The 57,671-nt window shown below is 45.4% G+C and carries 48 protein-coding genes, 1 tRNA gene and 11 pseudogenes (1 of these 60 running past the window's edge); 20 read left to right on the top strand and 40 right to left on the bottom strand.

Features of this window, described 5'->3' with window-relative positions:
* Positions 1-49 carry the 5' portion of a hypothetical protein gene (locus tag AK966_RS06765; RefSeq protein ID WP_119463775.1) on the bottom strand. It extends 239 nt beyond the left edge of the window, so 49 of the gene's 288 nt are visible here — the first part of the coding sequence; the start codon lies at positions 47-49; its stop codon lies off the left edge, out of view.
* A gap of 165 nt (positions 50-214) precedes the next feature.
* Positions 215-742, bottom strand: coding sequence for a DUF4136 domain-containing protein (locus AK966_RS06760; RefSeq protein ID WP_099078960.1), 528 nt, complete (start codon positions 740-742; stop codon positions 215-217).
* Positions 743-1,021: 279 nt separating this feature from the next.
* Between AK966_RS06760 and AK966_RS06755 the strand changes: the two genes are divergently transcribed.
* Positions 1,022-1,096: transfer RNA gene (locus AK966_RS06755), tRNA-Gly, on the top strand.
* Between the two features lie 136 nt (positions 1,097-1,232).
* Positions 1,233-1,649 (top strand): annotated as a pseudogene (locus tag AK966_RS06750) (transposase); the annotation flags it as partial.
* Between the two features lie 182 nt (positions 1,650-1,831).
* Here AK966_RS06750 and urtE read toward each other — a convergent pair.
* The 5 genes from urtE to urtA all read right to left on the bottom strand — a co-directional run bounded on the left by urtE (position 1,832) and on the right by urtA (position 7,586).
* Entirely contained in the window at positions 1,832-2,527 is a 696-nt protein-coding gene (urtE, locus tag AK966_RS06745) for an urea ABC transporter ATP-binding subunit UrtE (protein ID WP_099078976.1), read from the bottom strand.
* 1 nt (position 2,528) lies between these two features.
* Complete coding sequence (gene urtD / locus AK966_RS06740) at positions 2,529-3,380, bottom strand: urea ABC transporter ATP-binding protein UrtD (RefSeq protein ID WP_099078977.1); 852 nt, start codon at positions 3,378-3,380, stop codon at positions 2,529-2,531.
* Positions 3,377-4,549, bottom strand: coding sequence for an urea ABC transporter permease subunit UrtC (gene urtC, locus AK966_RS06735; RefSeq protein WP_259343740.1), 1,173 nt, complete (start codon positions 4,547-4,549; stop codon positions 3,377-3,379). The genes urtD and urtC overlap by 4 nt, the downstream gene beginning before the upstream one ends.
* Before the next feature lie 10 nt (positions 4,550-4,559).
* The gene (gene urtB / locus AK966_RS06730) at positions 4,560-6,179 is read right to left on the bottom strand and encodes an urea ABC transporter permease subunit UrtB (protein ID WP_099078978.1); all 1,620 of its coding nucleotides are present in this window, start codon (positions 6,177-6,179) and stop codon (positions 4,560-4,562) included.
* A gap of 120 nt (positions 6,180-6,299) precedes the next feature.
* Positions 6,300-7,586: an urea ABC transporter substrate-binding protein gene (gene urtA, locus AK966_RS06725; RefSeq protein WP_119463774.1), complete on the bottom strand. Its 1,287-nt coding sequence runs from the start codon at positions 7,584-7,586 to the stop codon at positions 6,300-6,302.
* 1,458 nt (positions 7,587-9,044) lie between these two features.
* Here urtA and AK966_RS19905 point away from each other — a divergent pair.
* The 6 genes from AK966_RS19905 (at position 9,045) to AK966_RS06695 (ending at position 14,384) form a co-directional block, all read left to right on the top strand.
* Positions 9,045-9,182, top strand: coding sequence for a hypothetical protein (locus AK966_RS19905; RefSeq protein WP_172438100.1), 138 nt, complete (start codon positions 9,045-9,047; stop codon positions 9,180-9,182).
* 18 nt (positions 9,183-9,200) lie between these two features.
* Positions 9,201-9,389, top strand: coding sequence for a hypothetical protein (locus tag AK966_RS20095; protein ID WP_259343739.1), 189 nt, complete (start codon positions 9,201-9,203; stop codon positions 9,387-9,389).
* 312 nt (positions 9,390-9,701) lie between these two features.
* Positions 9,702-11,069, top strand: a complete 1,368-nt coding sequence (locus AK966_RS06710; RefSeq protein ID WP_099078981.1) for a glutamine synthetase family protein — start codon at positions 9,702-9,704, stop codon at positions 11,067-11,069.
* 20 nt (positions 11,070-11,089) lie between these two features.
* On the top strand, positions 11,090-12,478 hold the full coding sequence (locus AK966_RS06705) for an aldehyde dehydrogenase family protein (protein WP_119463773.1): 1,389 nt from the start codon (positions 11,090-11,092) through the stop codon (positions 12,476-12,478).
* A 20-nt stretch (positions 12,479-12,498) separates the two neighbouring features.
* Positions 12,499-13,665: an iron-containing alcohol dehydrogenase gene (locus tag AK966_RS06700; RefSeq protein WP_099078983.1), complete on the top strand. Its 1,167-nt coding sequence runs from the start codon at positions 12,499-12,501 to the stop codon at positions 13,663-13,665.
* A gap of 11 nt (positions 13,666-13,676) precedes the next feature.
* A complete protein-coding gene (locus AK966_RS06695; RefSeq protein ID WP_099078984.1) occupies positions 13,677-14,384 on the top strand; it encodes a glutamine amidotransferase-related protein in 708 nt (235 codons plus the stop codon).
* Here AK966_RS06695 and AK966_RS06690 read toward each other — a convergent pair.
* The 3 genes and pseudogenes from AK966_RS06690 to AK966_RS20090 form a co-directional block, all read right to left on the bottom strand.
* On the bottom strand, positions 14,379-15,230 hold the full coding sequence (locus tag AK966_RS06690; RefSeq protein ID WP_119463772.1) for a sterol desaturase family protein: 852 nt from the start codon (positions 15,228-15,230) through the stop codon (positions 14,379-14,381). The two genes, AK966_RS06695 and AK966_RS06690, sit on opposite strands and share 6 nt — an antisense overlap.
* A 9-nt stretch (positions 15,231-15,239) precedes the next feature.
* Positions 15,240-16,250 carry a DUF2804 domain-containing protein gene (locus AK966_RS06685; protein WP_119463771.1) on the bottom strand — a complete coding sequence of 337 codons (1,011 nt, stop codon included), beginning with the start codon at positions 16,248-16,250 and terminating at the stop codon, positions 15,240-15,242.
* Between the two features lie 230 nt (positions 16,251-16,480).
* A pseudogene (locus AK966_RS20090) lies at positions 16,481-16,573 on the bottom strand (OsmC family peroxiredoxin); the annotation flags it as partial.
* A 106-nt stretch (positions 16,574-16,679) separates the two neighbouring features.
* Between AK966_RS20090 and AK966_RS20300 the strand changes: the two are divergent.
* The 5 genes and pseudogenes from AK966_RS20300 to AK966_RS20085 all read left to right on the top strand — a co-directional run.
* Positions 16,680-16,994, top strand: a pseudogene (locus AK966_RS20300) (response regulator); the annotation flags it as partial.
* Between the two features lie 450 nt (positions 16,995-17,444).
* Positions 17,445-17,664 (top strand): annotated as a pseudogene (locus tag AK966_RS06675) (EAL domain-containing protein); the annotation flags it as partial.
* A 158-nt stretch (positions 17,665-17,822) separates the two neighbouring features.
* The gene (locus tag AK966_RS06670; RefSeq protein WP_119463770.1) at positions 17,823-19,196 is read left to right on the top strand and encodes a nodulation protein NfeD; all 1,374 of its coding nucleotides are present in this window, start codon (positions 17,823-17,825) and stop codon (positions 19,194-19,196) included.
* Between the two features lie 9 nt (positions 19,197-19,205).
* Complete coding sequence (locus AK966_RS06665) at positions 19,206-19,988, top strand: slipin family protein (RefSeq protein WP_099078988.1); 783 nt, start codon at positions 19,206-19,208, stop codon at positions 19,986-19,988.
* A gap of 167 nt (positions 19,989-20,155) precedes the next feature.
* Positions 20,156-20,380, top strand: a pseudogene (locus tag AK966_RS20085) (NAD(P)H-dependent oxidoreductase); the annotation flags it as partial.
* Positions 20,381-20,523: 143 nt separating this feature from the next.
* Here AK966_RS20085 and choV read toward each other — a convergent pair.
* The 10 genes and pseudogenes from choV to AK966_RS06610 all read right to left on the bottom strand — a co-directional run bounded on the left by choV (position 20,524) and on the right by AK966_RS06610 (position 32,498).
* Positions 20,524-21,712: pseudogene (gene choV, locus AK966_RS06655) on the bottom strand (choline ABC transporter ATP-binding protein).
* Position 21,713: 1 nt separating this feature from the next.
* The gene (gene choW / locus AK966_RS06650) at positions 21,714-22,556 is read right to left on the bottom strand and encodes a choline ABC transporter permease subunit (RefSeq protein WP_099078990.1); all 843 of its coding nucleotides are present in this window, start codon (positions 22,554-22,556) and stop codon (positions 21,714-21,716) included.
* Between the two features lie 62 nt (positions 22,557-22,618).
* Positions 22,619-23,557 carry a choline ABC transporter substrate-binding protein gene (locus AK966_RS06645; protein WP_099078991.1) on the bottom strand — a complete coding sequence of 313 codons (939 nt, stop codon included), beginning with the start codon at positions 23,555-23,557 and terminating at the stop codon, positions 22,619-22,621.
* Between the two features lie 29 nt (positions 23,558-23,586).
* Positions 23,587-25,287 carry a choline dehydrogenase gene (gene betA / locus AK966_RS06640; RefSeq protein ID WP_119463769.1) on the bottom strand — a complete coding sequence of 567 codons (1,701 nt, stop codon included), beginning with the start codon at positions 25,285-25,287 and terminating at the stop codon, positions 23,587-23,589.
* A gap of 19 nt (positions 25,288-25,306) precedes the next feature.
* The gene (gene betB, locus AK966_RS06635; RefSeq protein WP_119463768.1) at positions 25,307-26,767 is read right to left on the bottom strand and encodes a betaine-aldehyde dehydrogenase; all 1,461 of its coding nucleotides are present in this window, start codon (positions 26,765-26,767) and stop codon (positions 25,307-25,309) included.
* A gap of 16 nt (positions 26,768-26,783) precedes the next feature.
* Positions 26,784-27,383: a transcriptional regulator BetI gene (betI, locus tag AK966_RS06630; protein ID WP_099078994.1), complete on the bottom strand. Its 600-nt coding sequence runs from the start codon at positions 27,381-27,383 to the stop codon at positions 26,784-26,786.
* A 425-nt stretch (positions 27,384-27,808) separates the two neighbouring features.
* Entirely contained in the window at positions 27,809-28,768 is a 960-nt protein-coding gene (locus AK966_RS06625; protein WP_220473346.1) for an ABC transporter permease subunit, read from the bottom strand.
* Positions 28,765-29,619: a taurine ABC transporter ATP-binding protein gene (locus tag AK966_RS06620; RefSeq protein WP_099078995.1), complete on the bottom strand. Its 855-nt coding sequence runs from the start codon at positions 29,617-29,619 to the stop codon at positions 28,765-28,767. Before AK966_RS06620 ends, AK966_RS06625 begins: the two co-directional genes overlap by 4 nt.
* A 36-nt stretch (positions 29,620-29,655) precedes the next feature.
* Entirely contained in the window at positions 29,656-30,672 is a 1,017-nt protein-coding gene (gene tauA, locus AK966_RS06615) for a taurine ABC transporter substrate-binding protein (RefSeq protein WP_099078996.1), read from the bottom strand.
* Between the two features lie 449 nt (positions 30,673-31,121).
* Positions 31,122-32,498 carry an aspartate aminotransferase family protein gene (locus tag AK966_RS06610; RefSeq protein ID WP_099078997.1) on the bottom strand — a complete coding sequence of 459 codons (1,377 nt, stop codon included), beginning with the start codon at positions 32,496-32,498 and terminating at the stop codon, positions 31,122-31,124.
* 157 nt (positions 32,499-32,655) lie between these two features.
* Between AK966_RS06610 and AK966_RS06605 the strand changes: the two genes are divergently transcribed.
* The 3 genes from AK966_RS06605 to AK966_RS06595 all read left to right on the top strand — a co-directional run bounded on the left by AK966_RS06605 (position 32,656) and on the right by AK966_RS06595 (position 35,791).
* On the top strand, positions 32,656-34,176 hold the full coding sequence (locus AK966_RS06605) for a PLP-dependent aminotransferase family protein (RefSeq protein ID WP_310648444.1): 1,521 nt from the start codon (positions 32,656-32,658) through the stop codon (positions 34,174-34,176).
* A 98-nt stretch (positions 34,177-34,274) separates the two neighbouring features.
* The gene (locus AK966_RS06600) at positions 34,275-35,009 is read left to right on the top strand and encodes a sulfite exporter TauE/SafE family protein (RefSeq protein WP_119463767.1); all 735 of its coding nucleotides are present in this window, start codon (positions 34,275-34,277) and stop codon (positions 35,007-35,009) included.
* Positions 35,010-35,020: 11 nt separating this feature from the next.
* Entirely contained in the window at positions 35,021-35,791 is a 771-nt protein-coding gene (locus tag AK966_RS06595) for an SDR family NAD(P)-dependent oxidoreductase (RefSeq protein WP_119463766.1), read from the top strand.
* A gap of 101 nt (positions 35,792-35,892) precedes the next feature.
* Here AK966_RS06595 and AK966_RS06590 read toward each other — a convergent pair.
* Positions 35,893-36,052: pseudogene (locus AK966_RS06590) on the bottom strand (amidohydrolase family protein); the annotation flags it as partial.
* 229 nt (positions 36,053-36,281) lie between these two features.
* Here AK966_RS06590 and katG point away from each other — a divergent pair.
* Complete coding sequence (katG, locus tag AK966_RS06585; protein WP_119463765.1) at positions 36,282-38,462, top strand: catalase/peroxidase HPI; 2,181 nt, start codon at positions 36,282-36,284, stop codon at positions 38,460-38,462.
* 133 nt (positions 38,463-38,595) lie between these two features.
* Here the strand turns inward: katG and AK966_RS20000 are convergent, their stop codons facing one another.
* The 9 genes and pseudogenes from AK966_RS20000 to AK966_RS06545 all read right to left on the bottom strand — a co-directional run bounded on the left by AK966_RS20000 (position 38,596) and on the right by AK966_RS06545 (position 44,591).
* On the bottom strand, positions 38,596-38,850 hold the full coding sequence (locus AK966_RS20000) for a hypothetical protein (protein ID WP_220473344.1): 255 nt from the start codon (positions 38,848-38,850) through the stop codon (positions 38,596-38,598).
* 6 nt (positions 38,851-38,856) lie between these two features.
* A complete protein-coding gene (locus AK966_RS19995) occupies positions 38,857-39,138 on the bottom strand; it encodes a flavodoxin family protein (protein WP_220473343.1) in 282 nt (93 codons plus the stop codon).
* Between the two features lie 125 nt (positions 39,139-39,263).
* Positions 39,264-39,479: pseudogene (locus AK966_RS06575) on the bottom strand (N-acetyltransferase); the annotation flags it as partial.
* 21 nt (positions 39,480-39,500) lie between these two features.
* Positions 39,501-40,508 (bottom strand): substrate-binding domain-containing protein, encoded by a 1,008-nt coding sequence (locus AK966_RS06570; RefSeq protein ID WP_119463764.1) that lies wholly within the window; start codon positions 40,506-40,508, stop codon positions 39,501-39,503.
* 230 nt (positions 40,509-40,738) lie between these two features.
* A complete protein-coding gene (locus AK966_RS19900) occupies positions 40,739-40,990 on the bottom strand; it encodes a hypothetical protein (RefSeq protein WP_182852610.1) in 252 nt (83 codons plus the stop codon).
* Positions 40,991-41,030: 40 nt separating this feature from the next.
* Entirely contained in the window at positions 41,031-41,513 is a 483-nt protein-coding gene (locus AK966_RS06560) for a gluconokinase (RefSeq protein ID WP_099079005.1), read from the bottom strand.
* Between the two features lie 33 nt (positions 41,514-41,546).
* Positions 41,547-42,824: a TRAP transporter large permease subunit gene (locus tag AK966_RS06555; RefSeq protein WP_099079096.1), complete on the bottom strand. Its 1,278-nt coding sequence runs from the start codon at positions 42,822-42,824 to the stop codon at positions 41,547-41,549.
* Between the two features lie 151 nt (positions 42,825-42,975).
* Positions 42,976-43,521 (bottom strand): TRAP transporter small permease subunit, encoded by a 546-nt coding sequence (locus tag AK966_RS06550; RefSeq protein WP_099079006.1) that lies wholly within the window; start codon positions 43,519-43,521, stop codon positions 42,976-42,978.
* 53 nt (positions 43,522-43,574) lie between these two features.
* Complete coding sequence (locus AK966_RS06545) at positions 43,575-44,591, bottom strand: TRAP transporter substrate-binding protein (protein WP_119463763.1); 1,017 nt, start codon at positions 44,589-44,591, stop codon at positions 43,575-43,577.
* 254 nt (positions 44,592-44,845) lie between these two features.
* On the opposite strand from AK966_RS06545, the pseudogene AK966_RS06540 reads away from it, so the two are divergent.
* A pseudogene (locus AK966_RS06540) lies at positions 44,846-45,160 on the top strand (type II toxin-antitoxin system HipA family toxin); the annotation flags it as partial.
* A gap of 288 nt (positions 45,161-45,448) precedes the next feature.
* Here AK966_RS06540 and AK966_RS06535 read toward each other — a convergent pair.
* From AK966_RS06535 to AK966_RS06520, 3 genes and pseudogenes are all read right to left on the bottom strand, one after another.
* A complete protein-coding gene (locus tag AK966_RS06535) occupies positions 45,449-45,649 on the bottom strand; it encodes a hypothetical protein (RefSeq protein WP_099079007.1) in 201 nt (66 codons plus the stop codon).
* A gap of 518 nt (positions 45,650-46,167) precedes the next feature.
* Positions 46,168-46,380 (bottom strand): cold-shock protein, encoded by a 213-nt coding sequence (locus AK966_RS06530; RefSeq protein WP_099079008.1) that lies wholly within the window; start codon positions 46,378-46,380, stop codon positions 46,168-46,170.
* A 990-nt stretch (positions 46,381-47,370) separates the two neighbouring features.
* Positions 47,371-47,481: pseudogene (locus AK966_RS06520) on the bottom strand (putative quorum-sensing-regulated virulence factor); the annotation flags it as partial.
* Between the two features lie 291 nt (positions 47,482-47,772).
* On the opposite strand from AK966_RS06520, the gene AK966_RS06515 reads away from it, so the two are divergent.
* On the top strand, positions 47,773-48,672 hold the full coding sequence (locus AK966_RS06515; protein WP_099079010.1) for an alpha/beta fold hydrolase: 900 nt from the start codon (positions 47,773-47,775) through the stop codon (positions 48,670-48,672).
* 538 nt (positions 48,673-49,210) lie between these two features.
* Here AK966_RS06515 and AK966_RS06510 read toward each other — a convergent pair.
* Both AK966_RS06510 and ltrA read right to left on the bottom strand, forming a co-directional pair.
* A complete protein-coding gene (locus AK966_RS06510) occupies positions 49,211-49,852 on the bottom strand; it encodes an START domain-containing protein (RefSeq protein WP_119463762.1) in 642 nt (213 codons plus the stop codon).
* Positions 49,853-50,240: 388 nt separating this feature from the next.
* On the bottom strand, positions 50,241-51,713 hold the full coding sequence (gene ltrA / locus AK966_RS06505) for a group II intron reverse transcriptase/maturase (protein WP_119463761.1): 1,473 nt from the start codon (positions 51,711-51,713) through the stop codon (positions 50,241-50,243).
* An 880-nt stretch (positions 51,714-52,593) separates the two neighbouring features.
* Between ltrA and AK966_RS06500 the strand changes: the two genes are divergently transcribed.
* On the top strand, positions 52,594-54,015 hold the full coding sequence (locus AK966_RS06500; protein WP_119463760.1) for an anaerobic C4-dicarboxylate transporter: 1,422 nt from the start codon (positions 52,594-52,596) through the stop codon (positions 54,013-54,015).
* A gap of 450 nt (positions 54,016-54,465) precedes the next feature.
* Here AK966_RS06500 and AK966_RS06495 read toward each other — a convergent pair whose 3' ends face one another.
* The 5 genes and pseudogenes from AK966_RS06495 to AK966_RS06475 form a co-directional block, all read right to left on the bottom strand.
* The gene (locus tag AK966_RS06495) at positions 54,466-55,179 is read right to left on the bottom strand and encodes a ZIP family metal transporter (RefSeq protein ID WP_053302055.1); all 714 of its coding nucleotides are present in this window, start codon (positions 55,177-55,179) and stop codon (positions 54,466-54,468) included.
* Between the two features lie 138 nt (positions 55,180-55,317).
* A complete protein-coding gene (locus tag AK966_RS06490; RefSeq protein WP_069489587.1) occupies positions 55,318-55,653 on the bottom strand; it encodes a DUF1840 domain-containing protein in 336 nt (111 codons plus the stop codon).
* Positions 55,654-56,621: 968 nt separating this feature from the next.
* Positions 56,622-56,867: a hypothetical protein gene (locus AK966_RS06485; RefSeq protein WP_119463759.1), complete on the bottom strand. Its 246-nt coding sequence runs from the start codon at positions 56,865-56,867 to the stop codon at positions 56,622-56,624.
* A gap of 41 nt (positions 56,868-56,908) precedes the next feature.
* A complete protein-coding gene (locus AK966_RS06480) occupies positions 56,909-57,124 on the bottom strand; it encodes a DUF3820 family protein (protein WP_119463758.1) in 216 nt (71 codons plus the stop codon).
* 3 nt (positions 57,125-57,127) lie between these two features.
* Positions 57,128-57,621, bottom strand: a pseudogene (locus tag AK966_RS06475) (DUF3313 domain-containing protein).
* Positions 57,622-57,671 lie beyond the last annotated feature (50 nt).

Raw genomic sequence — 57,671 nt, 5'->3', positions numbered from 1 at the left:
CCATCAGTGCAACAAAAAGCCCTAGTACACTAACGAGGTAAGAACGCACGACAATCACCTAAACTACAACGAAATGCTCTTTAACCCCATGCGTATAAATTTGCAATTCAAATTCTCAATCGAGAATAAAAAATGAAATGATTGAGAGCCTATCCCCACATTTTCTCAATGTTCTCGTGAGTTAGGGGGATATCTGGCATTGGCTAGATTGTATCTAAAAGGCTACTTTTTCCCCGTAAGGATAATTTTCAAACATTTTTGCGATCTCTTCGAATATCAGCGCTTCACGTTTCTTGGTGCTCATCGACTCCGTAAGCTTACGATTTGATACTCCCTTCCATACGACTTGGTTAGCTTTAGTGTCAACGAGTTCAACCACCAACTTGCCATATTTTCTTTCTTTGTAACGTTCAGGGCTTGTGGTCAGCACACCAAAGCTATTGCGGCCATAACCGACGCTAAAAGAGGAACCAGTAGAAACCAACTCAGACTCTTTAATGATGTCATAGTGAACATACAAATCCCCACCACTGCTCACCCTCGATAGTCCATTTGACTCTAACTGAGCAGCAATCGCCTGCTCGATTCGTCTTGCATCTAAACTGGTTGGAAGATCGGATTGCTTCCCAAAATCAAAGGTCTTAAAGGATGAAAAATCAGCTTGGCTATCAACATCAGTTGTTATCGTTGTGCAAGCCGTGGTTACCATTACAAGTAATGCTGCCAGTAAGCCTCTCCACATACACCGTTCTCCTGTTTCACCGTTTGATGCCACCATCGTGTATTAATACGTTAGTGAGAAAGTATTAAATCATTTCAATATTGAGTTTCGACTATGAACGCTCAGTGTTCAAACTTGGTATTTCGAAGTTACAAATTGAACGATATAAGGTAGAAAAACGTGATCGAGGACAATCTATTTCAATCAAAATGCCATAAACGTACACTAAACAACCACTTAATCAAAAAAGACTTTTCTTTTTCAATTTATGTGGCATATTAGCTGTGCCTTCACGATAAAGCGTACTTCGTATAATGGCTATTACCTCAGCCTTCCAAGCTGATGATGCGGGTTCGATTCCCGCAGTACGCTCCAAAGCTTCTCTCTCGCATTAGTAAGACTTCACTATACAAATCAAACTTTTGTGCCATACAATAATTTATTCCACATGACATGAGTCGTGTCGAACACCATCGCAATTTCGATATACGTCCTTTTGGTGGAAGAGGCTTATCTGAGTTTAGTGACTGATGCCTACTCAAGGAAAATCGTAGATTGCCATGTTGATGACAACATGAAAACTCAATCAGTCAAACAGGCCTTTATTAATACACTCAAAAACCGCAATAGCCAAAAGCCCCTTATCCATCATTCAGATAGAGGTGCGCAATATTGCTCTGCGGAATATCAAATGATCCATCATAAATATGGTGTGAGTTGTTCGATGACAGATGGGTATGACTGTTACCAAAATACGTTGGCAGAGAGAGTGAGTGGGGTCCTCAAAAGTAAATACCTTCTGAGTAAACCTCCAGACCTAACGTAAGCTCGCAAGATGGTAGCCGAATCAATACAAATCTATAATCGGTATAGGCCACATACAGCCTTAAAATACAAAACGCCCGATGAAGTACATCGAGCATTTTAACTAAAATGTGCTTCCCCATATCAGGACAAGTCACGGTGCTTAAGAACGGTTTTGTCCCCGCGCTGAGTGAACATCAACCCCAGCTTTGCTTTCTAGCCGTCACGAACCTCCTGATAAATGCCTTCCCCAATGGAATGAGGATGAACATCATAGGCTCATACTTTGTGCCGTTAAAAGAGAACTCATACCGTGAGATACTCCTTTATCAACTGATCGTTCAATTGTTTAATATCTCCCTCTGCAACCTGACGACCACGGTCAAGAATACAGAAACGATCGCCCACTTTGCGCGCAAATGGCAGTTTCTGCTCTACCAATAATACTGTCAGTCCCATCTTCTCATTGAGCATGCGAATAATGTCACCAATCTCTTGCACGATATTCGGTTGAATCCCTTCTGTCGGCTCATCAAGGATCAGCAATTTTGGGTTCACAACTAAGGCACGACCGATCGCGAGTTGCTGCTGTTGACCGCCCGACAAGTCACCACCTCGACGATGAAGCATCTCTTTTAACACGGGGAACAAGTCAAAAATAAACGCTGGGATTTTACGATCCCCTTTTGCTCGAATTGGCAATCCAACTTCTAAGTTCTCTTTCACGGTGAGCATAGGGAAGATTTGACGTCCTTGCGGTACATATCCAATCCCTTGTCGTGGACGCTCCTCCACATTCAACTTAAGCAGTGATTGTTCTCCCATCTTAATATCGCCACTTTTCACCTTAACCAAGCCCATAATGCACTGCAACAAAGTCGTTTTACCTACACCATTGCGCCCCATTAGCACGGTACACTTGCCTTCTGGAATGGTCATATCCAAGTCCCACAAGGTGTGGCTCTCGCCATAAAATTGGTTTAGTGATTTGATCTCTAACATCCTATTCTCCGAGATAAACTTGTTTAACTTCTGGATGAGACTGCACTTGTTCCATGCTACCTTCTGCCAGTACATGCCCTTGATGCAAGACCGTCACGTGACTGGCAATCGAACGGACAAAGTCCATATCGTGCTCCACCACTACCACAGAATACTTTCCTGCTAGTGAATTAAGCAGTTCAGAGGTACGATCCATCTCTTGATGTGTCATGCCTGCAACCGGTTCATCCACGAGTAAGAGCTTGGGGTTTTGCATCAAAAGCATACCGATCTCTAGCCACTGCTTTTGACCATGAGAGAGGTTTCCGGCACTGTTGGTCGCTTCATCTTTAAGGTGAATCAGCTCCAACACTGATTCCAACTTGACTCTCTGCTCACCGCTCATGCGGGCAGTGAACGTCCCCCAAACCGAGCGAACGCCCGACATGGAAAGCTCTAAGTTTTGCCACACACTCAAGCACTCAATCACTGTTGGTTTCTGGAACTTACGCCCGATACCCGCATTGGCGATTTCCGCTTCACTCATTTTTAGGAGGTTAATATTTGATCCTAGCCAAACCTTACCGTTGTCAGGCTTTGTTTTGCCAGTGATGATATCCATCATGGTGGTTTTGCCCGCGCCATTCGGCCCGATGACACAGCGTAACTCCCCTTCTCGTATATAGAGGTTAAGGTCATTGAGCGCTTTAAAACCATCAAAACTCTTGTTTACCCCTTCCACATAGAGCAGAACGTTATGCCGCGTATCAATTGCAGGATGAACATCAGGCTTTAGAAAAGAAAACACTTCATCGCGACGCGTGAAGGTCTGATAGCCGACTTTGAAATGCTGAATAGATTGCAGGGCGCTCATGCTGTCACCTCCTTAACTTCACCCTTTTTTGCCTCTTGGTGAGCTTTGGGTTTAGGGTTAAATCGCATACGAATCGCCGCTGTAAGGTCGCTAACGAAACCAATCACACCTTTCGGGAAATACATCGTAGAAAGAACAAAAATACCGCCAAGTGCAAACAACCATACTTCCGGGAATTCCACCGTGAACCAACTTTTGGTGTAGTTGATGATCAGCGCCCCAACAATGGCTCCAAACAAAGTTGCACGCCCCCCGAGAGCAACCCATACCACCACTTCTATCGAGTTGAGTGGGGCAAACTCTCCCGGGTTAATAATGCCCACTTGAGGAACATAAAGCGCCCCTGCAAGTCCGGCAATCACAGCAGAAAGCACAAATACCCAAAGTTTGATGCCATCAACGTCGTACCCCATAAAACGCGTCCGTGATTCGGAATCTCGGATCGCTAAAGCCACTCGACCTAGGCGGCTCGTCACAACCATTCGGCACACGATGTAACTGAGTATCAAGACCACACCAGTGATCACAAACAGAGCCAGTTTAGTGCTGTCACTTTGCAAGCTAAACCCAAGGATGTCTTTAAAGTCTGTAAGACCGTTATTCCCACCAAAGCCCATCTCATTGCGGAAAAATGCCAACATTAAGGCGTAAGTCAGTGCCTGAGTCATGATAGAAAGGTAAACCCCTGAAACACGTGAGCGGAAAGCTAGATAGCCAAAAAAGTACGCTAGTGCACCGGGAACTAACGCCACCATGGCACAGGCAAACCAGAACTGGTCGAAGCCTTGCCAAAACCACGGTAACTCTTGCCAGTTTAGAAACACCATGAAATCCGGCAAAATCGGGTCACCATAAACGCCACGATCACCGATTTGACGCATTAAATACATGCCCATAGCATAACCACCAATGGCAAAGAAAGCGCCATGGCCCAAACTCAATATACCGAGATAGCCCCAGACTAAATCAAGTGCCAGCGCCAGCATGGCATAGCTAAGGTACTTCCCCATCAACGAGACTGTAAACGTCTCGACGTGTAATGGATGTCCACTAGGTAGTAGGGTGTTAGCAAGCGGAACAAAGATAACAGCAGCTAGGATTGCCAATAGGGTCACTTGCCCACCTCGGTCGCCTTGCATTGCTGAAAGAACAAAAGATTTCGACTGCATATTGTTTTCCTTAACTTTCAGCCGTACGACCACGTTCAGGGAAAAGTCCTCGTGGGCGTTTTTGAATAAATAGAATGATGAAAATCAACACTAAAATCTTCGCCAGTACAGCCCCTGCCCATGGCTCAAGTACTTTATTGAACAAGCCTAGGCTCAATCCAGCGACTAAGGTTCCCCATAAATTGCCCACACCGCCAAACACCACCACCATGAACGAATCAATGATGTAAGCCTGTCCCATATTTGGCCCCACGTTGGTTAATTGAGAGAGGGCCACACCTGCGACACCGGCAACCCCTGAGCCCAAACCAAAGGTCATGGCATCGACCCGTTCAGAGCGGATCCCCATCGCACGGGCCATACCTCGATTTTGAGACACAGCACGAACCTGCAATCCAAGCGACGTTTTTTTGAGCACCATCAACAATCCCCAGAACACTAAGGCACAGAACAATATGATGTATAAGCGGTTATAAGTCAGTGACAGCATCGGGTTGATTTCTAACGCACCCGACATCCAATCCGGAGTGCTAACCGAGCGGTTTAAAGGAGAGAAGATAGAGCGCACCGCTTGCTGCAAGATCAAGCTGATACCAAAAGTAGCTAAAAGGGTTTCTAACGGGCGTCCGTATAAGTGGCGAATCACGCTACGTTCAATCGCGATACCGACAAAGCCTGAAACAATGAACGCCATCGGAATAGAGAGCAGCAGCGCATAGCCGATGTGGTTGGGCATTAACTGCTGCATCACGTAAGTGGTGTAAGCGCCAATCATAATTAACTCCCCATGCGCCATATTAATCACGCCCATCACACCAAACGTAATAGCCAAGCCAATCCCCGCGAGTACGAGTACGGAACCAAGACTGAGACCAAAGAAGATGGTTTCTGCCCCTGCATAAAACGATTGGGATTGCTGATAACGTGTCAGCGCCAGATTGGCGGAACTCTCAATCTCAACTGGTGGCTCACTGGCTAAAATTCGATTTATCGTTTGAGCCACAATAGGAAACTTGTAGTCACCCAAGGTTTCAATCGCAACCACACGCTCTAACTCGCTGCGGCTCGCATCTTGAGCAACATCGATAGCCAGTGCAAGCTCAATAATTTCGGCGACTTTGCTGTCTCTTTCGACCGGCAAACGGGAGTATAATGCATTCAGTAGTTCATCATCATTGGTACCTAGCAAAGTCATCACCGCCTCATAGCGAACGCTCGCTTCAGCGCTGTTGATCCCCAGCGAGGCGAGCTCAGTGCGGATCTCTTTGCGTAATCGGTTATTTACTCTGACTTTCTTGAACTGACGATTATTTTCAATCGTCAGAGATTCATTTCCCCAAGCGGACGTTGCCTGTTTTGCAGACTTCAGGTTGTCGACAACATACAGCGCTTGGTGATTTTCGGCGAACTTGTCACTGAAGTAGTAAAGATTGCCATCGAGCCAAGCGTTAAGGACTCGCTTTGCTATTTCCGCGTTTTGCGCTTCTACTAACCACTCAATAGCTTGTAATTTTTGACTGGTACTCTTTCCGATAAGAGCATCACTAAAACTCTCTTTTCCGGTCACGGCCGCCCAACTAACGTTTACTAAAAGCAGCATCAATAGCACTGCTTTAAACACATTTTTCATGACTTTCGTCCTTCATCAACCGAGCTTATTGTTTGCTGCCAGAGCACTTTGCCTAATATGTTGTTTTTGCTCGGGAACCCCGAGAAACGGAGCTCCACAGTGGAGCACCGCATAGGCAAATTAGTTACTGCCTGCGCATTTCTTGGTCTCAATGTTGAATGCACCACAGGAGAATGGTTTAGACCAGCTTGAGAAAAGCTTTGCGGATTCAGGTAAGTATTTCGACCACGCATCACCAGCAACTAAGCCTGTGGTTTCCCATACGATCTCGAACTGACCATCGCCTTGGATCTCACCAATCAACACCGGTTTAGTGATGTGGTGATTTGGCATCATGGTTGAGTAGCCGCCAGACAAGTTGGGGACCGAAACACCGATCAGAGCATCTTGTACGGCTTCCGCATCTGTTGTACCCGCAACGGTAACCGCTTGCGCCCACATATTGAAACCAATGTAGTGCGCTTCCATCGGATCATTTGTTACGCGTCCTTCACTCTTGATAAACTTGTGCCAAGCCTCAACAAACTCTCCATTCGCTTCGGTGTCGACACTCATAAAATAGTTCCATGCCGCTAAGTGACCCACCAACGGCTCAGTGTCCATGCCTGACAGTTCTTCTTCACCCACTGAGAAAGCGATAACAGGGATGTCCTCTGATGAGATACCTTGCGCACCAAGTTCTTTGTAGAAGGGAACATTTGCATCACCATTGATCGTGGACACCACTGCGGTCTGCTTACCTTCAGAACCGAACTTCTTGATATCGGAAACAATGGATTGCCAATCAGAGTGACCAAACGGCGTGTAGCTGATCATGATGTCAGCTTCGTCAACACCTTTTGATTTAAGGTATGATTTTAGGATTTTATTCGTTGTTCGTGGGTAAACATAATCGGTGCCGGCAAGCACCCAACGTTCGACTTCTAGATCATTCATCAAGTAATCGACTGCTGGGATTGCCTGCTGATTAGGGGCAGCGCCCGTGTAAAAAACGTTTTTCGATGACTCTTCACCTTCATATTGCACTGGGTAGAATAGAATACTATTGAGCTCTTCAAACACAGGTAGCATTGATTTACGCGATACCGACGTCCAACCACCAAAGACAACATCAACCTTTTCCTTTTCGATCAGTTCACGCGCTTTCTCTGCAAATAAAGGCCAATTCGACGCAGGATCGACAACAACTGCCTCAAGTTTTTTCCCTAATAAGCCGCCTTTTTTGTTCTGCTCATCCACCAGCATCAGCACAGTATCTTTTAGCGTGGTCTCACTGATCGCCATTGTGCCTGAAAGTGAGTGCAAAACACCGACCTTAATCGTGTCTTCTTCAGCGGCCGCTGCACCAATAGAAAGTGTTAGAGAGGTCGATAGTGCAGCAAGCGTTAATTTGAACGTCTTGTTCATAGTGGAAACTCCATCTTGTGAATTATTATTCAATTAGATGGGTTACAAGAAGAGTGCCAGATTAACACCAAAGTGGCACTAATCATTTATTCTCTAATTTTCAGTAGATTAAAACAAAACACCAAACTAGGTGCAGAAGCAACGCCGTACAATGAATCATGATGGTGCAATTCCAGAGCACTTGAACCAAAATGAGGATACTCATCGCCAAGTAGTTAGTCACTTAGAAGGTTAAAGTCGACGCTTCTATGAATTTCACCTAACTGCCGTCCCTCAATCGATAGCGATAAATCGCCTTTACTAACGTTAGACACTGCCCTTGCATAAAATTGCAAGTGGATTCATGTTTTCTTTCTACTTTATCAATAGTGGTAGACACCTTGTGTAGTCTTCTTGATGGCTACGGAGCCAAATTGAATTTTCAAAAACATACCAGTGAATTCAATGGAGAGACCATTACTACAAGGATGAAAGAGAAAATGACTGCACATTCAATCGGATTAATGTCGACGATATTTTAAATCGGATGCAGCGGCGATGACGATAGCAAAAATATTGCAGCGGAGATAACTCCTCCTACCGCTGTCGAAAATTCGTCCGCGTGTTTCAATTAAAATTTGTATCGTTTGGTACTGAAGTGTTCGAAGAATATTCACTGTCATTTAATCGCGCTAAACTCGGCACCTATACTGGACAACAAACCGTGTCGAGAACATTGAGCTATGAGGGTTATAATAATGTCTTAGAGATAGAAAGCGACCACAGGTGAAACGTTCACGTCCTCTGAAGAGCTTATTTCTGCAACAATTAATGGTAATCCGATTTAAAAGACAAAAGACACCCACGAATTTTGTTCTCCAGAACTGAAGTCTGTAAAATTAAAGACTTGGGGTCACTTTTGTCTAACACGAGACCGGCTATACGTGACGATGAATAATGAAAAACCATGTGTCTATTTGAAAAAATTGGCTTTATTAAGGAAAGAATATCAGCTAAAAACGGGCTTGGTTATAACGTTTCCAGTAAGGTGTTTTGTAACGAGACATGGAACTACAATGATTAACTGATGTAGCCGATCAGATCGTAAGTTCCTGATTTAGTTCCATCGAATTACGCAACAAACCCCTCCACTATCTTTTCCTACCATTCCAACGCATATTGGTATCTTTATCTTCATCAATCAGCTCGAAGTACGCAAAGGGGAGCGCACTGTTTTTGACCTGAACTACTCATCAAAGCCCGAATGAACCAAAAAAATACAACTATAATGATATCTAGCAATAAACAGAATGGTGTAATGATGACTACTTAAGTAAATGATCTTATACGTGCAATCATAACTAGTGACAAAATTGTCGAAGAAAAAATAAAATTAATCAATGAGGTTAGAAAAACTCGGCCTCCACTTAATGATAGATGGCTCTATCGCTTGGTCTATGGTTCCTTGGTGGCGTTACCATGGGCACAATAATTTTTTCGTTCCATACGGATGATGGCATTCCTGATGGTACTTTAGCGCTCGGCTCTGCTGCTGTTGGGGCATTAGCGGGCTTATCTCGCCACAGACAGTGGGCAATGGTGACAGTCGATAGCTAAACGAAGCCGAAAAAAAGCATGAACGCATTCGGATTGAGTGTAAACGAGCAGCAACACGTGATGTCATTCTGGGCGGGGATCACTGAAGATTACACGGTTGGCTGGGCCGATGTGACCAAATACTTCCTAACCAACAATATTTCCGGCGCTTGGTGTGGCTCATTTTTGCCAACAGTGAACGCTGGGATGCCTTACCTGAGCACCTAAAAACGTTATGCCGTTTGTGTATGGATAGCCACACTATTATCGCCAATATTGGGATTGTGGCGGCGAAGCAAAACTGCCTGTTCATGGAGACAAACTTGAGTTAACCACCATTCCAGATAAAGAGTGGAAAACGGTCGGTCAAAAAGCGCGTAAGTTCTGGGATGAAATAGCAAAAACTAGCCCAAGAAACAAACGGGTGATCGATATACGCAAGCAATATACTGTCGATATGGAAAAAGCAGGCAAACCTTACCGTTATAGCTAATCAGGTATTACACCGGATCCAGTAGCTAGTGCAAAGAGGAACAACGAATGGACGCAAGATCAGTAAAGACCATTGAAGATGCCAAAGCGATCGTTGAACATCGTAACCTTTCTCATGTCAAAGTCGGCTTATTTGATAATGATGGCATCATGCGGGGTAAATACATGTCGAGAGAGAAGTTCTTCTCCTCACTTGATAAAGGCTTCGCGTTTTGTGATGTCGTTTTAGGTTGGGATAGCAAAGACCAGCTCTATGACAACGCCACCTACACGGGTTGGCATACTGGCTATCCAGATGCTCCGGTCAAAATTCTACCAGAAACCTGCCGTGACGTGCTCGACGAAAAAGGCATGCTGCTATTTATCGCCGAGTTTGAGGAACCTGCCTCTGCTATTTGTCCACGCAGCACACTTGAACGAATCATTGCAAAATATCAAAAACTGGGACTTAATCCTTTTTCTGCATTCGAATATGAGTTTTTCATTTTCAAAGAAACACCGCAATCAGTACGCGAAAAGAATTACCAAGATCTTGAGTCAATTACGCCTGATTGGTTTGGCTATTCCATGATAAGGAACTCCACCTACATCGAGTTGTATCAACAGATCTTAGATATGGGTGAAACCATGGACTTTCCGATTGAAGGGATTCACTCAGAAACAGGACCAGGCGTGATCGAGGCCGCCATTGCGGTTGATAGTGCGATGAATGCCGCCGACAAAGCCGCGCTTTTCAAAACCTATACCAAGGTGTTGATGCAAAGAAATGACATGATGGCGACCTTCATGGCGAAATGGAGCAATGACTACCCCGGACAAAGTGGCCATATTCATATTTCACTGCAGAACGACGATGCTAGCTCCGCATTTTACGATCCTAGCAAAGAGCACAATATGAGTGAAATTCAACGCCATTTTGTCGCTGGTTTACAGCGATTGATGCCAGAGTTTCTTTGCATGGTTGCACCAACCGTCAACAGCTATCGTCGCATGATTCCTGGGTTTTGGGCGCCGACCCATTCCACTTGGGCTGTAGAAAATCGCACCACATCATTACGAGTCATCCCTGGCTCGGAAAAAAGCCAGCGTGTGGAATACCGAATTGGCGCGGCCGATGGCAATCCGTATTTAGCCTTAGCGGCCGCTTTAGCTTCCGGCCTATGCGGTATTCTCAATAGATGGGAGCCAGGAGAAGCGATCGTTGGTAACGCCTACGAACAAGAGGTACCGGAAGAGCTCAAACTGCCTGCCACATTATGGGAAGCAGCTCAAATGCTAAAAGCATCCCCTTACGCGCGCGAAATGTTCGGCAATGAATTTGTTGACCACTTTGCAGCAAGCCGAGAATGGGAAGAGCGAGAGTTTCGTAAAGCCGTTACCGATTGGGAACTCAAACGCTACTTTGAAATTATCTAACGGAAAATAGGAGTTCGTGTATGGAACAGCACACCGTCTCTCCCGTTGATGGCTCCATTTGCGTATCGCGGGCGTTGTCCTCCACCGAGGAGATTCACGCAACAATTGAGCGCGCGACCCAAAGCCAAAAAAAATGGCAATCGACCTCGCTTGAGACTCGCAAATCGATTTGCAAACAAGCCATTGCAAACTTTGTGAATAACCAGCAAGTCATTAGACATGAACTCACCATGATGATGGGGCGCCCTCTGACACAGACTCAAGGAGAGATTGCAGGGGTTAAAGAACGGGCGTTATCAATGATCGAGCAAGCAGAACAAGCTCTAGCAACCATTACGTTGGCAGACAAATCTGGCTTCACGCGCTATATCAAGCGGGTACCCTTTGGTAACGTCCTTGTTATTGCCCCATGGAACTACCCTTATTTAACCGCTATCAACGCCGTCATTCCTGCCCTTTTGGCGGGTAACTGCGTTATTTTAAAACATTCTGCTCAGACACCACTTTGCTCTGAGCGATTAGTGCAAGCTTTTGAAGGCACGGGCTTACCACATGGGGTATTTCAGTTCCTGCATACTGACCATCCATCGACAGAACATATGATCCAACACCCGCTGATTGACTATGTGGCGTTTACTGGATCTGTCGCAGGCGGCGCAATGGTAGAGAAAAATGCCGCTGGGCGATTTATTGGTGTTGGCTTGGAGCTCGGAGGTAAAGACCCGGCTTACGTGCGCGCTGATGCCGATATTGATTATGCCGTAGAAACCTTAGTCGATGGGGCTTTTTTTAATTCTGGTCAATCATGCTGTGGCATCGAGCGTATTTATCTGCATGAATCTATTCATGATCAGTTTGTCGAAAAAGCGGTTGCACTGACTAAGCAATATCGGTTAGGGAATCCAACCTCATCAGAGACCACATTAGGCCCTGTCGTTCGCACTTCTGCTGCCGATTACGTTCGCTCACAGGTTGAAGATGCGATTTCGAAAGGTGCCGTTACTCATATTAACGAGTCACTATTTTCAGAAAGCAAATCAGGGACCCCCTATCTTGCCCCTCAGATATTGACCAATGTTGACCACACCATGCGCTTGATGACTGAAGAGTCATTCGGCCCTGTCGTCGGTATTCAATCTGTTTCTAGCGATGAAGAAGCCATCGCACTAATGAATGACTCTCAGTTTGGCTTAACCGCTGCGATTTTTTCCAGTGACGTACCAACGGCCACGAGTCTTGGTGAGCACATTGAAACTGGCACCGTCTTCATCAACCGGTGTGATTACCTTGATCCAGAACTGGCGTGGACAGGCGTTAAAAACTCCGGGCGCGGTTGTACATTATCCACCATCGGCTTTGAAATGCTCACTCGACCTAAGTCGTTTCATATTAAGTCTCTCAACGACTAAAACAGATCAGGGATAGATACATGACACTGACCCATTGGAATTACCCTACCTCAATTAGCGTCGGCGAAGGCGCACTAGCAACATTGGCCGATCATTGCCGACGTTTACATATCCAAACTCCGTTACTGGTAACCGACCCCTTTTTAGCTGACCTCGACATTGTAAAAAGTACCGTAGCCTGTTGTGCCGAGCGCGGAATAGACATTACTATTTTTTCGGGTGTGCAAGGTAATCCAACCGACGAAAATGTCAGTAACGGTATTGACGCATATAACGCGAAAAACCACGATGGCATTATTGCCTATGGCGGGGGATCGAGCCTAGATGCCGCAAAGGCCATTGCACTCTGCGCTAAACAAACACTGCCACTGTGGAGTTTTGAAGATATTGGCGATAATTGGACCAAGGCAGACGATCGCCAAATTGCCCCGGTGATTGCCATCCCAACCACTGCAGGAACGGGCTCTGAAGTTGGTCGAGCATCAGTGATCACAGACTCTTACAACCACACGAAGAAAATCATTTTCCACCCCAAAATGATGCCTGTCCAGGTGCTACTTGATCCGCTAACTACCATCGACCTTCCTTCGCACATTACTGCTGCTACTGGAATGGACGCCCTATCCCATAGCTTAGAAGCCTTTTGCGCACCGAGCTATCATCCGATGGCCGACGGTATCGCACTTGAATCGATGCATCTTATTAAACGCTACTTGTATAAAGCGTATATCGATGGCCACGATATTGATGCCCGAACTCAATTACTGGTTGCATCATGCATGGGGGCCACCGCGTTTCAGAAAGGCTTAGGGGCGATGCATGCATTAGCACATACCCTAGGCGGGCTCTATGACAAACATCATGGCTTACTCAATGCCATTTTAATGCCCTATGTACTGCAAGCAAACCGCACACAAATTGAAGATAAAATGCTCACGCTCGCACAGCGACTTTCATTGCCATCGCCAGGGTTTGACGCGGTCTATGACTGGGTGATTGATTTGAGAAAAACCTTAGGTATTCCGCACACACTTGCTGAGATCGGCATCGGCCAAGAGGATGCGGTCAAGATTGGTGAATTAGCCTTCAATGACGCTGCGGCTGGATGTAACCCAATTCACTTTAATTCCGCTCAATACACACAACTGTTCTTGCAAGCGCAGACCGGTGACAAGACGACTTCATAACGGAGGCAACGATGAAAATTGGCGTATTAATCTGCGATGATGTCAATCCTGCACTGGAACCAGAGCACGGCAATTATCAGATGATGTTTAGCCGACTGTTACTTGCCGTCGATAACACACTCGTTCTTCAATTTTACAGGGTGAACCACAATGAATTTCCAGAAACACTCAACGAGTGTGACGCTTATATGACGACGGGAAGTAAATCCGGTGTGATGGATGAGGCCGAGTGGATTGTACGCATGGAGGTGCTCGTTCGCCAAATTCACCACGCTCAAATTCCCTTCGTCGGTATCTGTTTTGGCCATCAGATGCTAGCGAAAGCGTTGGGCGGTGTAGTCGCGAAAGCAGACGTTGGTTGGGGCGTGGGTGTCGTGATCGCTAAAGTAAACCAACCACAAACATGGATGACGCCTTACCAAGACGAATTTAATCTATTAGTCAGTCACCAAGACCAAGTACTTCGTATGCCAGAAAGAGGACAAGTGCTCGCGGGTAACGATTTCTGTCCCATATCAATGATGCAAGTAGGGCCGACATCATTGGGGATCCAAGCACATCCTGAGTTCTGTTCTGCCTATTCTAAAGCATTAATACAAATGAGAAAGGACATCATTCCTGAAGAGGTGCAAAGAAGAGGCCTCACCTCATTACAACTGCCTACCGATGGCCTACTCATTGCTAGCTGGATGCTGAATTTCATACGCTCGGTCTTATGAATCTGACGGTGGGGAGAACAATACACGCCAGCGCTCGCCCCAGGTTAAATCTGGCTGGCTTACCTCTTTAAGCATATCTTTCCATTCTGCAAAGGTGACCGTAAAAGGATTAAAGCTGTTTACAGGCTTCGAGATCCCATAACGAACCGTTTCAACTTCTTGTTCAAACGTACCGAACATGCGATCCCAGAGGATCAGCACCCCCGCGTAGTTTTTATCGATATATTGGCGATTCACGCCGTGGTGTACGCGATGATGAGACGGCGTGTTAAACACCCACTCTAAAGGTCCAAGAGAGCGAATCGCCTGAGTATGAACAAAGAACTGCAGCCCTAGGTTGAGTAATACCACAAACACAACCCACTTAGGATCAAAACCGATGATGACCAACGGAAGCCAGAACAACCACATCCCTGCTAATGGGTACATCAGGCTTTGACGAAATGCCGTGCTGAAATTCATGCGCTCTGAACTGTGGTGCACCACATGCGCTGCCCACATCCAACGGATACGATGGCTTGCGCGATGAAACCAGTAATAAAAGAAATCTTGCAAAACCATGAGTAATAAAAAGGTAGATACGGTCATCTCGATATCAAACAAGCGCCAATCAAACCACCATAAATACAGTTTGGCGATCAGCAAGCCTGTCAAAATATCTGTCGCTTGATGAAGCCCTGCAAGCACAAAGTTGCACACCACTTCCGGCAAGTCATATCGTGCGCTTTCAGGCAATCTTCCCGCACGTTGACCAAACCAATACTCTGCTGCAATACAGAGAAAGAAGATTGGTGCGAGCAACATCACCAAAAAGTCAGGGTGTTCCGTAATTTGTGACCATTCCATCGTCTCTTCCTACCATTTCGCGTAGTGATCTTCGGTGAGTCCCATCACCTCATCGAGCTCGTGCTTCGTGCCATTGCCATCAATTAAGTGACCAGAAAAGTGGCCGACAAACTGACGGAAATTACTCTTCAAAAACCAAAAGTTCTTTTTCTCTGATCGTTGGTTCTTAGGCGTGAACACCAAATCGATGCGCTTGTCTTGTGACGTGATTCGCCATAACTCTTCTGGATGAACGCGAGAAAACTCAAACTGCACTGGCGGCATTAAATGACGTTCATCATCCACCCAGATGACGTTTTCACAAAAGCCCGTTTCGTTCACGCCCGCAGCAAGGTTCAAACCAAACTTTTTACTCTCACTACGATGATTAATACTCGCCCATCGCCAACTGGTTTCTCTTCGCATGTAACCTGCCGAGAAGTCATACCCCGCAACGGCATTGGTTAAATCTTGCTGCTGCCCTTTCACATTCAGCTCACCTTGTATGTTGAGCGTGTTGTGTTTTTGAGTGTAGGTCCAGCCCGAGTATGCCGTTGGTGTACAAAGCATCAGAGGTAAGCTTTCTGGTAAAGACTGTAGTATCAAATTAGCTTGAATGAGATGCGTAGAGAGTTGCACATGCCACTGCCCGCTTTCAATATTGAATCGGATTGTGTCATTAGCTAGGTGCGCTTGGCTGTTCCAGCTAGAGGGCTGAGTTTGATAACCGACATTGAGCGGTTTTAACCATTGCTGCTCGACGAGTTCGTGCGTTTCTGTATCGAACACATAACAGAAACCAGAAGCCAAGTAGCGTATGTCCGCTATCGCCACCCCAATGATGTATTGAGGCGTTACAATGGAGACAAACTGAAACTGTTTATAATCGAAATATTTTCGCCAACGGGAAGCCGGTTTATCCATTTCATTAAGATATTGGAAAGTATCCAACTGAAGTGATTCTGGTATCGCTTCTAGGTGACCAAATTGAGGTAAGCCGTTAGCGTGAATAAAGTGTTTCAAAGGAGTCTGCACATCCATGCTCGTTATTAATCAATGACACACTATTCAATGTTAACATTAATTTAACAGAAAACTTTTTGCGCCACTGCACAACAATGGTTCACCGGCTTGACTAAAATGAACAAAAATGTGAAACCAATCACCTATATTCACGCCATTAAATGGTGTATTAGAGCTTTCACTTGGGTTCAAAACGCGCGTCCAAGAAGATTAATTAGATACGGCCTGCGTTAGAAAACGGCACCTTTCTATTCTACCAACTCTGTGACAATCTCAGTTTTAACCGAATTAGCAATAAAACAGTTTTCGTGCGCCATATTGTGCATCTTCTCTATTAACTGGCGATCAGCTCAAAGTACTCGGCTTTTAAGACGTTCTTACCGCGAATAGTGCCCACATGATGGCCAATTCTCTTAAATCTGGCGCAACAGATGCTGCAATCGTTGGGCTATCGACACTGAACTCGATTTAATTGCCGCGCATATCGCTATTGAAGAAAACCAGTACGTAGCGGCATTCAAGGGGTTAAGTGACTTGTATCGACGCAAGCCATTTACGCATTTTTATGCTCAGTTTCACCTCGCCTGGCTGTTGCACGAAATGAACTTTGAAACAGAATTCTCTCAAGCAATAACTTGGTGTTTTGAAGGCTTAAGCTCTGACTCTAGTGACACTATTTTATCGAGCAAGATAACCTTAGGACGCGCATTAGAACAGAAAAAATAGTGAGCGAAAAAGTGGATGGAAGAACAATACAAAAAGAGAAAGGGGATTTTACCCTTTCTCTTTATTGGCTTACCTGTCTAACAACCGATTTACCCAGGTTATCTCCCCATATGCAATCAGATCAAATATAGTGAAAAAAATCACACAAATAACAATCAACTTGATTAAACGTTGAATAATAAGCATCTCGTACCCTAAATTTTTCTGTCCGCTTCCAACTTCAATTGTATTCGAAGAAGGCAACTTTCAGCATTTTAAACTAAGTCATTGTTATCAATTCAATACATAATTTTCAATTATTGTATTCATCAATCTCCAATAATCTATGGCATGAAGCTATACCCGTTCAACTTGAAGATATAGGCTTCAGAGCGTTGTCACTGATTCCCTGTTTACCGAAAGTAAGCAAGGAAAACAACGCAGCGTAATAACAAGCGCTTTCCAAGTCATTCTCGCTGACCCTAGCCCCTTGAAGTGGTTTGAGTATATATTGATAAAATAGAGAACAATATTCGGGCTAAGACACTCGTTCGTCACATCGCAAGCTTGTCACGAGAACTCGGCATGACCATTGTTGCTGAAGGCGTAGAAACACCAAACCAGGCGCAAAAACTCAAAGCGTGGAAGATTGATGAGTGGCATAGGCTTCTACTTCTATAAGCCTATGCCACTTAAAGGTGTGTTCGAGCCGTTTTCAACTCGTTAGAGAAATAATCAGAGCATCAACAGAGAGTGTCATTAGAGCGTGTCGATAGGCGCCCATTCCTTTGGGTTAGGATATTTAATTCCCAGAGTCGCAAATGTCGTATCTATACTCAAAATAGTATTTTCAAAAAGTCCCGGTGATCACACAAGGAGGACTGTATGAAACGAATATGGATATGGCTTTTACCGCTCATATTTTTTACAGGTCAAGCGCTAGCAAGCACCATTTGGGTCATACCGATAAAAGGTGCCATTGGGCCTGCGACTAGCGACTACCTATCGCGTGAAATTGAGCAAGCTCAAGTCAATGGCGTTAGCTTAATCATACTGAAAATGGATACGCCAGGGGGACTGGACAGTGCCATGCGCGATATTATTCACGCCATCACGACGTCTTCTGTGCCTGTCGCTACTTGGGTCGGACCATCCGGGTCACGTGCCGCTAGCGCCGGTACCTATATCTTACTGGCTAGCCACATAGCGGCAATGGCTGAAGCGACAAACCTTGGTGCTGCAACTCCAGTCTCGCTCGGTGGTGCCCCTAAACCGCCTTCCACTACTGACGAAGAGGAACCATCAAAAACCAAAGAGTCGGACTCTGATTCGAGCCCCTCTTCAGACCAAGTTCCAGCCAAAACCGCCATGGAAAAGAAAGTCATCAACGATGCCAAAGCGTACATCAAAGGCTTGGCTCGTCTTCATGGAAGAAATGCAGAATGGGCAGAGAAAGCCGTCAGTGAAGCTGCGAGTTTAGATGCCACAGAAGCCCTTGACCTCAATGTCATCGACTATATTGTGAATTCTCCTGAAGGACTGGTGATGGCCATTGATGGTCAGTCAGTAAAGGTGAACAACCAAGAGGTGACATTGTCACTAAAAAATCCCATTTGGGTTGAGAGGGTGCCAGATTGGCGTGCCGAAATGTTAGCGGTGATCACCAACCCTAACGTTGCTTATATTTTAATGCTCATCGGTATTTATGGCCTATTATTAGAATTCTATAATCCTGGTATCGGATTACCTGGTGTGCTTGGCGGGATCTGCTTACTTCTTGCCATGTATGCCCTACAAATGATGCCTGTCAATTATGTTGGCCTCGGTCTTGTGCTATTAGGCATCGCTCTTATGATTGCAGAAGCGTTTAACCCAAGCTTCGGCATACTGGGGCTTGGTGGCGTTGTCGCTTTTGTTCTCGGCTCAATCTTCCTAATGGACAGTGAATTACCCGGTTTCCAAGTCGCCCTACCATTGATATTTGGGATCGCGATATTCTCAGTCGCACTGATCCTGATCACCGTTGGCCTATTGCTACGAATACGGCGCAGAAAAGCCACAACCGGTCTGGAAACCTACCCGGGTAAAAGTGCCATCGTCAGTGATGATTTTATTGATGGCACTGGGCGTGTGCAATTAGATGGCGCGTTCTGGCAGGCAAAAGCAGAAGAACCGTTAAAACGAGGTGACCAAGTTACCATTCTTAAAGTGAAAGGGCTGACTCTAACGGTAAAGCCCAGTGACCGCCCGAAAGGATAGGAGGCGCTTATGATGCTCTACACTGCTGCCGTAGTTCTGGTTTTATTGTTTGCATTGGCAACGCAAATGTTCAAGGTGCTGCGTGAATACGAGCGTGGCGTGGTATTTTTCCTTGGGCGCTTTCAAGAGGTGAAAGGCCCTGGCCTGATTATCTTGATCCCGTTCATCCAACAAATGGTGCGAGTCGATTTGCGAACGATTGTCTTAGATGTTCCGACCCAAGATTTGATCACTCGTGATAACGTTTCTGTTCGTGTAAACGCGGTGGTTTATTTTAGAGTGGTCAACCCTGAAATGGCCATCAACAACATCGAAAGTTACAGTGATGCAACCAGTCAACTCGCGCAAACCACGTTGCGTTCCGTGTTAGGTCAACATGAACTCGATGAACTTTTGGCGGAGCGAGAACGCCTTAATAAAGACTTGCAATCAATACTCGACCAACAAACCGATGATTGGGGCATCAAAATTGCCACTGTTGAAGTAAAACATGTCGATCTTAATGAAAGCATGGTTCGTGCCCTCGCCCGCCAAGCAGAAGCGGAACGTAACCGTCGCGCAAAAATCATCCACGCAACGGGTGAGTTAGAAGCTTCCAGTAAATTGAAAGAAGCGGCAGAAATGCTCAATGAAGCGCCTAACGCCCTGCAATTACGCTACATGCAGACGCTAACGGAGATAACCACCGACAAAACCTCCACGATTATTTTCCCAATGCCTATTAATTTGGTAGAGGCGGTGACCGATATTGCTAAGGCAGTAAAAGAGAATCAGCAAACGAAGCAGGATTAATCGTTACATCATGAGGAGTCGCGCAATACCGCTACTCCTTTTTCTGCCAACAGTTCATTTAGCCAGCACGTATTTTTTCTGTCTCACTACTTCCCTTGCCTCACCTTGCCATTTTCAACAAAACGTTGAAGGTGATTAAAAAAGCACGCACTATCAATAGGCAAGTCATCGCACTAGGTAGCCTCCTGCACACACTGGCGCGCCTAGGTATCGACTCTACAGCAATGAAAGGTGTGACTTAGCACTGATTGCGAAGAATTAAAAGCAGAGTTAGACGGTCACGTATGTGAAGTGGAACTGGCTATCGGCGCTACCACAAAGACGGCGAAGACTACAACCACGGTCTACCAAAAGGGCGTCTACACATGGATGACATAATGACCACTCTTTAATGAGTATCGTCTCCTAGCCTCGCTATCTGAACCATTGTTCAAATTAAAAGAGCCGCACCTTTTAGTTCTCAATCTAAGGGGTACGGCTCATTTTGTTTTTTGGAGAGGGGCAAACAAACGTTTTGAGACAAGAAACAGCTAAGCTAGGCCACTTGCTTGGACTTAAAGTTACCAAGCAGTGCGTCGTACAGCTCGTTGTCGCTCAGCACGCCCACCAGCTTGTTCTCTTCCACCAGCAAGATAGGTTGATTACTGCGTAGCTTCAGTTCAATCGCCTCGCGCATGCTGATGTCTGGATTGGCTTGAACGACCGAACTTTCGCCAATGTCATCAAGCGTGGTGGAATCACTCTCCCAATTCACCAATGACTTATCGGAATCCACCAGTGTTAAACCTTTCGGTTCTTGTTCAACCCAAATCTGCTTATCAGCACACACCAATACGCGGTCATTTTGCTGCTCAAGCTCGGTGCTGGCTTGCTTGCATCAGTGAACGACCTTTCAATACGTTGAGCGGATTAGTGTGAGCCACAAAGTCCGCCACATAATCGTTTTCTGGCGCAAGAATGATTTGCTCAGGCTTGCCGTGTTGAATCAGTTTTCCCGACTCCATAATGGCAATGTTGTTACCGATTTTCAGCGCTTCATCTAGGTCGTGGCTCACAAACAAAATCGTTTTGTTGAGCTTCTCTTGCAGTTGAATCAGTTCATCTTGAAGCTGAGCGCGTATCAAAGGATCGAGCGCGGAAAACGGCTCATCCATCAACAAGATGTCAGTATCCATAGCAAAGGCGCGAGCTAAACCAACACGCTGCTGCATACCACCCGAAAGCTCATGCGGGAACTTACTCTCCCACTCACTCAACCCAACCATGTCTAGTTGTTCACGCGCCTTTTTACGACGTTCAGCTTTGCCAATGCCCTGCATCTCGAGTCCAAACGCCACGTTGTCTAACACCGTTAACCACGGCATAAGCGCAAACTTTTGGAACACCATCGACACGCGGTGAGTACGCAAGTTACGCAGAGTCTGTTCGTCACACTTGGCAAGCTCTACCATGTCGTCGCCATCTTTGATTTTGAGCGAACCACGAGAGATCTCATTCAAACCATTGACGGCACGAAGTAAGCTAGATTTTCCCGAGCCGGACAATCCCATCAATACACAGATCTCACCTTGTTTGACGCTCATTGAGACCTTATCGACGCCAACCACTTGCCCGGTTTCATCAATGATCTCTTGGCGAGACTTGCCTCGGTCTAGTAGCGCTAGTGCTTGCTCTTGCTGATGCCCAAACACAACGTCGAGGTTTTCAATCGTAATTGCATCCATGTTATGCCTCCTTTTGGTTTGGCGCTTTGCACAAACGGTCAAGAATAATCGCGACCAGAACAATTGCTAAACCCGCTTCAAAACCTTGAGAAATGTTCACCGTATTCAGTGCTCGCACGACGGGTTTACCCAACCCGTCGGCACCGACTAGCGCAGCAATCACCACCATAGAAAGCGACAACATAATACACTGGGTAACGCCCGCCATAATGCTTGGCAATGCCGCTGGCAGCTCGACTTTAAACAGCAGTTTCATGCGGCTCGCACCAAAGGCTTTACCCGCTTCAATTAACTCTTCCGGCACTTTGGTGATGCCAAGGTAAGTCAGACGAATCGGTGCGGCGATGGCAAAGATAATGGTGGAAATCAGCCCAGGTACGATACCTAAACCAAACAGAACCAGTGTTGGGATCAGATACACGAACGTTGGTACGGTCTGCATTAAATCGAGTATTGGCCGCAATAAGGTGTACAACCACGGGCGATGCGCCGCCATGATGCCGAGTGGCACGCCAATTAATACGGAAATCGTTGTCGCAGCGAAGACGAGAACAAAGGTTTCCAGCATTTCTTGCCAGTAGCCGAGGTTAAGGATGGTCAGCAGCGACAACACGATAAACACCATCAATGGAATGCTGCGGTGTAAGAACCACGCAATCGCAGCAGTCAGGATGATGGGTGCTGCCGGTGGCATCCATTTGAAAATATCCACCACGAAAAGAATGATGGTTTCGAGAAAGATAGAGATAGCATCAAAGAAGCCCGACGCATTCATGGTTAACCAATCCACGCCCGTTTCCATCCATTCGCCCAACGGAAGTTTGTTGTCCGTAATAAAATTCACAATAAAACCTTTGTGTTAAAAGGCGGGCATCGCTGCCCACCTGTTCCTTAAGAGAGGAATGATTAAGCGTTTGTTTTTAGGTAAGAAGTCATCGCTTGTTTTGCGTCTTTACCGTCCAGCGTTTTCACGCCTTCTAGCCACGCTTCAAATTGTTGAGGGTTGGCATTCAACCATTCTTGCGCCGCTTTCGCTGGCTTCTGTTTTTGGTTCAGAATCGCCTCCATCAACTGGTTTTCCATCTCTAGACTGAACTCGAGATTTTTAAGCAGTTGACCCACGTTTTGACACTCAGATAGGTAGTCTTGGCGTACGTTGGTGTAGACATTCGCACCACCGTAATTAGGACCAAAGTAGTCGTCACCGCCCGATAGATATTCCATCTCAACGTTGCTGTTCATTGGGTGCGGTGCCCAACCTAGATAAACGATCCACTGGTTACGGCGCACTGCGCGAGACACCTGAGACACCATGCCCGCTTCGCTTGATTCCACTAGGCTGAAGTCTTTCAAGCCGAATGCATCGCTGTCGATCATATTTTGAATCAAACGGTTACCATCGTTACCCGGCTCAATGCCGTAGATGCGGTCTTTAAATTTGTCGGCATGCTTTGCCAAATCAGCAAAGCTTTTCACGCCTGCGTCATAGACGTACTTTGGCACTGCTAGTGTGTATTTCGCACCTTCAAGGTTTGCGCGAACGGTTTCCACTGTGCCAGCTTCACGGTATTTGGCGATATCGCCTTCCATGGTTGGCATCCAGTTACCTAGGAATACGTCAATGTCACCGTTTGCCATTGAAGAGTACGTCACAGGTACAGACAGAAGATCGGTCTTGGTTTTGTAGCCCAAGCCTTTTAGCAGTTCGGAGGTCACAGCAGTGGTTGCGGTAATGTCCGTCCAACCTACATCGGCAAATCGAACGGTTTCACATTGGTTAGCGTAAGCACCTGTCGCCACTGCACTCAGTGCGATAGATGAAAAGATTTTTGTCATCGTAGACATGTTTAAATTCCTTGTAATGATTGCTGACTTTATGAGATTGAGCTTAAGTCTCTTTTCGGCGGACGCATTCTTTGCGTCTCTTCCCAGTTCGGAGCAATCCAAACCGGTGTATTATTCGATTCTTCGAGCGTATTACCCAAGATCATGTCCGCGGCACGCTCTGCCACCATGATGGTTGGTGCGTTTAAGTTGCCATTGGGAATGGTTGGGAAGATGGATGAATCCACAACGCGCAAACCTTCAATGCCACGCACTTGGCAAGTTTCATCCAGCACTGCCATTGGGTCATCATCTGCGCCCATTTTGCAGCTACACGATGGGTGATAAGCACTTTCCACATTTTGCTTCACCCACTCATCAATCGCTTCATCGCTAGAGATGTGAAGACCGGGTTGGATCTCTTCACCGCGGAACGCATCCATTGCAGGTTGATTGAGGATTTCACGCGTAAGACGAATACAGTCTCGCCAATCCTGCTTATCTTGTTCGGTCGAGATGTAGTTGAACTCGATTTTTGGCTTGTCATTTGGGTTAGCAGAAACCACTTCGACACTGCCGCGACTCTCAGGTTTGTTTGGACCAACATGCACTTGGAAGCCGTGACCATCAAACGCAGCACGACCGTCATAACGCATTGCCGCAGGCAGGAAGTGATATTGAATGTTTGGCGACTTCAAACCTTCACGAGAACGGATGAACGCACACGATTCAAAGTGGTTGGTCGCGCCCAAACCCTTGCGGGTCAGAATCCACTCGGTGCCAATCAAACCTTTGCTGATCAAACCTAACTTGCTGTTGAGAGTGATCGGCTGTTTGCAGTGATACTGGAAGTACACTTCAAGGTGGTCTTGCAGGTTCTTACCCACGCCTTCGAGCGCGTGATTCACTTCAATGCCCGCTTTCTCAAGCACAGACTGTGGACCAATACCCGAAAGTTGAAGTAACTGTACCGAGCCAATAGAACCTGCGCTCGATACCACTTCTTTATTGACGAAACATTGTTTAATTTTGCCAGATTGTTCGAACTCAATACCGACCGCTTTTTTACCCTCAAGTAAAATTCGATGAGCGGTCACGCCTTTCATCAAAGTGAAGTTGCTGCGTTTTTTCGCACGGCTTAAGTAAGCGTTAGAGGTAGAAGCACGCACGCCTTTGTCTACCGTCATGTGCATAGGACCGAAGCCCTCTTGCTGATAGCCGTTGTAGTCTTGCGTTTCTGGGTAGCCTGCATCTTTACCTGCTTCTATAAAAGCTTGGTAAAGCGGGTTCAGCTTCATGTCGTTACCATTGCACGTCCCTACAGGACCGCTGTCACCACGGTAATCGTCAGCACCGCCCGTCCAAGTTTCCGCTTTACGGAAATACGGCAGACACGCTTGGTAGTTCCAGCCTTTCGCGCCTTCTTCTTCCCATTCGTCAAAGTCACAAGCATGACCACGAACATAAACCATGCCGTTGATCGACGAGCTGCCGCCTAACACTTTGCCGCGTGGGCAATGAAGTTGACGTCCATCTAACCCATCTTCAGCAACAGTTTCGAACTGCCATGCGTACTTTTCGCTGTTCATTGGGTAAGACAGCGCCGTTGGCATCTGGATGAAGATGCTCTTGTCTGAGCCACCCGCTTCCAACAGCAAGACTTGATGCTGACCGCTTTCACTCAGGCGATCGGCCAAGACACAGCCTGCCGAGCCCGCACCGACGATGATGTAATCGTAGTGTTGTTGCATTACAAATCCTCCAGACTGGTTACGCGTAAGGGCTGTCGAAATCACCCAAATGCACTAACACGCTCTTAGTTTGGGTGTAATGCTTAAGGGTCTCGACGCCGTTTTCACGTCCAATTCCAGACAATTTGTAACCGCCAACTGGCATTTCAGCTGGGGAATCACCCCACGTGTTAATCCAACAAATGCCTGCTTGGATTTGGTGAATAACACGGTGTGCACGAGACAGATTTTGCGTAAACACGCCTGCTGCAAGCCCGTAATCGGTGTTGTTGGCACGAGCAATCACTTCGTCCTCGTCACTGAACTTCAACACTGACATCACGGGACCGAAGATTTCTTGCTGCACATGCGGCATGTCGTCTTGGCAATCAATGAAAACCGTTGGCACAACAAAATTACCGCTCGCCAAGCCGTTTTCTGTGACTTTATAGCCGCCAGTCAGCAACGTTGCATTGCTTGCTTTCGCTTGTTCAATGGCGGAAAGGACTTTTGATTCGTGCTCTTTGGAAATTAGTGCGCCGATTTGAGTTTGTTCATCAAGCGGATCGCCAACCACCAGCAGCTCAGTACGCTTCTTAAGTTGAGCGACAAACTCATCATAAATAGCGTCATGAACGAACACGCGAGTACCGTGCGTACAAACCTCACCTTGGGTATAGAAGTTTGCGACCATTGCAGCAGAAACCGCGTCGTCTAGCTTGGCATCATCAAAAATGATCATTGGCGATTTACCGCCAAGTTCCATAGTGACTTGCTTTAGCGTCGCAGCGCTGTCACCCATCACAACTTTGCCAGTTCCGGATTCACCCGTGAAGGAGACTTTAACGATGTCTGGATGTGCAGTGAGCATTTGCCCTACTCGGTAGTCACCTTGAATAACGTTGAACACGCCATCAGGCAATCCAGCTTCGCTGTAGATTTCTGCCAATTTGAGTGCGGTTAACGGGGGTTCTTCTGATGGCTTAAAGATCATCGCATTACCCGCAGCCAGCGCAGGGGCAGATTTCCACATCGCGATTTGAATTGGGTAGTTCCACGCGCCAATACCCGCACAAATGCCCAGAGGCTCGCGGCGAGTATAGAAAAACTGCGATTCATTCAGCGGTTGCTGTTCACCATGCATGCTAGGCGCAAGACCTGCGTAGTATTCGATCACATCTGCGCCCGTTGCAATGTCTACGCAATTCGCTTCTTGAATCGGTTTGCCCGTATCCGCAACTTCTAGTACCGCCAGTTCGTCATTTCTTTCACGAAGTAGCGCCACCGCTTTAAGCAGGATGCGACTGCGCTCTGTCGCCGTCATGGCTGACCAAATTGCAAAACCGCGTTTGGCAGATTCAATTGCCGCTTCCATATCTTGCTGGTTAGCCTGCTTCACATTCGCAAGCGGCTCACCATTGGCGGGGTTGTATGTGGTGAAGTGTTCTTCTGAGCATCCTAGGTGCGTGGCACCATCGATGTAGTGTGCTTTCATATCCATTTTCAGGTTTGACTCTTTATTTTTGTTTTGAGTAGAACGTGAGTTGTTTATCGAGATAGTCGTTAATGATGACGCGTGCTTTCTCGGCATCGATGCCTTGCGGGTTGAGCGTGCCGCGTAGCCAAATGCCATCAATTAATGACGCAATACCATGCGCCACCAGCTCAGCTTGGTTTTGATCCAGCAAAGCTTTTAATTCTTTTTTCAGGTGTGAGATGAGACGTCGTTCATTGACTCGTTGCAGACGTTTGAGCTGTTCGTCATGCATCGAGTAGGACCAGAAAGCCAGCCAAGTTTTTGCTACTTGGTTCTCGGCCTGGAAGCCGACGAAATTAGCGTCAATGATGGCATTAATTCTTTGGTGGTGCGCATCACTAGGGATCTGGCTTAGATTGATTTTAGTGGTGGCGGAAAGCTGGCGAAGGATTTCACGCATGGTTTCTTCGAGCAAACCGTGCTTACCACCGAAGTAGTGATTAATGATCCCTGTAGATACTCCTGCTTCTTTGCTGATCAACGAAATGCTCGCAGCGTGTAAACCTACTCTGTCAATGACCGACATCGTCGCTTTGACTAGCTGAGGTTTTCTGATTTCAGGCATCCCAACCTTGGGCATTTTGCATCCTTGTAAATTTTAATTGAACGGTTAGTTAAATATAAAATGCCTGAAATTTAGTTCGAGTTCAAATTATTTTTCTGTTTTTTACTTATATAAACCCTCCTAAACATCCATTGAAATAGAGAATATGTCAATTCGTACACATACAATAAATAAGAAGAAATGCAAATAAATACCACTATATAACAACAAGTTAAGTAAACATTCATTCAGAGCAATACTGATGTCAGCGTCATTCAACTAATCACGGAACATTTCTCATAAAGACGCTCTCGACACAATTAAGATTTGAACTGAATGTATTTTTTTGTAACCAGTGTCTTTGGTTTAATGAAGGTTGTATGGTATCGAACTAAGCGTTTTAAAAGCGCAAAGCGCAAAAAAGGGGCCTATGCCCCTATTTGTCGATATTTGATGATAGATTAGTAGCCTTTCCAAGGTACCAGTTTCTTCTCTAGGTAGCGCATCAGCAAATCAAATGAATACGCAATCAGTCCGATGATAATGATGCCGGCAATCACCACATCTGTCACAAGAAACTCGGCCGCATTAAGCACCATGTAACCGATCCCCGCTTCTGCAGCGACCATTTCACTTGCTACCAAGGTTGTCCAACCAAATCCAATCCCAATTCTTAATCCGGTTAGAATTTCAGGTAAAGCACTTTTAATGATCACATGATAAAGCACCTGCCCTTTGGATGCGCCCATCGAGTAAGCCGCTTGTATTTGCTCGCTTTTGGCTGATGCAACGCCGGCACGCGCACCGAGCGTGATCGGTGCAAACATAGCGAGATAAATCAACGTGACCTTGCTCGTTTCATCGATCCCAAGCCAAATAATCACTAAAGGTAAGTAAGCCAACGGTGGAAGAGGACGATAAAACTCAATCAGTGGATCGAAAACGCCTCTCACCCACACATTTGATCCAATTAAAATGCCAATTGGCACAGCAGTGACAACGGCCAAAGCAAAAGCCCCAAATACTCTGCCCAAACTCGCCAAGAGATGAGCTTCCAACGATACCCCAGAGAATCCGTTCACAAAAAGGTCGACAAATCGCTCCAGTACCGCATTAGGGGAGGGAAGAAACAACGGCTTAACCAAACCTAGTTCAGTCACAACCGCCCATAGCCCAATAAAAAACAGGGTAGAAATGACTGAGATCACGCGCGAGTTACCTTGACCAGGCTCTCCGTAATAACTTCCTGGGGTCTGGGTTTTGTTTTTTACCCACTGTACAAGCCGATAAAAAGGCGGGGTTGAATGCATTTCACTTTGTTGTGCGACGTTCGCTTGTGGCTCACCAGCAGCTTCTGACGTATGCTCTCCTTTCGCCTCTGAATGTTCAAGGCGTTCATGGTTTATTACGGCTTCACTCATAACGCTACCTCCACAATTTCATCTTGATGGATGATGGAAAGAATTTTTTCTCGCATTTCTATAAAATCAGGCATCGACTTAACCGCACGCGCATCTCGACACTCAAGAAAACGTTGATTGAAGTCTAAATTGAAACTGTGCGTTATACGCCCCGGTCGGGGGGACATCACGATCAGCTTCGAAGCCATGAACAGCGCTTCTTCGACACTATGGGTAATGAAAAACATCATTTTATTGGTCGCTTGCCATGCGTCTAACAGCAGCTCCTGTAACGTTTCTCGCGTTAGTGCATCCAGAGCACCCAAGGGCTCATCCAGTAATAGGATACTAGGGTCATTGGTTAGCGCTCGTGCAATTCCGACTCGCTGCTGCATGCCACCAGATAGCTGATAGACTTTATGCTGATGGAAGTCTTCTAGCCCAACGAGCTGTAAATACTTCGCAGCCCTTGCAAGTCGCTCTTTTTTCGCGACACCTTGGAGCTTTAAGCCAAATGCCGTGTTCTCAATCACATTCATCCATGGAAACAGCGCATGTTTTTGAAACACCACGCCTCGGTCTGCACCCGGGCCGATGATTTGATCGCCAATGTCTCGTCCCATGGTCACCCTAGGTAACCCTTCCACTTGTGAGTTGCCTAACGTAAGATAACCGGATGTTGGCGGGATGAATCCAGCCATCAAATTTAGGAGCGTTGTCTTACCACATCCTGATGCGCCAAGCGCGACAACGAGTTCACCTTGCTCAATTTGAAGATTAACTCCCGAAAGTGCCGTCACGGGCTCTCCCCCTTCCCTGCCTTCATAGATGACAGAAACATCCTCAATTTTTAGTGTTTTCTTCAAAGACATGCGCCTACTCCTTTCACGTTCATTGACTAAGTGTTGCTATTTCGCCTTCGCACTCTTTGCAAAGCTCGGATTGACAAATACGCTGTAGTCAGGCTGAAGAGCAGAGATTTTCTTTTCTTTCAGTAGGAATTCTGAAGTGGCTTTCAACGCTTGAACCGCACCACCTTCACTGCCACAACCAAGCCACTGACAAGAAAGCTGGGTATTAATGTCCATGAACTCATACAGTTTCATGGCTTCAACAACCCCTTCAGGTTCACCACCTGCAAGTTTCGCTACTGAAATCGCCATCGGGTTATCGGCTGTGAATGTCTCTTTTTGATCACGGTATTTCGCGTCCACTTCGGCTACGACCTTAATCAAATCCGTGACGAATTCTGGATGCTTTGCCGTAAACTCTTTACTCGCAATCATGCCATCAAAGGTGGGTTTTCCCCATGCACTCAATTGTTTTGAGGAAATCAATACACTGCCATCTTGCTTAATTTTGCCAAGTGCAGGATCCCAAATAAACGCACCATCAATATCACCACGCTGCCACGCTGCCATAATGGCATTCGGCTGCATGTTAATGAGTTTCACCTCTTTTTCTGATAAACCAAACTGCTCCAATGCGAACAACATGTGGAAGTGCGTGGTGGAGACGAATGGAACCGCTATACGCTTACCCTTAAGATCGGATGGAGAGGTGATTCCGCTGCTATTTTTTACCACCAGTGCCTCAGCATCAGCGATGTTTTCCGTCACCCATACCAGTTCCATTTCAACACCATTGCTTGCTGCACTCGCAATTGGGCTTGATCCTGCAACGGTCATGTCCACCGCTCCAGCCGCCATTGCGGTAATGGCCTTCGCGCCAGAATCAAATTTGCGCCACTTGATCTCATAGCCGGTTTCTTTCTCAATCAACTTCTGATCAATGGCGTATTTCAAAGGATTAAACATTCCTTGGTAGCCTATTGTGACTTCCTCTGCGCCGACTTGAAACGAACACGCCAATACGCTAGTCATGGCTAGAGTTTTAACGAGTGTGCTTTTCAATAATGTTTTCATCTTCACTTCCTCATGTGCTGTATGACATCTTCCACACTAATGAGAAGTCACTCGCAATGTTAGTACCAGAGTATTTCTTTATTGGTCCAGATGCGCACCAAAACTAGGCTCAGAAATGCACCCAAATTGTGCAAAATCTCTACGCAACCGGAGCTAAGAACAATCGAAGCTAAGAACAATTGAAGCTAATCAAAGAGTTTGAATTATTTGAGAGGACAATGGAAAAGAAGAAGAAGGCAACCGAGATAACAGATATGATGCAAGATACAAGAGACACACAGTAAAAAGCGAACTAAGAAGGACTATCTCGCACAGGCAACACCTAGATAAACACATTCTTACGCGTTACATCGAGCAAACTTGTTTGACAGATACGATGACGCAGTAGTATCACTGCTGCGTCATCGTGCCCTATAAGCTTTGGGCGAAAATTACGGTTTAATTAGCCGTTACAACTGATGAAAAACTTTTGCCATGATCGCCACGATCTCATCCGCTTGTTCCATTGACAAGGTTAGTGGAGGACTCAAACAGATGGTGTTGTTCAACGATGAAAACGACCGATTAGTGCGTCCAACGAGCAAACCATTTTGCATACACTTCGCAGAAAATTGCGCTAGAACGCTCTCATCTACCGGTAACTTTGTTTCGCGATCCTCTACTAATTCAAGGCCGATAAATAGCCCTTTCCCACGTACGTCCCCAATAATAGTAAACTGAGTTTGAAGCACTTCAAGCTGAGTTTTTAAGTATTCTCCTACATGGGCAGCATTCTCGACCAGACCTTCTTCCTCAATAATTTTCATGTTCTCAAGCGCGGCCGCCGGACCTATGGTGCAGCCGCCAAAGGTGCTGATATCTCGGAAGTAATCAAATTTATCACTAGGATCTTGCTTAAACAGGTCAAATACCGCTTCCGTTGTCACCGTGCAAGAAATTGCGGCATACGCCGAAGCAACGCCTTTCGCCATCGTGACAATGTCAGGCTTTAAGCCATAATGCTGATAACCAAACCAGCTTCCAGTACGTCCAACGCCACAGACAACCTCATCAACATGAATCAGGATATTGTACTTGTTACAAATCCTCTGAACTTCTTGATAGTACCCTTCTGGAGGAGTGATGACCCCACCTCCCGCCGTAATGGGCTCAATCACAATTGCACCTACCGTTTCCGGTCCCTCTCTCAGGATGACCTCTTCTAATAGTTGTGCCGCTTTAATACCATAGTTATCGCTATCTTCAAATTGACTACGATATTCACAGCAATGAGGAAACTCGACAAAACCAGGCGTAAACGGTCCGTACTGTTGACGTCGCTCCTCCTGTCCCGTTGAACTCAAGCAAGTGATGGTGGTGCCGTGATAATCTCGCTCACGATATAAGATTTTGTGTTTCTTTCCGCCATATTTCTTGTGCGCAATTTGACGCACTATTTTATAAGCTTTTTCATTCGCTTCTGAGCCTGAGTTAGAAAAGTACACTCGACTCATTCCGGGCATTTTTTCAATCAACTTGTTGGCAAACTCTGCCATGATTGGCGAACCTGCCGTGCCCGCAAAGAAGTTAAGGCGCATTGCCTGTTCCTTGATCACGTTAGCAATTCGCTCTCGACCATAGCCAACGTTGACACACCAAACACCGCCAGAACTCGCATCAAGGTAGCGATTACCATTCACATCCCAAATATATTCACCTTTGCCCGATGACATAATCAACGGCGCTTGCTCTTCAAATGGTGCATGTTGAGTGATGTGGTGCCAAACGTGCTTTTTGTCCCACTCCACTATTTGCGCTTTCATCTCTGGGGTTAGCTGCTGATCCATATTCGTTCTCCTTCCTTGCTTTATTTCAACCTAAAGCAATGCAAGGCCTCATCAATAGATCCAGTCGCATTTATTTATGGTGACAGGCGTCGGGGAAGCTATGGCACAGTTCCTGCGTTGCCATTCATTAGCGTGATAACGCTGATGGCTATAAACAATGGATATCAAACTGCAAAGGATGCGAACATTGAAAAGCGATTACTTAATGCACATACAATTCTCGCCAGAAAGAAGCTTACAAGAACAGATTCGAGAGCACTTACTGGAAGCAATACGAAACGGCATTTTTGGAAATAATGCCCTGCCATCGTGTAGAAAGCTCGCATCCATGTTAAGGGTGTCGCGCAACACTGTTGTACTGGTCTATGATCGACTCGTCGATGAAGGGTATCTAATTTCACAAGAGCGGAGTGGTTATTTCGCCAATCACAATGCCCTCTCAGAGAATCCGTTTCCTACACCCAACCAGCTAAATCACCTTAATCCCGACCAATTTAGTGCAAAACCTGCGCACTTTTGGTTCAAGCGCGTTAAGCATGACGTGACAACACAGCGAAACATTGCGAAGCCTTCAAACTGGAAGGATTACCCCTACCCATTCTTATTTGGGCAGCCTGATCATGCTCTATTTCCATTAAATCATTGGCGAGAGTGCTGTCGATTGTCACAGCGTGCCGGGATAGTCAAAGATTGGATTTCAGATTCGATTGACAATGACGATCTCGCATTAGTAAAGCAACTACAAACGAATGTATTACCCAAACGATCCATTCAAGCCTCGCAAGACCAAATCCTCATCACCATTGGCACGCAGAATTCGCTTTACCTTCTTGCTCGGCTACTCGGTGACAAAGAAACGCGTTTAGCCGTTGAAGAGCCCGGATACCCTGATGTTCGCAATATTTTTTCATCTCATGGCGCAACAATTGTCCCTATAAACGTCGATTGCCAAGGCATCGAAATCAATGACAAACTTAAAAGCTGCGACTATGTTTATGTCACGCCTAGCCATCAAGTACCGACAAATGTCACCATGTCAATGCAGCGACGCCAAGCACTGCTTCACGCTGCTGAAAAATACGATTTTGTCATTATAGAAGATGATTATGAAAGCGAAATCAATGTCCTTAGCCAAGCGAGCCCCTCGTTAAAGAGCCTGGACACTAACGGCAGAGTCATTTACATCGGTAGCCTATCAAAATCACTGTCTCCCGGATTACGACTTGGTTACATGGTTGCCGATGCGCCTCTTATCGACGCAGCAAGAGCATTGCGGCGGTTAATGTATCGCCATCCCCCAGCCAACAATCAGAGAACTTGTGCACTGTTTATCTCACTAGGCTATTACGATGCCTATTTGAGGAAACTGCGCAAGTGCTACCAACAGAGATGGACCACCATGCGGCAAGCCCTCATGAACCATCTTCCGCAGTGCATCACTACTGCAACCGTTGGTGGAAGCGCATTCTGGCTAAAATTACCAAATCACACAGATTGCGAGCAATTCACTGCCGTGGCAAGGGACATCGGCGTTTTGGTCGAACCCGGGACGATTCATTTTTCTCGATTTCAAAAAGATCATCGCCGTTATATTCGTCTAGGTTATTCCGCTATCGATAGCGACAAAATTGAACTAGGGATCAAAAAGCTAGCTCAGTTACTCAACGAAAAAGCGTAACCAGATATTTGTACCAACAAATATGACTAACTGGTACTAATAGAATCACAAGCACTTACCTACTATTCCCGTAACAACTTCAATTAAAGGGAGAGAGTATGGTAAGTGAGGTCGTTATCGTTGGCACACTGATCCTAGCCGGACTCATTCGTGGATATACCGGATTTGGCTTTTCTGGTCTTATGATCGTGGCACTGTCCATTTTCTATCCTGTTGCTGATTTGGTGCCGGCCATACTACTGGTGGATCTATTCATTTCCTTACCATTAGTTGCGACTTGCTGGAAACAAGCAGATTTCACCATCCTTACTCCATTGCTGTGGGCCACAATGTTAGGTATTCCTTTTGGCTTGGGTCTCCTGTATGCCTTGTCTGATGAACTTTTGAAAGTATTGGTACCAAGCACTATCTTGACCTTAGCTTTCCTATCCCGGCACCCTAGCCTAGTTATTCAAAAGCTGTCGCAGTCAAAACTGTTATGCGGGTTCACCTCTGGTTGGACGACAAGTGCGGTCTCTTCTGGTGGAACGCCAGTGGTTATGTACATGCGACAACAAGCGTTAAGCAATACCGTAAAACGCGCCTCTCTCATTTGCTATTTCTTTCTCGTCAACTGTTTAGCGGTCGGTGGAAATTATACCATCACCAAACAATGGGCGATGTTGCCGAGCAATCCGGTGATTTATGTATTGATCGCGTTCTTATCCGCATTAGCGGGTCGGCGGCTATTTATTTACAAGGACTTCGAATCTATCCATGAGGTTGCCTTTTACCTATTGCTAACGGTTTCCAGCGGCACCTTAATCATCGCGGTCTGGTCATTATTTTCTTAAGGAGATTACACATGAATACACGATCAACACCAACCGTTTTCATTACTGGTGCCACCTCTGGCTTTGGACGCGCAGCAGCACGTCGATTTGCGCAAGAAGGATACTCACTGGTATTAACCGGACGACGAAAAGTGCGACTTGACCAACTTGCGGACGAGTTAGCCATGGAATGCAATGTTTATACGGCTCAACTGGATGTAAGAAGCAGCGAAGAGATTGCAACCCTCATCGCGGATCTACCCTCTGAATTTTCGAACATTGAAATATTGATTAACAACGCTGGCCTAGCGCTAGGAGCAACACCCGCTCACCAAGCCTCGATAACCGACTGGCACACCATGATAGACACCAACGTCACTGGGCTCGTTAACGTCACCCATGCGTTATTGCCTACACTGTTAAAACAGCCCAAAGCCACCATCATTAACCTAGCCAGTATTGCGGCGAACTGGTGCTACCCAGGAGCCCATGTTTATGGAGCAAGTAAAGCTTTCGTGGCCCAGTTTTCCCGTAATTTACGCAGTGATTACGCCGGTACAAAACTGCGTGTCACGAGCCTTGAACCCGGGTTATCAGAAAGTGAATTTAGCCTCGTACGCTTTAACGGTGACCAAGCGAAATACAATGAGATTTACGATGAGACGAATCCTCTCCAACCCGAAGACATCGCTGACATCATGTTGTGGATTGCAGAACAGCCATGTCATATAAATATTAACAGCTTAGAAGTAATGCCTACCAGCCAAGCATGGGACAACTTTAAAATAGTGAAATCAAAATAGTGTTTGCGAATGTTCAGTCTGCACTTATCTTAAGCGCAATGCATTGTAATCTGTCTATAAGTATCGTTACCAATAAAAAACCGCGCTATCAAAAGCGCGGTTTACCGTGTGTTTTTATATACCACACCATCTTTCATGATGAGTTTCCGTGTTTGCGACATACTCAACGCCAGCAAGTGGGTTACCGTCGATGATCAACAGATCAGCATAAGCCCCCTCAACGATTTGTCCCAATTGACCGTTTTGGTAAGGGTGCTGATACGCTCTCTAATCAATTTGTTGTCAGTGCCATTAAAAACATTTGCGTTGATGATGAATTTTTTCATTTCGCTTTCCTCAGTAAGGTTGTTTTACTTAACTAATGGCGCCAGTTTAGCGAGAGCTTCGATTAATTAATTGCTATTACGCGACAGTCAAAAGCAAGCTCGAGAGAAAAACTTGCCATCCGTTACTACACTTTGAGAACACTCACTCAGTTAGGAAGCAAAACATGAGCGATAAGAGCACACATTCCAAATGTCCGGTTATGCATGGTGCGAATACCAATCAACAATCTGCAGAGTTCAATTGGTGGCCTAAAACTCTCAACCTTGACATTCTTCATCAGCATGATCAAAAGACCGATCCAATGGATTCTGGCTTCAATTATGCTGAAGCTTTTGACTCTCTCGACCTCAACGAGGTAAAAAAAGATCTGATCGATCTCATGACCGACAGCCAAGATTGGTGGCCAGCAGATTGGGGCCATTATGGGGGGTTAATGATCCGTATGGCGTGGCATTCCGCAGGGACCTATCGTATTGCCGATGGCCGAGGTGGGGCCAGTCGCGCGAATCAACGCTTTGCGCCAATCAATAGTTGGCCCGACAACGGCAACCTTGATAAAGCACGTCGCCTACTTTGGCCAATCAAAAAGAAATACGGTAACAAAATCTCATGGGCAGATTTGATCATCCTAGCTGGTAATATGGCCTATGAATCGATGGGCTTTAAAACCTTTGGCTTCGCAGGCGGACGAGAAGACATTTGGCATCCAGAAAAAGACATTTATTGGGGAGCAGAAAAAGAGTGGCTTCAGCCAACTGGTGGGGAAAACAATCGTTACTCTGGCGAGCGCGACTTAGAGAACCCGCTTGCAGCCGTAATGATGGGCTTAATTTACGTGAACCCTGAAGGGGTAGACGGTAAACCAGACCCCATTAAAACGGCACACGATATGCGAATCACATTTGCTCGTATGGCAATGAATGACGAAGAGACCGTTGCCTTAACCGCCGGCGGTCACACTGTCGGTAAAGCACATGGTAACGGGGATGCATCTGTACTCGGCCCAGAGCCTGAAGGGGCAGAGATCGAAGATCAAGGCTTCGGCTGGCTAAACAAAACGTCACGTGGTATTGGCCGCGATACTGTTACGAGTGGCGTTGAAGGAGCATGGACAAGCAACCCAACCAAATGGGACAACGGTTACTTCCATTTGCTCTTTACTTACGACTGGTGGGTGACAAAAAGCCCCGCGGGCGCTTCACAATGGGAGCCTGTAAACATCAAAGAGGAAGACATGCCAGTTGATGTCGAAGACCCGACCATTCGCCGCAATCCGATAATGACCGATGCGGATATGGCCCTTAAGTTTGACCCAGAGTATCGTAAAATTGCAGAACGCTTCCGTGATGATCCTAAGTACTTCGAAAAAACGTTCGCACGCGCATGGTTTAAGCTGACCCACCGCGATTTAGGCCCGAAATCACGTTACCTTGGTCCAGATGTGCCAGCGGAAGATTTAATTTGGCAAGATCCCGTCCCGCCAGTCTCATACCTACTAGCAGATGATCACATCGATTCACTTAAGAAAGCGATCCTCAATAGCGAACTGTCGATTGCTGAATTAGTGTCTACTGCTTGGGATAGCGCGCGCACTTACCGTGGTTCTGATCGCCGAGGAGGGGCAAATGGTGCACGTATTCGCTTCGCGCCGCAAAAAGACTGGATCGGTAATGAACCCGAAAGATTGTACAAGGTGCTTAGCGTACTCGATTCTATCCGCTTGACGCACAACTCCCCGATTAGCATGGCCGATTTGATCGTGCTTGCCGGTGGTGTTGGCATCGAAAAAGCAGCATCTAACGCAGGGTTAAACATTACCGTACCATTTAACCAAGGACGCGGTGACGCCACTGAGGATATGACCGATGCGGAATCATTTGATGTACTCGAACCGATTCATGATGGTTTCCGTAATTGGCTAAAATCGGATTATGTCGTCAGTGCAGAGGAGCTCTTACTAGAGCGAAGCCAATTAATGCAACTGACCGCCGTTGAAATGACGGTACTGGTTGGTGGTATGCGCGTGTTGGGGGCGAACTATGACGGTACTGCACACGGTGTGTTTACTGACAATGTTGGTGCATTAAGCAATGATTTCTTCGTTAATCTGACAGACATGAATTACTCATGGCATCCAACGGGTGACAATCAATACGAAGTTCGTGACCGACAATCTGGGCAAACTAAATGGACCGCTACACGGGTAGATTTGGTGTTTGGTTCCAATTCCATACTGCGCTCTTACGCTGAGGTTTACGCGCAAGATGACAACAAAGAGAAGTTCGTGAAAGACTTTGTGGCCGCATGGGTGAAAGTGATGAATGCGGATCGCTTTGATTTATAATTCATATGGTGAATAAATAACACCCATGACAAAGCAGTGCTACATATTGCACTGCTTTCCTCATTTTACACTCTGGTGCTATATACCACTACTGAACAATAACGCTTCACGCAACGTTATTTCACTCTCGATGTTATTTCACAAAGGACGCCACACGTTGACCAAATTGTTTTGCGGTTTCCAAATCCCCAGCACAGGGAGCTTCTTCTGGTAAAGCATCCGCAGGGCTCTGCGCCAGTAACCCGGCGGACCCACCAAGATAGTTAATATCGTTACGCTGCGCGTCTTTCGTATTAGCAGGCAATGCACCTATGCCTATCCAAACCATGCCATGTTGCATCGCCAATGTGATTAGGTATGAGATTGTCACGCCTTTATCGCCATTCATTGATGCTTAGTTAGTAAAACCTGCGGCGAACTTATCTTTCCAATCCATATTGAACCAACGCTTACTTGACGCATCGGCAAATTTTTTAAATTGCCATGAAACCATGCCCATGTACGTTGGTGAGCCAAATACAATGGCGTTCGCCTCATCTAACTGCTTCCATTGTTCTTCTGTAAGTTCACCATTTTCATCGATCTTAACCAAAACGGCATTCGCGCCCTCAGCGACTGCGTGAGCTTGCTTCTCTGTATGTCCATAACCACTATGATAAACGACTGCAACTGACATGCTTATTCCCTCAATGTGAATGATTCAAACTACATTGTAGAATCGTTTATATGCCTCACAAGGCATCTTAGTTGTAATCTGCGAAAGTAAGCAATATCGACGAGATATTATGTCGTTGTTTTTTCTCAACCAACGTTGCGTGCCACCATAAACACCTCATCTGCTGAATACAGGTTAGAGATGGTCGCTTCAATCTCTGCACCTAAGGTGTCTTTATCCAGATTCTTGACAAAGTTATCCGCTCCCGTTGTGACAACGACATGCTTTAACACTGCGTTTTTCTTGGCAAGTTTACCTTTCACTAAAGGCAATGTTTCAGTAATCAATTTACGTGCAATACCTTATCGAGACAAGGTGTCGAGCTACAAGGTTTCGCCAAAGTAAAACTGAGTTTCTAGATCAATACACCTTTGCTCGATTTTTGCCAAAGGATCGGTGATACGCTGCATAAGATGTTCAGCGGCGATCTTACCAATTTCTTCTCTGGGGGTTATCACGGTGGCAAGTGTTGGTTTGATCACCGATGAGATATTGTGACCATGAAAACCCACGATGGATACATCTTTTGGCACGCCCACATTCTGCCGTTGACACTCATAGAGCGCACCAATCGCGATGTCATCATTGGTACAAATGATGCCGTCCACCTCTGGGTGCTCTGCCAACATGTTTTTCATCAGCGTTGCGCCAAGCGTATATGACGACGATTCCATGGTGGTTATCACCAGAGGCTTTAAGTCTTGAGCCACCATAACCTGTTCGTAACCTTTAATTTTTTGCTTGGTACGCTCATCCATCCGCGCCGCGAGATAGGCAATGCGTTTTCGGCCTCTGTTGATTAGCTCTCTGGTGGCGTTCTGACTGGCTTTGATATTGTCAAAGCCAACCGCTTGCTGAAGCGGCTGCGAAATGGAGTCCATGATCTCAACAATCGGAATACCAGACGCGTTAAGAATCTTTTTCGAGCGCTCAGTGTGATAGCTTTCCGAAAGAATGATGCCATCAACATTGTAACCGAGTAGCGTTTCAATGCGTTTTTCTTCAACATGTTTCCCGTAACCATAGTGAGCAATCATGGCCTGATAACCATTGGGCTCAATCACTCCCTCAATGCCGCGCAGAACTTCATCAAATACTTGGTTAGTCAAGGAAGGAAGAAGCACACCAATCGAATAGCTTTTCGCTTTGGAGAGTATGTCGGGAGCGCGATTCGGTACGTAGCCTAGCTCTTTGACTACCTCGTCAATTTGTACTCCTACTGCTTCAGAGACCTTGCTTGGGTCTCTAAGAAAGCGGCTGACCGTCATTTTGGTGACCCCAACACGATCAGCAATATCTTGTAGGGTCGGTCTCTGTTTTTTCTGCATCATAGGACTTCAAAATAGAATTAGGACTAGACTACTATCATTTGTTGCAGCCATCATAACCTAAGTCCATCGCTTCCATCATCTCTGTTGGCATTGATACACCTGGAATCAAGGCGATAGGCTGACTAGCGGCATGCTTGAGTAAGCGGCATGCTTGAGTAAGCGCGCATGCGCTCTCGGAGAGATGACAAACTTAGTGCCCGCTTTATCCGCTCTGGATAGTCGTGGTAAGCTCAATGCGCACTCACCATATCGTTGTATGAGGTCACGATAGCGAGATTGCTTTTGGTAAAATCGAGAATGGACCGTTTTTCTCGCTCTGTGGCGGCCGCAACCGTGTGAGCAAGGTTCCCACACGCAAGCGTAGCGCGCATTTTTCCTTTGCTGGCTGAACGCTCTATATTGTACAAGTACGTTTTGCGACAGGTTTTACTTCGCGGAACAATATTGTGTGCCACTTCGGCAATTACAGTGTTAATCGTCATGATAGTTTACCGATGGGCTGCTCGCGCTGCCCATTTTCTGTCAAATCCTAGACAGGATGTCTTGAGTAATTTCTGCTGGAGTCTGTCTAATATCAATATGTAACGCTTCGCTTTCTGAAGGTTCGACTAAGGTTTCAAATTGGCTCTCTAACATAGCAACACCTTTGAAATAGTGTCCTTGCCGTGCTTTATGCCTTGACCAAATAGTCTCAAAATCCCCTTTCAGATAGAAAAAGCGCAGCTCTTCACACTCATCTCGCAAAATATCTCGATATTCGGGTTTAAGCGCTGAACATGCCACAACCAGCTCGTCCTCTGTCTTTAGCAGCCTGTTAAGCCTCAGCAACCAAGACTCTCGATCCTCATCCGTTAATGGGATGCCACTTTGCATTTTCTGGACACTGCCTGGTGAGTGATAATCATCGCCATCAAAAAACGGAATGTTTAGCGCTTTAGCAAGTGACTCGCCGATTGATGACTTCCCACATCCGGAAACGCCCATAACGATGTACTTCTTTTTCATACTTATTATCTCTATCAACGCCGTCGGACAAGCTTATTTCCACCACAGAGCAAGCTCTGGGAAAATAATCACCAAGGCCAGAACCGAAATCTGTAAACCAATAAACGGAAGTAGCGAACTAAAGATCTCACCAAGGCTAATATCCTTTGGCGCAACCGACTTCAGATAGAAGGCAGCAGGGCCAAAAGGTGGTGATAGGAAAGCGACCTGCATGTTCAAGCAGAACACTACGCCGAACCAGATGGGGTCCATGCCTAGGCTAGTAATGATGGGGACGAAGATGGGCATAGTCAGTAGTGCGACACCGACCCAGTCAAGAAACATTCCTAACACAAATAGAATGACCATCATGATCAGTAGTGTTGTCATGGCATTGCCGCCACTGAGTGCCAGAATGATCTGCTCAACAAAGTTGATACCACCCATGAGATTGTAAACACCCACCAGCGCTGAAGCGCCGATACCAATCCACATGATCATGCCGCAAGTGCGCATGGTCGCGATGGCAGACTCTTTGACCATAGTCCAATTCAGTTCACCCCGAATAGCCGCACTTACTGCGATTCCCACAACGCCAAGTGCTGATGCTTCAGTCACCGAGGCCACCCCAGTATAAATACTACCGAGGACAGTAGCGACCGATAGCAGAGGAAAGAACAGAGCTTTGAAATAACTTGGGTGCTCTTTGACATCTTCTTCTAACTCTTGGGCGGACGGCAACGGCGCTAAACTCGGATTTAACTTACAACGAATCAGTACATAAGCGATGTAAAACAGAGCAAGGATGAACGCGGGCAAAAACGAAGCTTTGAATAGGTCACCAATTGAAACCGATGCGGAAAGGCCATAAATGATGAGCACAATGCTCGGCGGTAACATAGTCCCAAGCGCGCCCCCCGCACAAGTGGTACCAATCGCCAATTTGCGGTCATAACCCAGACGGAGCATTTGCGGTAGCGCTAGAATACCCAGTAGTACCGTTTCTCCACCAATCACTCCCGACATCGAAGCAAGGATGACCGCGACAATCAGAGTTTGAACCGCAACACCACCACGGACTTTACGACCAACGCTTTTCATCGCGTCAAACAGATCTCTTGCAATACCCGAACGGTCAAGCAATGCCGCCATCAAAACAAACATGGGGACGGCGAGAAATACATAGCCATTCACAAAACTATAAATTCGACTAGTGACCAATGGCAGTGCATCAACACCGAACCAGCCAAGGGTGAAAACAAGGGCTACCAAACCTGTCACAAAAGCGAGTTGCATACCCGTTAGCAGCAGGCCAATCATCAAAGCGAGCATTAATAAGCTTCCGGAAGCGATACCAATAGACGAAAGCTCACCAAAGATCACGTATGAGGCCAACCAGATCAACGCAGCAAAAACAACGGCACCACCAGAGAAAAATGCCAAACGTAGACGATTATCTGATTCGGCTTTGGCAGGAGATAAATTAAGCATTGATCTCTTCCTTTAGTTCTTTTATTTCATTAATCAGATGTAGTAAAAACTGAATGAACATTACACAAACTGTCAACAGAATCAGTCCCTTAAGAAGTGCCGGGAATGCAGGGTTCCAGGCAGTTCCTGAAGTCTCTAACCTCAGCTCGCCCCAAGGCGCGAACCATGAGCTGTTGACCATTTGCCAAGCCGCATAAACAAGTAAGCCGCTAAACAGCAAACCTGCTAAGTGGTGAAAAATATTGAGGTAATGCTTTGTTCTCTGTGAAACCGAATCATAAATAAGTGCGACTCGTACATGCTTATCGGTCGCTAGTGCGTATGCGCCGCCAATCACAAATAGCGAACCACCGATAAACGAAGCCGTTTCGTGAACCCAAATGGTTGGTGCATCAAAAACGTAACGGCTCACGACTTCATAAAATGAGATGATGACGGTGAAGGCAAACAGTAAACTGAGTATTTCGCTCACCTTAGCAATGGCTTTGTCTAGGATGTTTATGGGCATTTCAGCCACTTTTGTGTCTGAGTTTTTCATCGTGCTGTATCCAGAATAAAGGGAGATGAAACCACCTCCCTATGTGTTGTGGCTTATAGAAGACCCGCACCTTTTAGGTATGTGGTAATTGAGTCATAGACTTTTTGAGCGTTTGGCGAACGCTGAGCATATTTTTCCCATTCCCCCATCGCGATTTGACGGAACTTCTTACGCTCTTCCTGAGACCAGTCATGAATCGTAATACTTGGATTGGCTTGCGCCTCTTTAACTGCCGCTTGGTCAGCAATGCGCAGCTGTGTGGTGATGTCTTGAGCGAAATCACGTACCGAGACCGTCATAATCTCTTGCAAATCGGCTGGCAGTTTGTCCCATTTCTTCTGGCTCATTGAGATATCAATGGTAGGTAAAGAGTGGAAACCTGGCTGAACTGGGTGTAGCGCAATATCATTCATCCCAGCACTGTGGTTAGTCGAGAAAACGGTATAGTCAGCAGCATCGATCACGCCCTTGCTCAAACCGGTAAAGACTTCAGAACCCGGTAAGTTAACCGGTGTTGCGCCTGCGGCAGCAAAAACTTGCTGAACCAGACCTTCCGGTGCACGAAGTTTTAACCCTTTGAGGTCATCAACACCATTAATTGGCACTTTGGAAACGAACGATTCAACACCTGTTGTTGAGCCGCCGATATATTTCACACCGTAAGGCGCATAAAGCTCAGTCATCATTTCATAGCCGCCGCCGTAGTTGATGTACTCAAGTAGTTGGCGAGTATCTGACCAAGCACCTACCATGTTACCGATAAGACCAAACGCAGGATCTTTACCTGAGAAATAGCCCGTAGCGGTAATGTGGCCGTCGAGAACGCCCATTTTGATAGAGTCTAGCGTTTCGGTATGTTTTACCACTGCACCTACCGGGAGTAGGTCGATTTCAATTCGACCCGCAGACATTTTTTCTACAGTCTCTGCCCACTCTTTTTGTACTTGGAAGTTCTTATCTCCAGATGGGTCACTCGACTGAAACTTGAAGTTGAAATCAGCAGCAAGTACAGAAGTGGAAAGTAGAGTGGTAGCGACAGCGATAGATAGGGTTTTGAGGGTAATGTTCATGAGTAGATCCTTTTCTCTCTTTTATTTTAGTAATATGTTACCGGGAACCATAATAATGTTATCGGTAACATTGGGTAACATCTAAGAGACTGATCACAATTGATTGAATAGTGCTGAAGCTAAACAGCACACTATCAAGTTTAAGGAAGGCTGGGGTCGTGCTGATCATGTTCGGAGGTTTAACAACTCGCTCAAACGGTTGCTGTCGATAGAGAGATGTGTCTAGAAGGTTCTGTCGTAATGTCGATTGGAGATTGGGGATTGGGGATTGGGAAAGCGAAGATTTTCAAAACCCGCCGAAAGTTCACTTCCAACGCCCTATCACCAGCTATGATTTAGCTGAATTCTGCGCTCTGCTCGGCTATTCAGGCACAAAAATGGCTTCAATAATGCTAAAAACCGATGGTGCTATAAAGAGCGCCCTAAAGGAAACGATTGGGTTTACCCAAACTCAAGGGATAGATGATGGAGAACGTGAACACATAGAACGATGTGCATCACTCATCCAAACAGAGTGTGAATACTTGCTAGCGCAAGCCGACAGTGTGCCAATGACTTTGCTAAATTAGATAAACACGGATTAAGCCAGCTATTGCGAATTGCTGAGACACAAGCTTGTCAGAATAAAGAAGAGCCTGCTTCATACTTAGAAACTGTTTATTCTGATAGCTTGAGAGCGTCTTTTAATTTCGCAACTTCTGATTATGGAGAGTATGGTTTGCCCTCTTGCATAGCTGTATGTTCAACACCAGTGTAACACTTAAAAATTTAATACTAAGTGGGTAAGAGAGATAGCAATGGTTAGTAGAAAAACTTGGATGCATTGTGTATATAATAGAAGAAACTATTTCAACTTATTAATTGTTATTAATATATCGTTCAGCATTTGCAAATAACTTATCGCACAATTTTTTCTGTGCCATATACTCTGATGAACCTTCGTTCATACATTCAAGAATTTCTTTAGCTTCTTGATATTCTTTTACCATAACAGCAAATCGTTCTTCGAAGTTATTTTTCTTCGTTTTCTTGCTTGATTTTCTTACTGGTTTTCTCATATCACTTCTTACCTTATAGATCCCAATTTTTTCTTATCGTTCTAACAAAATATTTTCAATTTTATGAATACTATTAGAACCGTCATCTGTACTAGATATCTTACTTTTGTCCGTATTGAATTTATACTTCGTTGATGGTTTTTTCAAAACTCAGTCTCCTTCTCTAACCTGGATATAAAAAAACTAAACTCTTCCCGCATGAATCTTTAATTTGGCCAGGATTTTCAAATTCAAAATAATGAAAAATTGAGTTCAAAGAGTCTGGTATTTAATCTAGGAAGAATATGACGCTTTAGTACATCACTATTTAACTTATGTATGGTAGCAGACCAAAAACCATCACCATCATGAAAACAACATCTTATAACGAACAAATAATTTTTTGTCCTTTGGTTATTCCCTGTTCACACAGAAAACAATACCAAATATGTCTTTCGATTAGTTTTTCGAATCATCGGACTCATTATTAAATATAATGAAAAAAGATCTCTCCTATCGAAGAGATCTTTTTATAATCTTTATACTAAAGTAACGTTGCCAGCTTGTGGTCCTTTGTTACCTTGTTCAACATTAAAAGAAACCTTTTGGCCTTCCGCTAATGTTTTGAAACCTTCGCTAGCAATTGATCTGAAATGAACGAATAGGTCAGCGCCACCGTTGTCAGGTGTGATGAATCCAAAGCCTTTAGTTTCGTTAAACCATTTTACTGAGCCAGTTGTTTTATTTGACATAATATATCTCGATACATTGAATGAATTAAAAAGAAAGCTACTAAATAAGGAATGAAGAAAAAGGTATCGCAGGATAGATATGACGAACTTAATCGAATAAAAACTGAGAAGATCTTGAACTAAATATATTACCAATAGCTCACCGTTTGAGCTGACGACACTATACACTATGTACACATAATAGATATGTATTTCTTCATTTAATTTTATTGTCTATTAAATCAATCACTTAAACACCAACACCTGGTAAATGTATGGTTACGTAAATTGAAAATCAACAGTATTATTAGAATAATTATTGTAAAACCGATATTCGATACAAGGATGATGCCTGTTTCTAACGTCAAATGGGCCAGTTCTGCATTACGACGATACCATCATATTATGATGACTCTCTCAATCCAAAAACGTTCCATTGCCTCAAAAACATCTGCGTTATGTAGATCCGACATATAGCTATGATTAATAACATAAATTTTCTCTGCTTGCTCTTGAGCTTGAAGTCTTAATTGACTACTCAAGAGAATCGTTCCGTCACTACTTTCACCGAGACTCGAATTCCCTTTTTTATAAGCAAAAATCAATAATTGTGGCGGATGTTGATTTTGAAAGGACTGACACCATCACTTAGTTTGTTAAATCTCGTCATTCTGAACCGCGAGGTACGAGCATGATTCAGAATCTACTAAACAATTTCCGTGTGGTTCAGGTCAGTCATTAGTTTAGAAGCGTACTTTCTGAGATTCCTAGTCTCGTGTGGACTCGCTGGAATGACAGCTTTCACTTACACCGAGAGTAATGCCCCTACTCTATCACTGAAAATAGAACAAAACATAAACACCAAGTTCAAAAATGACGAGCTAATTGGTTCGCCTTGTATGATCAGGACTTGATGACTCGCTTTTGTGCAAAAAAGAGTCAGCCTAACGGTCTGACTCTTTTGAATGAGAACACACGGTATCGTGGAAGAACTTATAGGGCGGTGGCAGGTTACATTCGCTTTAAAGGTTTAACCACACTGTCTAAACCTTCAATTTTCAGTGCAAGGCAAAGCTTCAACAAATCACCTAGCTCCCCTTCTGGGAAATCCTTCTTATCAAACTAAAAGAAAACAACTTTCTTTGGGAATATCCTTCATTCTATTGCTTTAGCTCACCTATTGCCCTTGGCTGCGTTACTAACCCCATTATTTTAATTACAACAGCAAAGCAACCGTTGACTTGTCTATAGGTTCATAGTTTAAAGTCCACATCTAAATGATTGAGTCCGCCCTTGTCCACACACCTCCAATGGCAGAAACCACGAGCGAGTGATACTTAAAGCGATTCAATCTCAGCAATACTTAGGGTGATTCGGATAACCCGTGAACACTTCCAAGCAAAAGGTCAATCTATGAACGTCAAGCATGAAAGAAACTTCCTAAAGTTATTTTTTCTTTCCATCCTACTGCTAGTACTGTCAGCATTCAGTGGTTTCAGCACAGCGGAACCGCTCGCTAGCTCCCGATACGGCGTTGCGAATACAGACGATGGGGAAATAATTGCCTATAGCGTAACTGGGAGTGGCGATACCGCCATGATCTTTGTTCACGGTTGGAGTCTGGATAGCCGCTTATGGCAAAACCAAATTGATTTCTTTTCGCCCCAATACAAGGTAATCACGCTGGATTTGGCTGGACACGGCAATTCATCGTTCAATCGAAAAGAGTACACCATGCCTGCTTTTGCCAGTGACATTAAAGCGGTAATGAAGAAAGAAGACATCGACAACGCAATTTTGATTGGTCACTCTATGGGCGGCGGCGTGATTGCAGAGGCAGCGAAGCTAATGCCGAAAGAGGTCATTGGCATTATCGGTGTCGATACCTCGCAAAATGTCGCCGCGCCTTTATCGCAGGCCGATCTCAACATGATGACCAAACCATTTGAAGAAGACTTTCACGCTGGTATGACAGAGTTCGTAAAGAATGCGTTCCCAGCAGACGTTGATCCTGATGTGCTGGAATGGGCAACGCAAGATATGGCCTCTGCGCCCAAAGATATCGCACTTAATCAGTTCCGCCATTACTTGGGGCAGTACATCACAGGGGAGTCATATCGCGTATTTGAAAGTATCAATGTGCCTGTGGTGTTAGTAAATGCACGCTTATGGCCGACCGATTCTGAAACCAACAAAAAACACATCAAAAACTACAACGTCTATTTCATTGAGGATTCAGGACACTTCCCGATGCTAGAACAGCCAGAGAAGTTTAATCAGCTTCTCTTAAAAGCAGCGCAATCTATTCAATGATTTACAATATCAAGGCTCTTTTTGTATTAACAAAGAGAGCGTAAACCTTGCGCTTTTTAGATCGCTCGTTAGCTACTCAATTGGAATTTTTTCCAAATGTTGTAATCGTTAACGAGCGGTTTCGGATAATTTTGTAATGACGAGGTTGGAGCAACATGGCGGTCGATTCTGAATAATAACGGCGTTGATTCATTTCATCTGTTTTATGGTATGCACTTTTATTTCTCATTGAACTTCCAAGTCTATATGACTATGTGAAAGTCTAACCTATAACAGCTTCAAGATGGAATCGGTTGGGAATGCCTGATATTTATAGGTATATCAAGTGATCTTCCCCCAAACCCATAGACAGATTACTGGCATTACGAAAACTAAGTCAAATGATGGTTTAATAGAGTGAGAGGCTAATCAGGCGTAACTTTGAATGGGGCAGAATCGAGTTACCTGTCCCGGGCCAAGCTCAACTAAGGGGTAAACCACAAAGTATGCAGCCTCCCGCTCATCTCTGAAACTCTTCCCCCTCCCTACATGCCTCACATTACTCCTCTATTTGTGGATGAGAGTATTGCTGGTACTCCGGAAGTTGGTCTCTTAAGCTGTCAAATGTTGATCGGGCACTCTGTTTAGATAGCTTATTTATCAGCCAATTTGGCAGTAACCCCCCAGGGTCAGCAAAAGCCTTATACTCTATTAGGGTGGTGCCATTGGTGCGTTTTTTTAGTGTCCAGGTTGCATCAACAGAATGGATGCGAATGTAGCCTTTTTGGTCAGCAAGAGTCGAGCTAGGAGCGTCTTTGATCTTTATCGTGAATGCCTGTTCATCAACCCAATACTTAGAGTAGGTGACCATATCTCGATCTCTTGCAGGCCATGTCGCCAAGAATTGCGTATAGACGATGTTTTCAGTAGCGGAAATTTGATTTAGAACTCGGCTATGGCTTGCTTTATCAATCCAGTGAGGTACATTTTCACTATCTTCTAATAGAGTTAAAAATGCGCCGTAACTGGTTGGAGTAAACATTCTTGCGCGTATCTCAACCAGACCACCTTTATGCTCACGAGAATAAATGCTTATTCCATCACTGTCGCTATCAAGCTGCCAGTAGTTGTTAGTAGTTGCGTTTAATGAACCTGATATTAATACGTTAACCAAGAGCGTACTAACTCGTAAAGCAGCCATGGCTCACCCAACCGATAATTTAACCTTAGTTTTAAGCATAGTAGCATAATGTCGAATCTAGACCTATTTCAGAAAGACTTAACAGCCTGCAAATAAATATGAAATGGTGCTAACTGAAAGTCATTTTTTGCACGTTTCTGGAAGAAAATGCCGCATAGCCCCTTCAGTACCAGCATGAGGAAAAGTATTGCAATCCCAGTGACGTGAACTGCCACTGAGTGATCGCACTAAGAAGAAAAGGGGCAATTTCGTGTTACATGCCCCGCCAACACACCTTTGTCGAGTAGACGACACTTGTTACCAAGTGCCGTCCCTCTAAGAACCGTACGTGCAACTTTCACTGCATACGGCTCAAGCCTCCACTAAGGCGTTATTGTTACCCAGCAACTCACAAAGCAGTGGCAACAGGGTCAAACCATGAGTTACGACCTGTATTTTTCACCTTACGTTCATTGAGAAAACCTTCCCAAAAAGGATCGAACGGGTTCGCTTGACTCATGATTTTTACATGTCGCTTGATTGGCACTTGACCGATTTGAAACAGTCGGATCACGCCATACAGTCCATCCTTTTTAAACCAGCCATGGAAAATCCATTGCCCTTGATAGTTTAGAAAGTACTTGTGTGCGATCCATTTACGCCCCTTGTTTGGGTGACGCCTGACTGACCATCGCCATAACGCTAGAAACATCTGATGTCCAACATAGCCGAAGGTTTGTTTAGCAACACAATGGCGATAGTAATTCGCCCATCCTCGTAGTTTTGGATTCATCATCTTGATGAGTTCGGCTACTGGGATTGTTGCGTGTTTTCTGATGAGGTCACGCATGTTTCGTAAGAATGATAATACGTTGGACTTACTCGGTTTAATGAGCAGTTTTCCTTTGTACTTTCTGGCGTTAAAGCCAAGAAAGTCGAAGCCATCATTAATATGAGTCACATGCGTTTTCTCTTCAGAAAGCGCTAAACCTCTTTCTTGTAAGAAAGCCATCAGTTGCGGCTTAATGTCATTCACTAGGACTTCCTTTGAAGACCCCGTGATAACAAAGTCGTCAGCATAACCTATAAAGTTTACTCTGCTGCCTGTCTTGTGAGCGATAGACTTAGTTAACTTTTCTAGTCCGACAAGAGTGAGCAACATCAGGGTGGGTGAAATTATCCCGCCTTGTGGTGTTCCCTCTGCCGTTTTGTAGAATAGCCCTTTGTCTATATAGCCACATTCCAGCCATTGCTTGAGCATCCTTTTGTCTGTCGGGACATTATCAAGTAGCCACTGGTGACCTATCTTGTCGAAACAAGCTTTGATATCCCCCTCAAGAACCCATTGTGCTGCTCCCTTTTTGCACAGGCATTTGAAGCACTGCTGTATTGCATCGGCTGCGCTTCGGTTAGGTCTAAAGCCATAGCTGTTAGGGTCGGCAATTGTTTCCGATATAGGTTCTAGTGCTAGAAGATGTAACGCTTGTTGCGCTCGGTCTATCATGCACGGGATACCTAATGGTCTAAGTTTGCCGTTTTTCTTCGGGATATAGATTCTTCTGAGCGGTTTGGCTCGATAGCCTTTTCTGCTCAGTAAGCTGACTGCCGCCATTCGACGTGCATCGGTGTTCCAGATGTCGCCGTCAATTCCTGGCGTTTTACTGCCTTTGTTTTGTGATACTCGACGAACAGCGAGAAGTTTTGCTGCTTTCGAGTGAGTCAGTATCCACTGTAGTGCTTTCGCCTTACCGTGCTTACCTTCTCGGATTGCTTTTGCAATGCGCATCTGGAGCCTTAACACATGGCGCTCAGCCGCTTTCCAGTCGATGGATTGCCATTGGGCGCTGCCAGAAGGGGCACTCACTTCATGAGAAGAGATCATCTGCGTTCCTTCTTAAATAAAGTTTTCCAAATCATCTTGCAATGGGAGACCAGTTGGAAGTGGGCACACTTTCGTGTCAGACATCCGTCTGTATCTGCATCATTACAATGCAGCATTCGCTTTTTCCAACCTCCTTTACCAGCACCGCTATCGGCTCTCTTCACAGACAGCTTTCCCGAAGGAACGATACTGGCTTACCGTGTTCCGCATGTCGCGCAATATCAGGGTAGATGCCCACTATAGTGCGAGGAGCCTATCGATCACGAAAGAGTATTGTCCAACCTCTTTCCTACTCCCATCGCCATTTGGCCACAGCGTATTAACCACTTCCGCTGCTTCATGTATAACGCACCTTACATGGATTCACTTTCGTTCATCATACTGATTCCCTAGCACTCACCCAATTCGTGGTTATCAGGAGGAGCATTCCCTCACGGTTCTGCTCCCGTTTGGCACAGTGCCAAACTTCGTTACATTGTCAGGCTCGCTTCTTTATTCAGAGCCTTAGGGTCGTCTGGTGATACAAACGGTTCACTCTTTTCGCGGTGAACAGCGCTTCATGCGACTTCACGTCGCACGGACAAAAGTTTGTTAGTGGCTTTACTAAATTAGCGTTTAATGGATTATCTTAGGTATCTAAAAACTTCTAACCTAATGGCCAAATTTACTTATTCACTACAATCAGGATGCATTGAAATGTCCAAAAACAGAATACGTTCTTTGTTTTTCATTCATTATTCACTGCTATAATCATGCGTCACAAATTCAGAACAGACCCGTCATCTGCACTTTATTTTGTTTTCATTCTTGTCCTTCCTCAAAAATAACCGCCCGTACTCAGAATAAGATGAAGCTAGTTTTCTAGTTTGGAGAATCTACTATGTTCTACGTTCATATGTTGTTACTACTCGGCGTCATCTTTATCGGGATTCGGTATGGTGGTATTGCATTTGGCTTGTTGGGAGGTTTAGGGGTTTCGATCTTAAGCTTTGTATTTGGCGTTGCCCCCGGTAAAGCGCCGATAGGTGTAATGCTGATCATTCTCGCAGTGGTCGCAGCTTCTGCGACATTGGAAGCGACCGGCGGTCTGAAGCTACTAGTCGGATACGCAGAAAAACTGCTACGAAAACACCCGTCCAAAATCGTCTTCCTTGGACCACTATGCACTTACACCTTGACATTGTTGGTCGGCACCGGCCATTCAGTTTATCCTCTGCTTCCGGTTATTTATGATGTGAGCATCAAACGCGGCATTCGTCCAGAACGTCCAATGGCGATAGCGACTGTGGCCTCGCAAATGGGGATCACTGCAAGCCCAATCGCAGCGGCAGCGGCAGTAGTGATGGCAACCGCGGCAAGCAACAATCTGGATATTACCCTGGGTCAAGTGCTGATGGTAACCATCCCTGCCACTCTGTCAGGCGTACTGATTGCAGCCACGTGGAGCCTAAAGCGCGGCAAAGAGCTACATGAAGACACCGAGTTCCAAGAGCGATGCAAAGATCCTGGCTTCAGAGCGCAGCTGATTGACCACTCCGCCGAAGAGAATGGTGCGGCTTCTGTCGAAAATGACAAGAAGGCTAAAACCGGTCTGACTGTGTTTCTGTTGGGTATTCTTTCGGTAATTTTTGTGGCCATGTTTGGTAAGGATTTGGGACTGTTGCCGCAAGGCGTTAGCACTTCAACAGCGCTACAATTCTTAATGCTGTCGGTGGGTGCCATTATATTATTAGCTACCAATGTTGACCCAAACAAAGTGGTGAAAACCAATGTATTTATCGCCGGTATGAGTGCGGTGATCATAATCTTCGGTATTGCTTGGATGAGTGACACCATAATCACTTACAACAAGCCTTACATCATCAGTCTGGTAGAAGATGTGGTGAAATCGCACCCTTGGACGTTTGCGATTGCTATGTATGTTTCCTCTGTGTTCCTAAAGAGCCAGGCAGCGGTGCTGACCATTATGCTGCCGCTTGGTTTTGCGCTAGGCATTCCAGCAGAAGTTCTGATTGGCGTACTGCCAGCCTGTTATGCCTACTACTTCTTCCCGTTCTACCCGTCCGATCTAGCGGCGATCACTTTCGACCGTTCAGGCACGACCATGATTGGGAAATACGTACTCAACCACAGCTTCATCACTCCTGGTTTTATCGGTGTGTTTGCTGCAACTAGCATCGGTTATGCGCTGTCTGTTGGTATGCTGCCACTGTGGGTTTGGCTGATTGCACTGGGCGCGATGATCTTTGCAGTCAATGCTTACATGAACCGTATGACGCATCAGGAACTGACCTTGGCTTAACCGCCAATGTTCCCTGCGTGATAACATTAATACGACAGAAGTCGCTGATATCATCAGCGGCTTACTTTTAGTGCCTGAATGAATTCAATCTCCGGCATGTTCACTCATTCAACTCCATGTGAGTTGAATCGCCACTTATAGCCAATTTTTAGTGTGGCAAGGAAATAAGGGGGGGGGGTGAATAGATTAGTTTTAACAAAGATAATGTCGTGTTTCGGAACCTGAGTGAATAGGTGCCTTAAATAGACATGAGGCACTTCTGAGTTACGAAGTGCCAACTGTGAAAATTCTGGACAGAAGTTACTTAGAGTATCTACTTAATTTAGAGAAGACCGAATTACTTTAAGGAAGGAAAGCTGTATCTGCCCTAAGCAACTATACTAATCTACCTGGAGAGTTGGAGCCTAGTCATAGTTGAATAGACTCCAAAAATAACACTTCGCTATTCAATTACCTGATAATCATCACTCCAACCATGCCAAGCACAAAACCTAGCACCGCGCCCATCGGGGGCAACCAGTGTTTTGCGAGTTTTGCTCTTGGAGCGATATCTTGAAATACGGAATATAAAATACCTCCGGAAGCCACAAGCACAATCACAGCAATGGCAATAGCTTGGTCTTGCATCCATAGATAGCTGGACACCCCGCAAACAGGACCGAGAAATGCCATCAAAAAGAAAATGGCCATGATTTTTTTCGGACCGAAATGATAAGAGCTGTTCAACTCACGATATGCGTTAAAACCCTCAGGGATATTTTGCAATGTGATTAGCGCCGCAAGCAACGCCGCATCTGTACTTCCGATTGCAAATGCAGTTCCAAGCGCCATGGATTCAGGGATGAAATCAAGGAGCATCGCAACGAGTTGACTAGCTGGCGTCTCAAATTTTAGAAGATACACGTCAAGCATCATGAAAATGAACCCACCAACCAGGAGGCAAGTCGATGCTATCAACGGATCAAGCTTGGCAATACCATAAGGAACTAATACGAGAGCTACAGCAGACAATAGAGCACCACCACCAAATGCTGTAATGCTGTGACTGAACTCGGCCTCGAACAATCGTGACTTAAATTTTCCGATGCTGGCCAGAAGTGCGCCGAAAGGCATAGCCAGTCCCGCTGCCAATGTGAGCCCAACAAGAATTACGAGGTTATTCACGAGATGTACTGCCTAGACATAATGATTCCATACGCTGTGTCAGCCTCCTGCACAAGTCGTGGTGTCAACCGTTAGGAAAGCTATTTATTGCATAATATGTACATTAGACGAAATACCCTGGTATGTCTGAAGCAAATGTTATGGGGTATCCCACATTACGTCGCATTTAGCATCTATCGCAGACTTTAATAGTTCTACTAATGGAGCTGCGCGGAGATTCAGGCTTACTACCTGTTCAGATAAAGCTTCATCTTCATCATCTTCAACATCTCCAGTGGCAGAGGTGTCTTTTTGAGCCGCTGTACTTTCTGCAGCGAGTGAAAACGTTAATTTAGAAAGTGCCTCAGGGATATCTGGGGCAAGAATAGCACCGGGTACTGTACCACTATGACCCATCATCTTTATCAGTTGCAGGCCAATGTCACCGAACATTGTGACGTTAGCATAGCTTTTGCAGCGAAATGTAATAAGCATGTACAGCTCCTGTTTTTACTTGATTCTTTTGAAAAGAATTACGCTCTTATCCTAAGTAAAGTCAACGGTGACTACTGATCCTGCTCTATCCAAAGTAGAGTCGCGAAGTAGTATCGAAGGTAAAACCTAAATCATCGTCGGTTTATTCATTCTCTATTATTGGTTTTCCATCCGAAATGACGAGTCTTAATTAGTACTTTTGTAAAGGAGTAGAGTTAATATTCCTGCTATCCGCTTTTTCTAGCACTTTTTCAACTGATTGATTATCAATGATGAACAACCACCTACCAAAAAATGGCGTCATGTAGATGGCATTTGTTACAAGTGATTGCATTTTCTTACGTTGACCCAAACAGTATAGTCGGACTCAGTATTTAAAAATACTTTTCTCGCTTGCATTGATGTCCTTCCGACTAGTGGTGCTTATAAGTAGTTCATTGCTCCTGTTTGCGCCTCCGTTTATAGGAATGAGGAATGCAAGTCAAATCATCAAAGTTACTGGGGTGTTGTTACATTTTTAACATTTAACTAGAAGATCAAAATGAATCGTAACTCATTTGGCAGACACATTTGAATAAAATAATCTTTGCATACGCTGGGATTCACGAGCAGCTTGTTTGTTAGCTCTATCTATTGCTTTAACAACCTTTATAGCCGCTCGTAAACCACCACCTCGTCGAGCCAACAATTTCTCCTTTAAAGTTTTGTAATTATTGACTTTTTGGATTCCAGAGCAATCGAATGTGTGCAACTGATGCTCATGTCAAACAGATGGCATATTTTTAGGATTTATGGGGTGTAAAAGGGATTACTTTTAGTAGGTCAAATACATGGAGCATCAGTTGTATAGAGTACTGGCTCTAAACGATTTTGGGGCAAAAAAGAGTCAGCCTAACGGTCTGACTCTTGTGAATGAGAACACATGGTATCGTGGAAACACTTATCGGGCGGTGGCAGGTTACACTCGCTTACTCCTTAAGCTGATGACCCGTCTTCTTCGCTAGTTCTTGCATCGCCTCGGCAAACGTTGTTGTCCTGCCTTTCGCTTTAACTTGCACTACCTTATACCCCATCTTTTCCAACGCTTGGCGTTCTGCCAAAACAGCGTTGTCACCTTGCTGACTACCTTGAGCAGGCTGATGAATGTACCACCCCTCTAGTTGACCATCTTCGACCAATTGGTGGTGTTTCAGTGCATCGATATCAAAATTCATAATAAGTCTTTTAATTTAAAATGGGGAGTTTCTGTGGCAGGTTACATTCGCTTTAAAGGTTTAACCACACTGTCTAAACCTTCAATTTTCAGTGCAAGGCAAAGCTTCAACAAATCACCTAGCTCCCCTTCTGGGAAACCCTTCTTATCGAACCAGAGTAAGTATTCTTCTGGTAAATCAATCAGCACACGTCCTGAGTACTTGCCAAACGGCATTTGTATACGAGCGAGTTTTAATAAGTTTTCTTTTTCTAACATTAACTACGGTGTCTGTCGGGATAAATCTTGGCTAAGAATAACACCCAAGCGATCGACCCACCAGTTTGTTGCATCTTTGGCATCGTCTAAAGAATCAATCAAGGTCGAGAAGTCTTTGTTTCCCGCTTGACGGTCTATTGCGGCAAAAAGATAAGTATCGTTTTGGGCGTCGCTAACCAGTAACTCAACCGTTGCTGAACCTACATTGGTGTGCACACCTGTGGTGGTTTTCGAGATGGTAGAAGTCCCTAAGCCGACAGGCTGAATGCTCGAAGTGACGGCGAGTACTGGGTTTGGCGTTTCCACATTGTTGATTGCAATACTTAAACGCAATGTTTTCTCTCCCGGTTAGTCGATAACCACACTATCGTATTCATCCAGTTTGTTTTTCAATCGAGTCGCATCACGCAACCCAACTCGCGCCCAAATTAGGTCCACACCACCTTCTGATCCACGCGACATTCCTTATAAGAAGTGAATTTTCTGCCACTCACAATAGGACCATTAGCACAATCGACTAACCCCCCCCCCCCAACAAACTGACAGA

Source organism: Vibrio sp. PID23_8 (assembly GCF_003584965.1).
GTDB lineage: Bacteria > Pseudomonadota > Gammaproteobacteria > Enterobacterales > Vibrionaceae > Vibrio.
Note: the sequence above shows the minus strand (reverse complement) of the source record. Positions and strands in the feature narration are given on the sequence as shown.

Excerpts from the sequence above, each read along its gene's own strand:
- AK966_RS06760 (WP_099078960.1), bottom strand. The coding sequence starts at position 742 with ATGTGGAGAGGCTTACTGGCAGCATTACTTGTAATGGTAACCACGGCT.
- urtE (WP_099078976.1), bottom strand. The coding sequence starts at position 2,527 with ATGTTAGAGATCAAATCACTAAACCAATTTTATGGCGAGAGCCACACC.
- urtD (WP_099078977.1), bottom strand. The coding sequence starts at position 3,380 with ATGAGCGCCCTGCAATCTATTCAGCATTTCAAAGTCGGCTATCAGACC.
- urtC (WP_259343740.1), bottom strand. The coding sequence starts at position 4,549 with ATGCAGTCGAAATCTTTTGTTCTTTCAGCAATGCAAGGCGACCGAGGT.
- urtB (WP_099078978.1), bottom strand. The coding sequence starts at position 6,179 with ATGAAAAATGTGTTTAAAGCAGTGCTATTGATGCTGCTTTTAGTAAAC.
- urtA (WP_119463774.1), bottom strand. The coding sequence starts at position 7,586 with ATGAACAAGACGTTCAAATTAACGCTTGCTGCACTATCGACCTCTCTA.
- AK966_RS19905 (WP_172438100.1), top strand. The coding sequence starts at position 9,045 with ATGGGCACAATAATTTTTTCGTTCCATACGGATGATGGCATTCCTGAT.
- AK966_RS20095 (WP_259343739.1), top strand. The coding sequence starts at position 9,201 with ATGAACGCATTCGGATTGAGTGTAAACGAGCAGCAACACGTGATGTCA.
- AK966_RS06710 (WP_099078981.1), top strand. The coding sequence starts at position 9,702 with ATGGACGCAAGATCAGTAAAGACCATTGAAGATGCCAAAGCGATCGTT.
- AK966_RS06705 (WP_119463773.1), top strand. The coding sequence starts at position 11,090 with ATGGAACAGCACACCGTCTCTCCCGTTGATGGCTCCATTTGCGTATCG.
- AK966_RS06700 (WP_099078983.1), top strand. The coding sequence starts at position 12,499 with ATGACACTGACCCATTGGAATTACCCTACCTCAATTAGCGTCGGCGAA.
- AK966_RS06695 (WP_099078984.1), top strand. The coding sequence starts at position 13,677 with ATGAAAATTGGCGTATTAATCTGCGATGATGTCAATCCTGCACTGGAA.
- AK966_RS06690 (WP_119463772.1), bottom strand. The coding sequence starts at position 15,230 with ATGGAATGGTCACAAATTACGGAACACCCTGACTTTTTGGTGATGTTG.
- AK966_RS06685 (WP_119463771.1), bottom strand. The coding sequence starts at position 16,250 with ATGGATGTGCAGACTCCTTTGAAACACTTTATTCACGCTAACGGCTTA.
- AK966_RS06670 (WP_119463770.1), top strand. The coding sequence starts at position 17,823 with ATGAAACGAATATGGATATGGCTTTTACCGCTCATATTTTTTACAGGT.
- AK966_RS06665 (WP_099078988.1), top strand. The coding sequence starts at position 19,206 with ATGATGCTCTACACTGCTGCCGTAGTTCTGGTTTTATTGTTTGCATTG.
- AK966_RS06645 (WP_099078991.1), bottom strand. The coding sequence starts at position 23,557 with ATGTCTACGATGACAAAAATCTTTTCATCTATCGCACTGAGTGCAGTG.
- betA (WP_119463769.1), bottom strand. The coding sequence starts at position 25,287 with ATGCAACAACACTACGATTACATCATCGTCGGTGCGGGCTCGGCAGGC.
- betB (WP_119463768.1), bottom strand. The coding sequence starts at position 26,767 with ATGGATATGAAAGCACACTACATCGATGGTGCCACGCACCTAGGATGC.
- betI (WP_099078994.1), bottom strand. The coding sequence starts at position 27,383 with ATGCCCAAGGTTGGGATGCCTGAAATCAGAAAACCTCAGCTAGTCAAA.
- AK966_RS06625 (WP_220473346.1), bottom strand. The coding sequence starts at position 28,768 with ATGAGTGAAGCCGTAATAAACCATGAACGCCTTGAACATTCAGAGGCG.
- AK966_RS06620 (WP_099078995.1), bottom strand. The coding sequence starts at position 29,619 with ATGTCTTTGAAGAAAACACTAAAAATTGAGGATGTTTCTGTCATCTAT.
- tauA (WP_099078996.1), bottom strand. The coding sequence starts at position 30,672 with ATGAAAACATTATTGAAAAGCACACTCGTTAAAACTCTAGCCATGACT.
- AK966_RS06610 (WP_099078997.1), bottom strand. The coding sequence starts at position 32,498 with ATGGATCAGCAGCTAACCCCAGAGATGAAAGCGCAAATAGTGGAGTGG.
- AK966_RS06605 (WP_310648444.1), top strand. The coding sequence starts at position 32,656 with ATGGATATCAAACTGCAAAGGATGCGAACATTGAAAAGCGATTACTTA.
- AK966_RS06600 (WP_119463767.1), top strand. The coding sequence starts at position 34,275 with ATGGTAAGTGAGGTCGTTATCGTTGGCACACTGATCCTAGCCGGACTC.
- AK966_RS06595 (WP_119463766.1), top strand. The coding sequence starts at position 35,021 with ATGAATACACGATCAACACCAACCGTTTTCATTACTGGTGCCACCTCT.
- katG (WP_119463765.1), top strand. The coding sequence starts at position 36,282 with ATGAGCGATAAGAGCACACATTCCAAATGTCCGGTTATGCATGGTGCG.
- AK966_RS20000 (WP_220473344.1), bottom strand. The coding sequence starts at position 38,850 with ATGAATGGCGATAAAGGCGTGACAATCTCATACCTAATCACATTGGCG.
- AK966_RS19995 (WP_220473343.1), bottom strand. The coding sequence starts at position 39,138 with ATGTCAGTTGCAGTCGTTTATCATAGTGGTTATGGACATACAGAGAAG.
- AK966_RS06570 (WP_119463764.1), bottom strand. The coding sequence starts at position 40,508 with ATGATGCAGAAAAAACAGAGACCGACCCTACAAGATATTGCTGATCGT.
- AK966_RS19900 (WP_182852610.1), bottom strand. The coding sequence starts at position 40,990 with ATGACGATTAACACTGTAATTGCCGAAGTGGCACACAATATTGTTCCG.
- AK966_RS06560 (WP_099079005.1), bottom strand. The coding sequence starts at position 41,513 with ATGAAAAAGAAGTACATCGTTATGGGCGTTTCCGGATGTGGGAAGTCA.
- AK966_RS06555 (WP_099079096.1), bottom strand. The coding sequence starts at position 42,824 with ATGCTCGCTTTGATGATTGGCCTGCTGCTAACGGGTATGCAACTCGCT.
- AK966_RS06550 (WP_099079006.1), bottom strand. The coding sequence starts at position 43,521 with ATGAAAAACTCAGACACAAAAGTGGCTGAAATGCCCATAAACATCCTA.
- AK966_RS06545 (WP_119463763.1), bottom strand. The coding sequence starts at position 44,591 with ATGAACATTACCCTCAAAACCCTATCTATCGCTGTCGCTACCACTCTA.
- AK966_RS06535 (WP_099079007.1), bottom strand. The coding sequence starts at position 45,649 with ATGAGAAAACCAGTAAGAAAATCAAGCAAGAAAACGAAGAAAAATAAC.
- AK966_RS06530 (WP_099079008.1), bottom strand. The coding sequence starts at position 46,380 with ATGTCAAATAAAACAACTGGCTCAGTAAAATGGTTTAACGAAACTAAA.
- AK966_RS06515 (WP_099079010.1), top strand. The coding sequence starts at position 47,773 with ATGAACGTCAAGCATGAAAGAAACTTCCTAAAGTTATTTTTTCTTTCC.
- AK966_RS06510 (WP_119463762.1), bottom strand. The coding sequence starts at position 49,852 with ATGGCTGCTTTACGAGTTAGTACGCTCTTGGTTAACGTATTAATATCA.
- ltrA (WP_119463761.1), bottom strand. The coding sequence starts at position 51,713 with ATGATCTCTTCTCATGAAGTGAGTGCCCCTTCTGGCAGCGCCCAATGG.
- AK966_RS06500 (WP_119463760.1), top strand. The coding sequence starts at position 52,594 with ATGTTCTACGTTCATATGTTGTTACTACTCGGCGTCATCTTTATCGGG.
- AK966_RS06490 (WP_069489587.1), bottom strand. The coding sequence starts at position 55,653 with ATGCTTATTACATTTCGCTGCAAAAGCTATGCTAACGTCACAATGTTC.
- AK966_RS06485 (WP_119463759.1), bottom strand. The coding sequence starts at position 56,867 with ATGAATTTTGATATCGATGCACTGAAACACCACCAATTGGTCGAAGAT.
- AK966_RS06480 (WP_119463758.1), bottom strand. The coding sequence starts at position 57,124 with ATGTTAGAAAAAGAAAACTTATTAAAACTCGCTCGTATACAAATGCCG.